Source organism: Ruegeria sp. E1 (assembly GCF_056534225.1).
The window spans coordinates 1-57671 of record NZ_JBQFPE010000006.1; the positions used below are offsets into that span (position 1 = coordinate 1).

General features: G+C 55.0%; 51 protein-coding genes and 2 tRNA genes (1 of these 53 running past the window's edge). 29 read left to right on the plus strand and 24 right to left on the minus strand.

The window, feature by feature from the left end; all coding sequences use genetic code 11:
- Window positions 1–303: 303 nt before the first annotated feature.
- On the plus strand, window positions 304–756 hold the full coding sequence (locus ACR0FG_RS08740) for a DUF6998 domain-containing protein (RefSeq protein ID WP_480892593.1): 453 nt from the start codon (window positions 304–306) through the stop codon (window positions 754–756).
- Window positions 757–886: 130 nt separating this feature from the next.
- Here the strand turns inward: ACR0FG_RS08740 and rplT are convergent, their stop codons facing one another.
- The 5 genes from rplT to pyk all read right to left on the minus strand — a co-directional run bounded on the left by rplT (window position 887) and on the right by pyk (window position 5345).
- Window positions 887–1252 (minus strand): 50S ribosomal protein L20, encoded by a 366-nt coding sequence (rplT, locus tag ACR0FG_RS08745; protein WP_152457001.1) that lies wholly within the window; start codon window positions 1250–1252, stop codon window positions 887–889.
- 14 nt (window positions 1253–1266) lie between these two features.
- Complete coding sequence (gene rpmI / locus ACR0FG_RS08750; protein WP_010443552.1) at window positions 1267–1467, minus strand: 50S ribosomal protein L35; 201 nt, start codon at window positions 1465–1467, stop codon at window positions 1267–1269.
- Between the two features lie 184 nt (window positions 1468–1651).
- The gene (locus ACR0FG_RS08755) at window positions 1652–3205 is read right to left on the minus strand and encodes an alanine/glycine:cation symporter family protein (protein WP_480892095.1); all 1554 of its coding nucleotides are present in this window, start codon (window positions 3203–3205) and stop codon (window positions 1652–1654) included.
- Between the two features lie 13 nt (window positions 3206–3218).
- Window positions 3219–3656, minus strand: a complete 438-nt coding sequence (locus ACR0FG_RS08760) for a universal stress protein (RefSeq protein ID WP_170713816.1) — start codon at window positions 3654–3656, stop codon at window positions 3219–3221.
- A gap of 243 nt (window positions 3657–3899) precedes the next feature.
- On the minus strand, window positions 3900–5345 hold the full coding sequence (pyk, locus tag ACR0FG_RS08765) for a pyruvate kinase (protein WP_480892098.1): 1446 nt from the start codon (window positions 5343–5345) through the stop codon (window positions 3900–3902).
- A gap of 116 nt (window positions 5346–5461) precedes the next feature.
- On the opposite strand from pyk, the gene ACR0FG_RS08770 reads away from it, so the two are divergent.
- A complete protein-coding gene (locus ACR0FG_RS08770) occupies window positions 5462–6199 on the plus strand; it encodes an N-formylglutamate amidohydrolase (protein ID WP_480892100.1) in 738 nt (245 codons plus the stop codon).
- 67 nt (window positions 6200–6266) lie between these two features.
- The gene (locus tag ACR0FG_RS08775; RefSeq protein ID WP_480892101.1) at window positions 6267–6581 is read left to right on the plus strand and encodes a DUF1244 domain-containing protein; all 315 of its coding nucleotides are present in this window, start codon (window positions 6267–6269) and stop codon (window positions 6579–6581) included.
- 44 nt (window positions 6582–6625) lie between these two features.
- Here ACR0FG_RS08775 and ACR0FG_RS08780 read toward each other — a convergent pair whose 3' ends face one another.
- The 3 genes from ACR0FG_RS08780 to dgcN all read right to left on the minus strand — a co-directional run bounded on the left by ACR0FG_RS08780 (window position 6626) and on the right by dgcN (window position 9557).
- Window positions 6626–7486 (minus strand): D-amino-acid transaminase, encoded by an 861-nt coding sequence (locus ACR0FG_RS08780; RefSeq protein ID WP_480892103.1) that lies wholly within the window; start codon window positions 7484–7486, stop codon window positions 6626–6628.
- Between the two features lie 10 nt (window positions 7487–7496).
- Entirely contained in the window at window positions 7497–8462 is a 966-nt protein-coding gene (gene dgcA / locus ACR0FG_RS08785; protein WP_480892106.1) for an N-acetyl-D-Glu racemase DgcA, read from the minus strand.
- Between the two features lie 93 nt (window positions 8463–8555).
- Window positions 8556–9557 carry an N-acetyltransferase DgcN gene (gene dgcN / locus ACR0FG_RS08790; protein WP_480892108.1) on the minus strand — a complete coding sequence of 334 codons (1002 nt, stop codon included), beginning with the start codon at window positions 9555–9557 and terminating at the stop codon, window positions 8556–8558.
- 296 nt (window positions 9558–9853) lie between these two features.
- Between dgcN and ACR0FG_RS08795 the strand changes: the two genes are divergently transcribed.
- Complete coding sequence (locus ACR0FG_RS08795; RefSeq protein WP_480892109.1) at window positions 9854–10816, plus strand: L-malyl-CoA/beta-methylmalyl-CoA lyase; 963 nt, start codon at window positions 9854–9856, stop codon at window positions 10814–10816.
- Between the two features lie 50 nt (window positions 10817–10866).
- Here ACR0FG_RS08795 and ACR0FG_RS08800 read toward each other — a convergent pair whose 3' ends face one another.
- On the minus strand, window positions 10867–11445 hold the full coding sequence (locus tag ACR0FG_RS08800; protein WP_480892111.1) for a PA14 domain-containing protein: 579 nt from the start codon (window positions 11443–11445) through the stop codon (window positions 10867–10869).
- 119 nt (window positions 11446–11564) lie between these two features.
- Window positions 11565–12017 carry an Lrp/AsnC family transcriptional regulator gene (locus tag ACR0FG_RS08805; RefSeq protein ID WP_170713798.1) on the minus strand — a complete coding sequence of 151 codons (453 nt, stop codon included), beginning with the start codon at window positions 12015–12017 and terminating at the stop codon, window positions 11565–11567.
- Window positions 12018–12090: 73 nt separating this feature from the next.
- Between ACR0FG_RS08805 and ACR0FG_RS08810 the strand changes: the two genes are divergently transcribed.
- Entirely contained in the window at window positions 12091–12687 is a 597-nt protein-coding gene (locus ACR0FG_RS08810) for a LysE family translocator (RefSeq protein WP_480892595.1), read from the plus strand.
- Window position 12688: 1 nt separating this feature from the next.
- Here the strand turns inward: ACR0FG_RS08810 and ACR0FG_RS08815 are convergent, their stop codons facing one another.
- A complete protein-coding gene (locus ACR0FG_RS08815; protein ID WP_480892114.1) occupies window positions 12689–13522 on the minus strand; it encodes an AraC family transcriptional regulator in 834 nt (277 codons plus the stop codon).
- Between the two features lie 123 nt (window positions 13523–13645).
- Here ACR0FG_RS08815 and ACR0FG_RS08820 point away from each other — a divergent pair, with 123 nt between their 5' ends.
- On the plus strand, window positions 13646–14608 hold the full coding sequence (locus ACR0FG_RS08820; RefSeq protein WP_480892116.1) for an acetyl-CoA carboxylase carboxyltransferase subunit alpha: 963 nt from the start codon (window positions 13646–13648) through the stop codon (window positions 14606–14608).
- Window positions 14609–14611: 3 nt separating this feature from the next.
- Here ACR0FG_RS08820 and ACR0FG_RS08825 read toward each other — a convergent pair whose 3' ends face one another.
- The 3 genes from ACR0FG_RS08825 to ACR0FG_RS08835 all read right to left on the minus strand — a co-directional run bounded on the left by ACR0FG_RS08825 (window position 14612) and on the right by ACR0FG_RS08835 (window position 17232).
- Complete coding sequence (locus tag ACR0FG_RS08825; protein ID WP_480892119.1) at window positions 14612–15745, minus strand: lytic murein transglycosylase; 1134 nt, start codon at window positions 15743–15745, stop codon at window positions 14612–14614.
- 113 nt (window positions 15746–15858) lie between these two features.
- Window positions 15859–16506, minus strand: a complete 648-nt coding sequence (locus ACR0FG_RS08830) for a GntR family transcriptional regulator (RefSeq protein WP_480892121.1) — start codon at window positions 16504–16506, stop codon at window positions 15859–15861.
- Window positions 16507–16548: 42 nt separating this feature from the next.
- Complete coding sequence (locus ACR0FG_RS08835) at window positions 16549–17232, minus strand: M48 family metallopeptidase (protein ID WP_480892122.1); 684 nt, start codon at window positions 17230–17232, stop codon at window positions 16549–16551.
- A gap of 100 nt (window positions 17233–17332) precedes the next feature.
- Here ACR0FG_RS08835 and ACR0FG_RS08840 point away from each other — a divergent pair, with 100 nt between their 5' ends.
- From ACR0FG_RS08840 to ACR0FG_RS08855, 4 genes are all read left to right on the plus strand, one after another.
- Window positions 17333–17656 (plus strand): TIGR02300 family protein, encoded by a 324-nt coding sequence (locus ACR0FG_RS08840; protein WP_170713785.1) that lies wholly within the window; start codon window positions 17333–17335, stop codon window positions 17654–17656.
- 140 nt (window positions 17657–17796) lie between these two features.
- Window positions 17797–17872 (plus strand) — tRNA-Ala (locus ACR0FG_RS08845).
- Between the two features lie 603 nt (window positions 17873–18475).
- Complete coding sequence (locus ACR0FG_RS08850; protein ID WP_480892125.1) at window positions 18476–19102, plus strand: hypothetical protein; 627 nt, start codon at window positions 18476–18478, stop codon at window positions 19100–19102.
- Complete coding sequence (locus ACR0FG_RS08855) at window positions 19099–19647, plus strand: hypothetical protein (protein ID WP_480892127.1); 549 nt, start codon at window positions 19099–19101, stop codon at window positions 19645–19647. The genes ACR0FG_RS08850 and ACR0FG_RS08855 overlap by 4 nt, the downstream gene beginning before the upstream one ends.
- A 214-nt stretch (window positions 19648–19861) precedes the next feature.
- Here ACR0FG_RS08855 and ACR0FG_RS08860 read toward each other — a convergent pair whose 3' ends face one another.
- From ACR0FG_RS08860 to ACR0FG_RS08870, 3 genes are read right to left on the minus strand one after another with little or no spacing between them, the layout of a single operon-like run.
- Window positions 19862–20404 (minus strand): D-Ala-D-Ala carboxypeptidase family metallohydrolase, encoded by a 543-nt coding sequence (locus tag ACR0FG_RS08860; RefSeq protein ID WP_480892130.1) that lies wholly within the window; start codon window positions 20402–20404, stop codon window positions 19862–19864.
- Between the two features lie 2 nt (window positions 20405–20406).
- On the minus strand, window positions 20407–25863 hold the full coding sequence (locus tag ACR0FG_RS08865) for a CHAT domain-containing protein (protein ID WP_480892133.1): 5457 nt from the start codon (window positions 25861–25863) through the stop codon (window positions 20407–20409).
- Window positions 25860–29585 carry an OmpA family protein gene (locus tag ACR0FG_RS08870; RefSeq protein ID WP_480892135.1) on the minus strand — a complete coding sequence of 1242 codons (3726 nt, stop codon included), beginning with the start codon at window positions 29583–29585 and terminating at the stop codon, window positions 25860–25862. The genes ACR0FG_RS08865 and ACR0FG_RS08870 overlap by 4 nt, the downstream gene beginning before the upstream one ends.
- Window positions 29586–30233: 648 nt before the next feature.
- On the opposite strand from ACR0FG_RS08870, the gene ACR0FG_RS08875 reads away from it, so the two are divergent.
- Window positions 30234–31400, plus strand: a complete 1167-nt coding sequence (locus ACR0FG_RS08875) for a helix-turn-helix transcriptional regulator (protein WP_480892137.1) — start codon at window positions 30234–30236, stop codon at window positions 31398–31400.
- Window positions 31401–31416: 16 nt separating this feature from the next.
- Window positions 31417–31785, plus strand: coding sequence for a DUF1304 family protein (locus ACR0FG_RS08880; protein WP_170623017.1), 369 nt, complete (start codon window positions 31417–31419; stop codon window positions 31783–31785).
- A gap of 986 nt (window positions 31786–32771) precedes the next feature.
- Here the strand turns inward: ACR0FG_RS08880 and ACR0FG_RS08885 are convergent.
- Window positions 32772–33368 (minus strand): hypothetical protein, encoded by a 597-nt coding sequence (locus ACR0FG_RS08885; protein ID WP_480892139.1) that lies wholly within the window; start codon window positions 33366–33368, stop codon window positions 32772–32774.
- A 266-nt stretch (window positions 33369–33634) separates the two neighbouring features.
- Between ACR0FG_RS08885 and ACR0FG_RS08890 the strand changes: the two genes are divergently transcribed.
- The gene (locus tag ACR0FG_RS08890; protein WP_480892140.1) at window positions 33635–37375 is read left to right on the plus strand and encodes an RNA-dependent RNA polymerase family protein; all 3741 of its coding nucleotides are present in this window, start codon (window positions 33635–33637) and stop codon (window positions 37373–37375) included.
- A 407-nt stretch (window positions 37376–37782) separates the two neighbouring features.
- On the opposite strand, the gene ACR0FG_RS08895 is transcribed toward ACR0FG_RS08890, so the two are convergent.
- Both ACR0FG_RS08895 and ACR0FG_RS08900 read right to left on the minus strand, forming a co-directional pair.
- Window positions 37783–38334, minus strand: coding sequence for an HNH endonuclease (locus ACR0FG_RS08895; protein WP_480892143.1), 552 nt, complete (start codon window positions 38332–38334; stop codon window positions 37783–37785).
- A 256-nt stretch (window positions 38335–38590) separates the two neighbouring features.
- Window positions 38591–39331: a hypothetical protein gene (locus ACR0FG_RS08900; RefSeq protein ID WP_480892145.1), complete on the minus strand. Its 741-nt coding sequence runs from the start codon at window positions 39329–39331 to the stop codon at window positions 38591–38593.
- A 151-nt stretch (window positions 39332–39482) separates the two neighbouring features.
- On the opposite strand from ACR0FG_RS08900, the gene ACR0FG_RS08905 reads away from it, so the two are divergent.
- The 5 genes from ACR0FG_RS08905 to ACR0FG_RS08925 all read left to right on the plus strand — a co-directional run bounded on the left by ACR0FG_RS08905 (window position 39483) and on the right by ACR0FG_RS08925 (window position 42826).
- Window positions 39483–39656: a helix-turn-helix domain-containing protein gene (locus tag ACR0FG_RS08905; protein ID WP_480892148.1), complete on the plus strand. Its 174-nt coding sequence runs from the start codon at window positions 39483–39485 to the stop codon at window positions 39654–39656.
- Between the two features lie 384 nt (window positions 39657–40040).
- Window positions 40041–40493 (plus strand): ParB N-terminal domain-containing protein, encoded by a 453-nt coding sequence (locus tag ACR0FG_RS08910; RefSeq protein ID WP_480892150.1) that lies wholly within the window; start codon window positions 40041–40043, stop codon window positions 40491–40493.
- 206 nt (window positions 40494–40699) lie between these two features.
- Entirely contained in the window at window positions 40700–42055 is a 1356-nt protein-coding gene (locus tag ACR0FG_RS08915) for a site-specific DNA-methyltransferase (RefSeq protein WP_480892152.1), read from the plus strand.
- Window positions 42056–42084: 29 nt separating this feature from the next.
- Entirely contained in the window at window positions 42085–42426 is a 342-nt protein-coding gene (locus ACR0FG_RS08920) for a DUF5681 domain-containing protein (RefSeq protein WP_480892155.1), read from the plus strand.
- A 1-nt stretch (window position 42427) separates the two neighbouring features.
- Complete coding sequence (locus ACR0FG_RS08925; protein WP_480892156.1) at window positions 42428–42826, plus strand: DUF5681 domain-containing protein; 399 nt, start codon at window positions 42428–42430, stop codon at window positions 42824–42826.
- Between the two features lie 104 nt (window positions 42827–42930).
- Here ACR0FG_RS08925 and ACR0FG_RS08930 read toward each other — a convergent pair whose 3' ends face one another.
- Entirely contained in the window at window positions 42931–43140 is a 210-nt protein-coding gene (locus tag ACR0FG_RS08930) for a hypothetical protein (protein WP_480892158.1), read from the minus strand.
- A 230-nt stretch (window positions 43141–43370) separates the two neighbouring features.
- Between ACR0FG_RS08930 and dcm the strand changes: the two genes are divergently transcribed.
- The 4 genes from dcm (at window position 43371) to ACR0FG_RS08950 (ending at window position 47067) form a co-directional block, all read left to right on the plus strand.
- Entirely contained in the window at window positions 43371–44603 is a 1233-nt protein-coding gene (dcm, locus tag ACR0FG_RS08935) for a DNA (cytosine-5-)-methyltransferase (RefSeq protein ID WP_480892159.1), read from the plus strand.
- 31 nt (window positions 44604–44634) lie between these two features.
- Window positions 44635–45051 (plus strand): very short patch repair endonuclease, encoded by a 417-nt coding sequence (locus ACR0FG_RS08940; RefSeq protein WP_480892161.1) that lies wholly within the window; start codon window positions 44635–44637, stop codon window positions 45049–45051.
- An 18-nt stretch (window positions 45052–45069) separates the two neighbouring features.
- Window positions 45070–46320, plus strand: a complete 1251-nt coding sequence (locus tag ACR0FG_RS08945; protein ID WP_480892164.1) for a type II restriction endonuclease — start codon at window positions 45070–45072, stop codon at window positions 46318–46320.
- 258 nt (window positions 46321–46578) lie between these two features.
- Complete coding sequence (locus ACR0FG_RS08950) at window positions 46579–47067, plus strand: hypothetical protein (protein WP_480892167.1); 489 nt, start codon at window positions 46579–46581, stop codon at window positions 47065–47067.
- 118 nt (window positions 47068–47185) lie between these two features.
- Here ACR0FG_RS08950 and ACR0FG_RS08955 read toward each other — a convergent pair whose 3' ends face one another.
- Window positions 47186–48118 carry a helix-turn-helix transcriptional regulator gene (locus tag ACR0FG_RS08955; protein ID WP_480892169.1) on the minus strand — a complete coding sequence of 311 codons (933 nt, stop codon included), beginning with the start codon at window positions 48116–48118 and terminating at the stop codon, window positions 47186–47188.
- Between the two features lie 61 nt (window positions 48119–48179).
- Here ACR0FG_RS08955 and ACR0FG_RS08960 point away from each other — a divergent pair, with 61 nt between their 5' ends.
- The 6 genes from ACR0FG_RS08960 to ACR0FG_RS08985 all read left to right on the plus strand — a co-directional run bounded on the left by ACR0FG_RS08960 (window position 48180) and on the right by ACR0FG_RS08985 (window position 56271).
- A complete protein-coding gene (locus ACR0FG_RS08960) occupies window positions 48180–51344 on the plus strand; it encodes an N-6 DNA methylase (RefSeq protein WP_480892171.1) in 3165 nt (1054 codons plus the stop codon).
- A complete protein-coding gene (locus ACR0FG_RS08965; RefSeq protein WP_480892174.1) occupies window positions 51341–52027 on the plus strand; it encodes a hypothetical protein in 687 nt (228 codons plus the stop codon). Before ACR0FG_RS08960 ends, ACR0FG_RS08965 begins: the two co-directional genes overlap by 4 nt.
- A gap of 330 nt (window positions 52028–52357) precedes the next feature.
- A complete protein-coding gene (locus tag ACR0FG_RS08970) occupies window positions 52358–53689 on the plus strand; it encodes a hypothetical protein (RefSeq protein WP_480892177.1) in 1332 nt (443 codons plus the stop codon).
- A 322-nt stretch (window positions 53690–54011) separates the two neighbouring features.
- Entirely contained in the window at window positions 54012–54221 is a 210-nt protein-coding gene (locus ACR0FG_RS08975; protein WP_480892597.1) for a DUF3489 domain-containing protein, read from the plus strand.
- Between the two features lie 5 nt (window positions 54222–54226).
- Window positions 54227–54643 carry a DUF2924 domain-containing protein gene (locus tag ACR0FG_RS08980; RefSeq protein WP_480892180.1) on the plus strand — a complete coding sequence of 139 codons (417 nt, stop codon included), beginning with the start codon at window positions 54227–54229 and terminating at the stop codon, window positions 54641–54643.
- Window positions 54643–56271, plus strand: coding sequence for a recombinase family protein (locus ACR0FG_RS08985; RefSeq protein WP_480892181.1), 1629 nt, complete (start codon window positions 54643–54645; stop codon window positions 56269–56271). Before ACR0FG_RS08980 ends, ACR0FG_RS08985 begins: the two co-directional genes overlap by 1 nt.
- 183 nt (window positions 56272–56454) lie before the next feature.
- On the opposite strand, the gene ACR0FG_RS08990 is transcribed toward ACR0FG_RS08985, so the two are convergent.
- A tRNA-Gln gene (locus ACR0FG_RS08990) sits at window positions 56455–56529 on the minus strand.
- 374 nt (window positions 56530–56903) lie between these two features.
- Between ACR0FG_RS08990 and ACR0FG_RS08995 the strand changes: the two genes are divergently transcribed.
- Window positions 56904–57401 carry a ferritin gene (locus tag ACR0FG_RS08995; RefSeq protein WP_480892183.1) on the plus strand — a complete coding sequence of 166 codons (498 nt, stop codon included), beginning with the start codon at window positions 56904–56906 and terminating at the stop codon, window positions 57399–57401.
- Window positions 57402–57406: 5 nt separating this feature from the next.
- Here ACR0FG_RS08995 and ACR0FG_RS09000 read toward each other — a convergent pair whose 3' ends face one another.
- Window positions 57407–57671, minus strand: the 3' portion of a protein-coding gene (locus tag ACR0FG_RS09000; protein WP_480892599.1) for an SH3 domain-containing protein. It continues 182 nt past the right edge of the window; only the last 265 of its 447 coding nucleotides appear in the window; its start codon lies beyond the right edge, outside the window; the stop codon is at window positions 57407–57409.

Below are 57671 nucleotides of genomic sequence, written 5' to 3' on the forward strand. Positions count from 1 at the left end.
CGATACAGCCCGTCGCATACCCCTTGTTTTGCTGGAGAGACCGGCTGAAGAAGTGCCTGTAACGGGAATAGAACACCGCCCCCGGGCACCATTTACAGCCAGAGTGATGCCAAACCCGTTGCGCGTAACTCAAGCGCTATTCCTGTCCCGTAACATATTGGTATGCTGGGATAAAAAGTCCCACGTACGAGCACTGCAAAAGTGTTTTACGTTGGTGAAAACTGAAATCTGTCATCGTTTTAAGGCCCGTATGAATTTCAAGACTCCAAACCGATTCTTCGCTCTTCCGAAGCGATTGCTGATCTGGTCTCCGCCAGAAATGCACTTAAGGATCACTATGCCAAGTGCCTTCAAATGCGGGGTTCGCCGGTCGGGCTTGCCTTTACGTTCGATGGCAATCTGGTTGGCGATCTTGGTGAGGCGCTTGCGGTCGAGAGTTTCGGGATGGTCCTCGAGAGCCGCAAGGCGACCCAGGGCATAGATGGGTTCTGTGGTGGCACGAGCGTTCAGGTGAAAGCGACCGTCACCAAACGCGGCCCCGCTTTTCGCAATACGGCCGTTCGTGCGGATCATCTTCTATTCTTCGAGATAGATCTTGAAAATCTGCAGGCCGAGCTGGTTTTCAACGGGCCGGAAAGTATTGCCTTTGACATGCTGCCCGAAGGGTTTAAGGGACAGCGCTCGTTGTCTAACGGTCAGATTCGAAACGCGGATCTAAAGGTTCGCGATGTTGACAGGCTTCCTTTGCTCGCGTGAGGTTGACACTCAGGGTCGATCTGTGACGCGTTAGTGCAACGCCACCCGATTCAGCCAACAGGCGCAAAGCCGAAAAAAAAAGACCGCCCCGAGTGGGACGGCCTTTCATTCACTGTCTCTCGAAAGAGGTTCAGGCTGTCAGAGCGGCCTGAGCTTTGGCGACGATCGCGCCGAACGCTTCCGGTTCGTGCACGGCCAGATCAGCCAGAACTTTGCGGTCCACTTCGATACCGGCCAGGTTCAGGCCGTTGATGAAGCGGGAGTATGTCAGAGCCTCGTCATGCGAACGGACAGCAGCGTTGATGCGCTGGATCCACAGCGCGCGGAAGTTGCGCTTGCGGTTCTTGCGGTCGCGGGTTGCATACTGGTTGGCCTTGTCGACGGCCTGACGGGCAACCTTGAAGGTGCTCTTGCGGCGGCCATAGTAACCTTTGGCGGCCTTGATGACCTTCTTGTGACGGGCGTGAGTTACGGTTCCACCTTTAACGCGGGACATCTCTTAATCTCCTCTTAGCGGTCGTAGGGCATGTAGCCCTTGACGATCTTGGCGTCGGGGGCGGACAGGGTGGTGTTGCCACGGGCGTCGCGGATGAACTTTTTGGTCCGCTTGATCATGCCGTGCCGTTTGCCGGCCTGGCCAGCAAGGACCTTACCGGTCGCAGTCACCTTAAAGCGCTTTTTGGCGCTCGATTTCGTCTTCATCTTAGGCATTTCCGTCTCCTATTCTCAGGTTCGGTTTCAGACGCGACTCGGCATGCCATCTCGGCCGGTCACGCAACAGATGCGCCGTTTACGCAAGTTCGGTCATACTGGCAAGGGGGTTTGGACCAGAATCTGCGCTTTTCGCAAGGTCCGTAAGGCACCGGGGCGACGCGCGCCGCCCCGGTGGTTTGGTTTAGTGCTCGAATTTGCGGATCTCGCCGCTCTTCAGCCGCTCGGCGTAGGAGGCCAACTCCTGACGCACCACTTTCATCAGGAAGTAGAGCGCGAAGACGTTCACAACCGCCATGGCAAAGATTGCCGCATCCGAGAAGTCGATGACCGGGCCAAGATTGGCCGCAGCTCCGATGACAACGAAGATGCAGAAGATGACCTTGAACACCAGCTCCTTGGTGTGACCTTCGCCGAACAGATAGGTCCAGGCCTTGAGGCCATAGTAAGACCAGCTGATCATGGTCGAGAATGCGAACAGCACAACCGCAATGGCCAGCACATATGGGAACCAGCCAAAGGCGCTTGCAAAGGCAGCCGAAGTCAGGCTGACGCCCGAATTGCCGTCTACGGTGGCAATCGCATTACCTGCTTCGTTCAGCATGTACTTGCCGGTATCCGGATCAATGATCAACTGCTGGGTGATGATGATCACCAGCGCTGTCATCGTGCAGATCACGACCGTATCGATGAACGGCTCAAGCAGCGATACAAAGCCCTCGGTGATCGGTTCCTTGGTCCGGACTGCCGAGTGGGCGATGGCCGCAGAACCCACGCCTGCTTCGTTCGAGAAAGCCGCACGGCGGAAGCCCTGGATCAGTGCGCCGACCATGCCGCCAGCTACGCCCAGACCAGTGAAGGCACCTGCGAAGATCTGACCAAAGGCCCAGCCGATCTGATCCGCGTGCATGATGATGATGACCAGCGCGGCCAGCACATACATCACACCCATGAAGGGCACGACTTTCTCGGTCACGCGGGCGATGGATTTCAGACCACCCACGATCACCGCAAAGACGATGCCCGCAAAGACCAAGCCGGTGATCCAGCCAGGGTAGTCTCCGGTAATGCCCGCGATCTGCTGGTGCGCCTGATTGGCCTGGAACATATTGCCCCCGCCAAGCGCGCCAAGGATACAGAAAATCGAGAACAGAACCGCGAGTATCTTACCGCCCGGCAGGCCCAACTCGTTGAACCCTTTCGACATGTAATACATCGGACCACCCGAAACGGTGCCGTCCTCGTATTCGTTGCGGTATTTCACGCCCAGCGTACATTCGGTGAATTTCGACGCCATGCCCAGCAGGCCCGCGACGATCATCCAGAAGGTTGCGCCCGGTCCACCGATACCGACGGCCACCGCCACACCGGCGATATTACCAAGACCAACCGTACCTGACAGCGCCGTTGCCAGCGCCTGAAAGTGGCTGACCTCACCCGCATCATTGGGGTCAGAATAATCACCTTTGACCAGACTGATTGCATGGCTGAAGAACCGCAGCTGCACGAAAGCAAAATACAGCGTGAATACAGTGGCCGCGATCACCAGCCAGCCCACGATCCATGGAAAGCCTGTTCCGGGGAACGGTGCGAATATGAAGCTGACAAACGGACCGGTAAAGTCGGCGAAAGCCTGATTGATCTTTTCATCCAGCCCCATGGCTTCTTGCGCCGCAGCCGCATTGGCTGACAGGGTCGCTGTAAGGGCGGAAAAACCCAGATACCTTAGTGTTTTCATGACTTTCCTCCCCTCAGTTTACGACCGTGACAGGCACGTCAGCGTGCATGACCAGATTCTGCGTCGAACTGCCAAACAGGCGTTTCTTGAACCCATCTGCCGAGGATCGACCGACGACGATCTGCGATCCGCCGTTTTCGACGGTGATCGCGTTCAGAGTTTCCGCCACATCGCCGTGACGGACGATGCCGTGTGCCGTGAACCCGGCCGACGTAAGCGCGTCGACGGCAGGTGTTACGACGCGTGTCGTGGCCAGTTCGACCTCTTCTTCGCGCCGCTTGTGGCGCAAGGCGTTCTCCTCCGGGGTCTGAAAGGTAAATGGAGACCATTCAATGACGTAGACCACCAGCAATTCGCATGTACCGATCCGCTCGGCCATGTCTTTGGCAAAGGCGATCGCGCGCTCTCCGGTTTCTGTCCCGTCCAGTCCTATGACAATTTTCGTTGTCATCTCGTTCCTCCGTTATTGTTGCTTTGGCCGAGGCCCACGCCCCCGGCAGGGCAGCCGGAACCTGGAGCTTGCTTGAGTGGACTGCCCTAAGGGCAAGTATCCCGAAAAAACACGGAAAAACAGAGGGCTAATTTCGGGGCGCAACCTTAAAAAGCATAATGCCCTGAAAAATAATGTAAAATTGCGCCTAAAAAATGTGCAACCGCCATAATCTCAAATTGAAACCGATGTACCGATCCGGTCTTACCCCGGATCGGTGTTGTAGATCAGGCGTTCATCACAGGGCGCGATACGTAGAATATTGGTCGTTCCCGGTACGTTGAATGGAACACCCGCAGTCACGACGATCTGGTCCTGTTCCGTCGCAAACCCAGCCGCGCGCGCGGTTCTGGCGGCGTTGACCACTGCACCTTTGAACCGCTCGAGCTCGGGTGTCATTACGCAGTGACAGCCCCAGCTAAGGCATAGACGACGTGCGGTACCGGTTGCAGGCGTCATGGCAATGATCGGCACACCCGGCCGCTCGCGGGCCGTCAGCAGAGCGGTGGTGCCGCTTTGGGTGAAACAGCAGATTGCTTTGATATCGGTTTTCTCGGCAATCTCACGCGCGGCGGCCACGATGCCGTCGGCGATGGTTGTGCCCTGTGCAGTTCGGGAGGCGGCGATGATCTGCGTATAGGTCGGGTCGGCCTCGACCTCGATGGCGACCTTGTTCATCGTCTGGACCGCTTCGATCGGATAAGACCCGGCAGCTGATTCAGCGCTGAGCATGATCGCATCCGTGCCCTCATAGATCGCGGTGGCCACGTCCGAGACCTCGGCGCGGGTCGGCATTGGGCTTTCGATCATGCTTTCCAGCATTTGCGTCGCGACGATCACAGGTTTGGCGGCGGCTCGACACCGACGCACGAGGCGTTTCTGGATCGGAGGAACCGCCGACACGGGCAATTCCACGCCCAGATCGCCCCGCGCAACCATGATGCCGTCCGAGGCGTCGAGAATATCGTCAAAGGCTTCAATCGCCGCAGGCTTTTCGATCTTGGACAAGATAGCAGCGCGACCATCGGCCAGCGCACGCGCCTCGAACACGTCCTTGGCGCGCTGCACAAAGCTAAGCGCCAGCCAATCGACACCCAATTGGCAGACAAATTCCAGATCGTCACGGTCCTTGGCCGACAGGGCCGCCAGCGGCAGCACCACATCCGGCACATTCACACCCTTGCGGTTAGAAATCGTACCGCCGACCTCAACCGTGCAATTGGCAAAATTTTGACCGCATTCCTTTACGATCAGGCGGATTTTACCATCATTGATCAACAATCTGGCACCGGGTTCCAGCGCTGCAAAAATTTCAGGGTGGGGTAGGCAGACTCTGTTGATGTCACCGGCCTCGGGATCAAGATCCAGACGAAACGCTGCGCCTTCCTCAAGTTCTTCTGCGTCATTTGCAAACACACCGACACGTAATTTCGGTCCCTGCAAATCCGCCAAAATCGCAATCGGGCTGTCCAGATCCTTTTCGATCTGACGGATGATGCGGTGGCGTTCGCGGATTTCATCATGGCTACCGTGGCTCATGTTCAGGCGGAACACATCTGCACCAGCCTCATGCAGGGCGCGGATCGTATCATAGTCACTCGACGCCGGACCAAGCGTCGCCACAATTTTCACATTTCTCAGGCGTCGCATTGATCATCTTCTCCTTAAGCGTCGAATGTTACCGCAAACATAGCTTGGGTGGTTATTGCGCAATTCCAATTCCAAAGCAACTGCCCTACACCTGCGACAAACTAGATGACAGGCTCATGACATACACCCCGTTTTTTGTGCACGGTGCAGATCGTCCATCCCGCTGGCTGATCACTTGCGACCATGCAACCAATACCGTGCCGCCCGAAGTCAACGGCGGCGACCTTGGCCTTCCGCGTGAGGATATGGAACGGCACATCGCTTATGACGTCGGTGCTTATGAGGTTTCGAAACATCTGGGCGAGATTTTGAATGCACCGGTGATTGCCGCCAACTTCTCACGCCTTGTGATCGACCCCAACCGGGGTGAGGACGATCCGACGCTGTTGATGAAACTGTATGACGGCTCGATCATTCCGGGCAATCGCCACGCCGATGCAGCTGAGCGCGAGCGGCGCCTGAACATCTGCTATCGCCGGTATCACGAGGCATTGGCCGGGTTGGCGTCGCTGCCTCATGCCGTGGTGATTTCGATGCACTCTTTCACGCGACAATTGCGTGGGCGCGAGCCACGACCCTGGCATATCGGCGTGCTGCATACCCCTGATGAGCGTTTCTCACGCCCTTTGATTGACCGGCTGGAAGCCGAAGGCGATTTGTGTGTGGGGGTCAATGAACCCTATACCGGTGTTCTGCCGGGCGATGCGATTGACAAGCACTGCACCGCCTTTGGTCGTCCCAACGCACTGATCGAGCTGCGCAACGACCTGATCGCAGATCACGCGGGTCAGCGTCTTTGGGCCGAGCGGTTGGCGGTTGTTTTGCAGGACGCACTGGTTGCAAGCGAATTGTAGTCTTGTTGAAAGCTGGGCGCGGGGTTGCTACCTCGGGTAGGAAACCGCCACAATTCCGGAGCCTATCATGGACCAACAAACCGAAATCGAACTTCAGGCCGCCGCCTTCCGTCGGTTGCAAAAGCACTTGATGGAAGATCGAACTGACGTTCAGAACATCGACATGATGAATTTGGCCGGGTTCTGCCGCAACTGCCTGTCGCGCTGGTATCAGGAAGCGGCCAATGAAAAAGGCATCGAGATGGGCAAGGACGAGGCGCGTCAGATATTTTACGGCATGACCATGGATGAATGGAAAGCCAACTATCAAACCGAGGCCAGCCCCGAAAAGCAGGCCGCGTTCAAGGTTGCGTTCGAAGAGAACGTCACCAAAAAGGGCTAACCCCCCCAACGAAAAAGGCCCGCCAGATCGGCGGGCCTTTTTCTTTAGATCGCTGCCTTGCGGCTTTCGTCTAGATAAATCTCACGCAACCGTTTGGCGATGGGGCCGGGGGTGCCATCACCCAACGCCACACCGTCAATCTCGACCACGGGCATCACAAAGGCGCTGGCTGAAGTTGTGAAGGCCTCGTCGGCCTCTTTGGCCTCATCAATTGTGAACAGGCGTTCTTCGACCTCCATCTGCGCCTCGGCCGCCATGCGCAGAACCGCTTTGCGGGTGATGCCGTGCAGGATGTCGTTCGAGAGTGGGCGGGTGACGATCTTGCCGTTCTTGACGAAATAGGCGTTGTTGCTGGTGCCTTCGGTCACATAGCCATCCTCGACCATCCAGGCATCGTCGCAACCTGCCTTCTTGGCCATCATCTTGCCCATCGACGGGTACAGCAGTTGCACGGTCTTGATGTCGCGGCGCCCCCAGCGGATATCCTCGATCGAGATGATCTTAGCGCCTTTTTGGGCCGCGGGACTGTCGGCAAGGCCCGGTTTGTTCTGGGTAAACAGCACGAGGCTGGGTTTAATATCTGCTGCGGGAAACACAAAATCCCGGTCGCCGTCTGAACCCCGGCTGACCTGCAGATATATCAACCCTTCCTCGATGCCGTTCAGTTCGACCAGCTTGCGGTGAATCTCAAGCAGTTCGTCCTTCGAGCAGGGCTCGGCCATCTCAAGCTCATCCAGCGACCGCTTGAGGCGCACGGCGTGGCCGTCAAAGTCGATCAGCTTGCCATCCAGAACGCTGGTCACTTCGTAAACCGCGTCGGCAAACAGGAAACCACGGTCAAAAATCGAAACCTTGGCTTCGGTTTCAGGCAGGAATTCGCCATTCACGTAAACGGTACGGGTCATCTATGTCTCCTCAGCCCCAGAGCGCCGCTTTGGGCGGGTGTACTCCGGCCTCATCAAATATCAGCGGTGTGTCACGGTCTTCTGCCAGAAGAAGCGGCCCGTCAAGGTCCGTTACCATCGCACCCTGTGCAACAAGCGTCGCCGGGGCCATCGCCAGCGAGCTGCCAACCATGCAGCCGACCATGACATCATACCCCTCAGCCAGCGCTGCGCTGCGCAGATCAAGCGCTTCGGTCAGGCCGCCGGTTTTGTCGAGCTTTATGTTGACCACGTCATACTTTCCTTTCAAAGCAGCCAAGCTGGCGCGGTCATGACAGGATTCGTCGGCGCAAACGGGGACGGGCCGGTCCATCCCGATCAACGCCTCGTCCTGGCCGGCGGGAAGGGGTTGTTCGACCAGTGCTACACCCAGCCGGACAAGATGCGGGGCAAGGTCCGCATAGACCTCGGCCGACCAGCCTTCGTTGGCATCGACAATGATCCGTGCCTCAGGCGCGCCTGCGCGCACAGCCTCAAGTCTAGGCATGTCATCCGGCGTACCCAGCTTGATTTTCAACAAAGGCCGAAACGCGTTCTCGGCGGCCTGAGCCCGCATGGCGTCTGGGGTATCCAATGACAGGGTATATGCAGTGATCTCAGGGCCCGGAACGGAAAGGCCAGCCAGTTCCCAGACGCGTTTACCCGCGCGCTTGGCCTCGAGATCCCACAATGCGCAATCGACCGCGTTGCGTGCGGCCCCTGCTGGCAGTAGTTCCATCAGCGACTGATGCGTAAACTCTTCGGGCAGGCTCATGATTTCAGCTTCAACCGAGTCCAGCGTCTCATCATATCGGGCATAAGGCACGCATTCGCCCCACCCCTGATGCGCCCCTTCGGAAAGCCGTACTGTCAGCACTTTCGCCTCGGTCCGCGACCCACGCGAGATGGTAAACACCTGCGCCAGCCGAAACACATCACGAGAGACTTCAACCTGCACGCGCCCGCTCCTTCATCTTTTCTCAAATACTCCCGCCGGAGGCAGAGATTTTTCGACGAAAAATCTCATCCAGCCCCAGACGGGTCGTTCTGATCATATCGCCGCCAGCGCGTCTACCAGTTTGCCCGCGCCAAAGCGGAACGGGTCGGTGGCAGGTAGGTTCATCTCGGCCTCGACTTTGGCCAGATAGGCTGTCGCATCCGCCTCGGTCATATGCTGCGTGTTCACCGAAACACCCACGACCTGACATGCAGGGTTTGCTACCCGGGCCATCTGCAGCGCCGTATCCCGCACGGTCTCAAGCGAAGGCAACTGATAAGTGGGCAGCCCGCGCATGTGGACGCGCGTCGGTTCGTGGCACAAAATCAGGGCGTCCGGCTGGCCACCGTGGATCAGCGCCATGGTCACGCCGGAAAAAGAAACATGGAACAATGACCCCTGACCTTCGATCAGATCCCAGTGGTCGGCGTCATTGTCAGGCGTCAGCCATTCAACCGATCCGGCCATGAAATCCGCAATCACAGCATCCAGAGGCACCCCGTCGCCGGTGATCAGTATGCCGGTTTGGCCAGTGGCTCGGAAGGTAGATTTCATGCCGCGCTGGCGCATCTCGGCATCCATCGCCATCGCCGTATACATTTTGCCGACCGAGCAATCGGTGCCGACGGCCAGACACCGTTTGCCTGTGCGCTTGATGCCGTTGGCGATGGGATAATCGACCTCGGGGATGCGTACATCGTGCAGTTTGCGACCGGTGGCTTCGGCCACAGCGACAAGATCGGGCTCATTTCGCAGCAGGTTGTGCAGGCCCGAGGCTAAATCGAACCCCTCTTCCAGCGCCATCACCAGAACCTTTTTCCATTCCTGGCTGATTATACCGCCCCGGTTGGCCACGCCGATAACCAGCGTCTTGGCCCCGGCCTCGCGGGCTTCGATCAGATCCATGTCCTTCAGGCCCAGATCGGCCTTACAGCCATCCATACGGAACTGACCAACGGCATTTTCTGGCCGCCAATCCTTGATCCCGATGGCTACTTTGGCGGCCAGCTGGTCGGGCGCATCGCCCAAAAACAACAGATACGGTGTCTCGATCATCGCGCTGCACTCCTGTAACTCGAAGGAAATCCTAATCAAGCCATTCAACGAGACCTTACCAAATTCCACCCACGCGCCGCGAAGTTGCGAGAAGATATTGCGTTGATTTGTAGAAACGCGCAAAAATGTCCGAAGTTTACAAAGTGATCAAACTTTCAGCACTTTAAAATGGACTAAATCTGAAACTTTCTGCATTTGCATTGCCGCAGGTGCACAATGATGCTTGCGTGGGGGTGCGTAATTTAATACCCAATTGAAGAAGAAAATCGTAATTTCATTGCTCAAGTGAGGCCCCGATGAGTTTCCGTATTCAGCCCGCCGCTCCGGCCCGACCCAATCGCTGTCAACTTTTCGGCCCCGGCTCGAACACCAAACTTTTTCCGAAAATGGCGGCCTCGGCGGCGGATGTCATCAATCTGGATCTCGAGGATTCGGTGGCGCCGTCGGACAAGGACATCGCCCGCGCCAACGTGATTGAGGCGCTGAATACCGTTGATTGGGGCAGCAAATACATGTCCGTACGGATCAACGGGCTGGATACGCCCTATTGGTACCGCGATGTGGTCGACCTGCTGGAACAGGCCGGTGACCGGCTGGATCAGATCATGATCCCCAAGGTCGGATGTGCCGAGGACGTCTATGCCGTCGATGCGCTGGTTACAGCCATTGAGCGAGCAAAGGGTCGGGCCAAGCCGGTATCGTTCGAGGTGATCATCGAATCCGCCGCCGGGATCGCTCATGTCGAAGCTATCGCGGCCTCGTCACCCCGTATGCAAGCGATGAGCCTTGGGGCAGCGGATTTTGCCGCCTCGATGGGTATGCAGACCACAGGTATCGGCGGCACGCAGGAAAACTATTACATGCTGCGCGAGGGTGAAAAGCACTGGTCCGACCCGTGGCACTGGGCGCAGGCGGCCATCGTGGCCGCGTGCAGGACTCATGGCATTCTGCCGGTTGATGGCCCCTTCGGTGATTTCTCGGACGACGGCGGTTACATCGCGCAGGCCAAACGATCGGCCACTTTGGGCATGGTGGGTAAATGGGCCATCCACCCCAAACAGATCGCGTTAGCCAACGAGGTTTTCACCCCATCGGATGAAGCAGTATCCGAGGCGCGCGAGATTCTGGCCGCGATGGAACAGGCCAAGGCCAATGGCGAAGGGGCAACGGTCTACAAGGGTCGTCTGGTCGATATCGCCTCGATCAAACAGGCCGAGGTGATCGTGGCGCAGGCCGAGTTGATAGCTGCGGGTGGCTAACAGACAGAAAGGGCGCTCATTTGAGCGCCCTGTTGCTTGGTCAAGACCGTTCAGCGGCCAAAGACGTTGTTCGGAGTCCAGGTGATCCGCTCACCTTTCTTGCCTGACTTCATCATCAGGCACGCGGTTCCGTATTTCTGGAAATATTTGATCTTCAGCGGGTACCAACCTGCTTGCGGCACCTCGACCTCGGTACGTTGATTGGCTTCACAAGGTTGCCGCCCGTTAACATAACCGATCTGCTGACCGCCAACCCAGGCGTCGAGCCCGTCATTGGACCATGTTTCCAGTTCGTAAACGCCCGGAGCGTCAAACTTTATGTACCCAGTGATCTCGGCAGCAACATTGAAGGCTTGGTTGAAGGTCATTACCGGATCGCCTTCGTTCGTGTCCCGGTAGTCAAGGCCGCGCAAGGGTTTGCCCGGCTTGGCCTTTTTCAGAAGAAAGTCGACCTTGGCCAGGTTCTGAATCTTGCGGGGCGGGTTGCCTTCCCACGCATATTTGACATTCAGTCCCGCCTGCGGCGAGGGCTGCGGGCTGGCAGGTTGGAGCTTTAACGGGGCGGCAAGTGCGGCACCCGCCAGCATCGCAAGGGTGGCTGCGAGTCCGCCGGTCTGGGCAAGTTTCATGGTCTTCTCCCTGAGTGAACGCAGCATCCGGCAGTTTCGCCAATGCTGGCAACATCTTTAACATGACACTAGGGCGTGATTTTTTACCCTGCAAGAAGGATAAACTTCACATTATTGCGCTATGCCCGCAGATCCTTGGGCGACCCCATCACGACATACGAGGTGATCGAGGTGACATGGGGCAGGGTGCCCAGCACCTCGGTATGAAAGGTCTTGTACGACGGCAGGTCGGCGCATTCAACGCGCAGCAGGTATTCGATGGTGCCGGTGATGTTGTGGCATTCAACCACTTCCGGGGCACGTTGCAGCGCCCGCTCGAACCCTTCCTGCGCGGCTTTGGTATGTTCGCCCAGACCAACGCCGATATAGGCAACAAAGCCAACACCCAACGCTGCCGGGTTCAGGACGGCGCGATAACCCGAGATGACGCCAGATCGCTCAAGCTCTTGCACGCGCCGCAGACAAGCCGACGGTGACAGGCCGATGCGGTCCGCAAGCTCCAGGTTGCTGATCCGACCATTGAGGGACAATTCGCGCAATATTTGTTGGTTTATTTTGTCGATATTGGTCATTTGTTGCGAGGATAGTCAGAACTTGCATGATAACGCAATTTCATTTGGCCAATTCGCTGCAATCATGCCGTTTATGACCTATGACATCCTCATGGCCCTGATCATCTTTGCCTTCGTGTCATCAATCACGCCGGGGCCCAACAACCTGATGCTGATGGCCTCGGGTGCGAATTTCGGGTTCCGCCGATCGGTGCCGCATATGCTGGGGATCGGGTTGGGATTCACGTTCATGGTGCTGCTGGTGGGCGCAGGGCTGGTGCAGGTCTTTGACCGGTTTCCCATCAGCTACACAATCCTCAAAATCGCGTCAGTTGTGTATCTGCTGTACCTTGCATGGAAGATCGCCCATGCCGCACCGGCGCGGGGCGGTGATACCCAGGGCTCGCCCATGACATTTCTGCAGGCCGCAGCGTTTCAGTGGGTGAACCCCAAGGCATGGGCAATGGCGTTGACGGCAACCACGGCCTACACCCCAGAACACACACTGAGTGCGATTGTGATCGTCGCACTGGTGTTCGGGGTGATTAATCTGCCCTCGGTCAGCACTTGGACCATTCTGGGGCAGCAGATGGCGCGGTTCCTGACGAATCCGCGCCGGTTGTTGGCGTTCAACTGGACCATGGCAGCGCTGCTTGTGGCGTCGCTGTATCCGGTCCTTTGGCCCGGCTGATCTATTTCAGCGGCAGGCAGATTTCGGTCAGCAACTCGTCCGGCGCAGTTTCGCGCGGGTCATTGAGGTAGATCTCATAACAGGGCTGATCGGCAGGTTCTTCGCCCGACTCGGGTAGCCAATTGCCGAACAGGCTGTGATAGGCCGCTTCAAGGCCGGAATAAGGGCCTTTGTAGGTCAGAACGGCGGTTTTGCCGCCCGGGATGTTCAGGCTTTCCATGCCGTCGGGGGTTTTGTCGCCCCGGAACTCGGCCCCGGCATAGCTGCGCAACTCTTGTTCAGCCACGTCGTCTGGGCTGTCGAGGTACAGACCAATCGCAGGTCCGACCTGCGGCCATAACTGACGGGATTCACACAAGGCACCAAAGGCCTCAAAGCTTGCTCCGATTTCAGCATAGGGTCCTTTGTGCGGCAGCGCGACGACGCGGCGGGCGGGTTCTGTTCGGGTGGTAACGGGATGCATGGGATATCCTCCGGTTTTGAAATGTGGTTTGGCTGGCAGAAACCGCCCAGCGTCGCGAAACGCGGTTGGACTTTTGCCATAGGCCTCGGAAAAGGCCCGCGCGAAAGAATTCAGGTTGGGATAGCCAATGTCGTTCGCCACCTGCGCAACTGGTTTGTCCGACTGCACCAGCCAACACGCTGCGCGATGCAGCCTGATGCGGCGCACGGACTGCGCGCAAGTCTCGCCGGTCAGCGCCCGAAACACACGGTGCCAGTGAAATCGCGACATCGCCGCGACATCTGCCAGCGCGTCCAGAGACAGATCTCCGGCGGGGTGGTCATGAATATAGGCCAGCACGCGTAAGATGCGGTCTTCATAACTGTTGGCCATCGGCGTCTCATCCTTCTTCCTCGCCCCACTGAGGTTGCATATTCCGGATCCACAAATCTTGCTGAGTTGCATCCCGGGCGACCACACGTCATATAGCAGGGAACTTCCGCGTTGAGAGGCGTCATGACCCAGTATCTGGATTTCGAAAAACCCCTGGCCGAGATTGAAGGCAAGGCCGAGGAATTGCGCGCGCTGGCCCGCGCCAATGAAGAGATGGATGTGACCGAAGAGGCCGCCGCATTGGACGCCAAGGCGGCAAAGCTGCTGGACGAGCTTTACGATGACCTTACACCATGGCGGAAATGTCAGGTGGCGCGTCACCCCGAACGCCCCCATTGTCAGGACTATGTCAAAGAACTGTTCACCGAGTTCACGCCACTGGCGGGTGACCGCAACTTTGCTGACGACCTGGCGGTGATTGGCGGTCTGGCCCGGTTCAACGATCAACCGGTTATGGTGATCGGCCACGAAAAGGGCAGCGACACCAAATCCCGGATCGAGCGGAATTTTGGCATGGCCCGTCCCGAGGGCTACCGCAAAGCCGTGCGTCTGATGGAAATGGCGGGTCGCTTTGGTCTGCCCGTGATCACTCTGATCGACACCGCCGGTGCATATCCCGGCAAAGGGGCCGAGGAGCGCGGCCAGTCCGAAGCTATCGCGCGTTCAACCGAGATGTGTCTGAAGATCGGCGTTCCGTTGGTTTCCGTCATCATCGGCGAAGGCGGTTCGGGCGGGGCCGTGGCCTTTGCAACCGCGAACCGCGTCGCGATGTTGGAGCATTCGGTCTATTCGGTCATCTCACCTGAAGGCTGCGCCTCGATCCTGTGGAAGGATTCCGAGAAAATGCGCGAAGCGGCGGAGGCGTTGCGCCTGACCGCGCAGGATTTGCACAAACTGGGCGTGTGTGATCGCATCATCACCGAACCCAAAGGCGGCGCACATCGGGATCGTCCGGCAGCAGTTGAATCGGTGCGTGCAGCGATTGCCGCGATGCTGAAAGACCTTGATGGAAAAGATGCGGCGGCCCTCATCAAGGACCGCCGTCAGAAATTCCTGGATATCGGTTCAAAAGGGCTAGCGGCGTAAGCCTCAGCCACCCAAACGCCGCAGCAATTCGACCGAGGGTTTGCCAGTCACTGGCAGACCGTTCGCGCGCTGATAGCCGCTGATTGCGGCTTCGGTGTTCTTGCCAATCACCCCGTCCGCGCCTTGCGTGTCATATCCGGCAGTTGTCAGGCGGCGCTGCAAGTCCTTGCGATCCTCAAGTGTCAGACCGGTTTCATCCGGCCCGAACGAGGCTTGAAACGGCGCGCCGCCTGCAATCCGGTCCGCCAGATGACCGACGCCAATCGCATAGCTGTCCGAGTTGTTGTAGCGCTTGATCACCTGAAAGTTGCGGAACACTGCGATGCGCGGCCCGGGTGTCTGCGGTTGCAAAACAGCGACCGGGTTGCCCGAAACGGTACCAACCTCACCGCCCCAAGGTTGCCCACGGACCCAGCCCGCCCGCGACAGATACGCAGCGGTCGAGGCCAGAGAATCTGCTGGATCCTCGGACCAGATGTCGCGCCGGCCGTCGCCGGTGAAATCAACGGCGTAGGCAAGGTACGAGGTCGGGATAAACTGCGTGTGCCCCATCGCCCCGGCCCAGCTGCCGGTCATGTTGGCGGGGCTTGTGTCGCCTTCCTGAATGATCTTTAGCGCGGCCACCAGTTGCTTTTCAAAGAAGGCCCCGCGCCGCCCGTCATAGGCGAGGGTGGAGGTGGCCGAGATCACCGGCACATCCCCGCGCCGCGCGCCATAGCGGCTTTCCAGACCCCAGACGGCCACTACGATTTCTTTGTCGACACCGTAATGCGCCTCGATCCGCGTTAGGATTCCGTTGTGCTTTTGCAGCATTTGCTTGCCGGTGCTGATGCGTTCATCCGAGGCCGCGATGGCAAGGTAATCCTCAAGCGAACGCTTGAACTCGACCTGATTGCGGTCGCGCTCAATCACCTCAGGCAGATAGCCCGCGCCCTGAAAAGCGCGATTGAGAGTGGTTTGCGAAATCCCCTGAGATGCCGCGCGCCCCTTGAAACTGGCGACCCATGCGTCCCAGCCAGCGTTTGGCACGGCGCGCATCCGAGATGCGGGTGCAGTTGTTGTTGGTGATCCGCCGCCTGAACACGCGGTCAGAAGGCTTGCCCCAAGCCCAAGCGAGAATATCCGTCGATCAATCATGTCTGAAATCTGCTCTTGTTTGTGATTTGCCGCCAGACTACCGCAGACGAGGCGGTCAAACCAGCAAATGAGGCTGATCTGATGTCAGGAAATTGGCTTGGGCAATAAGCCGCTCAGGCCACCAGCAAACGTAACCCTTGCGTTACATCCGATCGCACCGCCAGCCGCAAACCGGGTTCATCCCCGGCCTTTAGGGCGGCGATGATCAGTTTGTGGTAATGTGGCGGTTCTGTGCGTCTGAGCCGCCCATAGAGCGCACGCATTGTAGGGCCAAGCTGCAACCAGACGGTTTCTGCAATGGCCAACATCGCCGGGGCCTGCGCCCGCAAGTACAAGGTGCGGTGAAACTCCAGGTTGGCGCGGATATATCCGACCGCATCGCGTTTCGTCACCATCTCGGCGACTGTCATGTTGATGCTCTGCAGGCGGTCAATCAGCGCGATATGCGCGCGCGGCAGGGCGCGGCTTGCCAGTTCAACTTCGATCAAGGCGCGCAGGGCGGCAAGCTCTTCGATCCGGTCATTGCTCAGCTCGGGGGTGGACACGCGCCCCGAAGACGACAGCGTCAACGCGCCTTCGGCGGCCAACCGGCGCACCGCCTCGCGCGCGGGTGTCATTGAAACGCCAAACTCTTTTCCGATCCCGCGCAGGGTCAGTGCCTGGGCGGGTGCAATCTCACCGTGTAGAATGCGTGATCGAAGGGTTCGGTACACCCTGTCATGGGTTGCGATCTGGTGATCGGCGGGGCGTGGATTCAACATGTTCTCATGTGATCACAAATCTGGCGAACGTCAACAAGCGGTTTATTCAAATCGGTAACGATGCAGGTCCACCCCATTATCGCGCAACCAGCGGCGCGGTACCTTGTGGGGCCCATATATCCGCTCTACCTGTGCCCAGAATGCAGGCGAGTGGTTCATCTCGGCTAGGTGTGCCACTTCATGGGCCGCCACATAATGCAGCACATCCGGCGGTGCGAGGATCAAGCGCCACGAAAACATCAATCCACCTGCCGAACTGCACGACCCCCAGCGCGACCGCGTATCGCGCAACGTCAGGGTCGTATACGGGCGGCCCAACATTGCCGCATAATCATCACAGGCCCCGGTAAGCCGGTCACGGGCCAATTCCTTGAGAAACCGCGCCAGGCGCCGTGCCTCGGCCCCCTCGGGGACACCGATTTCATCGGGCCGCAGAACTACGCGGCGACCGGGTTCAGGTACGATTCGGCGGGTGGCGCCCTCGATAGGGATGGTCTGACCAAACTGAACGGTGGCGGGGCCGGGCCTGTCCTGCAGATGCTGACGAATCCAGCCCTCTTTCTGATGCGCGAAATCCAGCGCCTCGGCCTCGGCAATCCCTTGCGGGTAGGTCAGCGTAACCCGCCCGTCCAATTGGGAAATCCGCAAACTGATACGCCTTGCGCGGGCGGATTTGCGCAGGGTCAGCGGCACTGGTGGCGTTCCGGGCAAGGCGTGTCGCCCCATGGTTTGCTTTCCTTTGCGCAAAGGCTTTGACAGGACCTGCCGCATATGGCAGTTGACCTGAATCATCGATGAGATTCACCTGATATCAAGGGGATTTGATATGCCCAAGGAAGAATGGGGCGTAAAGCGCGTTTGCCCGACAACAGGCAAGCGGTTTTATGACCTGAACAAGGACCCGATCGTCAGTCCCTATACCGGCGAGATCGTGGAACTGGAAACCGGCAAAAGCCGGATGATCGCCGCCGATGCCGAGGATGCGGCCTCGGTCAAGGCGCGCGAGGCGTCGTCGGACGAGGATATCGTGCTGGACGATGACGACAATGTCGATGTCGATCTGGACGATGATCTGCTGGATGACGACGACGACAACGACAACGTCTCGCTGGATGACATCAAGGACATGTCGTCAGAGGACGAATCCTGATCCCGGGCCGAGGCGGCTCTGCCGCCTCAGACCTACCTTCGCCGCGATTGAGGCATATTTTTACCGGATTCCGTTTTTTGGACTTGCGCTTGCCAGCGCCGTCTCATAAACGTCCGTCCACCGCTTAGACGGTGTTACTTGGGGCCTTAGCTCAGTTGGGAGAGCGCTTGCATGGCATGCAAGAGGTCAGGGGTTCGACTCCCCTAGGCTCCACCAAAACCTAACAATACAACTGGATAGCAAGCATTAGAGCGGTGTGACACACAGGTGTGACACAAAATGAAGCTGCCTGCGCGTCTTTCGCTTTTCGGTCACTGCATTTATCGCATCTGCTAGCTGATTTGATGCTTACTGGCTGGAAACGTGCTTGGCTCTTACACTCGGTCTGGCAGCTAATGCGGACGAATTGCCGGATGCGTCGCCAGCTCATTGTCGGCTTCGACAGGGGTGGTGCCGCGCGAAACTAGATTTGCAAGCTCAGCGGAACTGACACGGTGCGTCATCGCCAAGGCTTTTCAGAGGTTTGTGAAATGGCTGTGCGGGCAGTTTCCAGCTATCCAGTCTCTCCCAAATTTCCCTGAAAACAGGGAAGTTTACAGGGAAATGGTGTGTTTCAGGATTGTTCTGCGCCGCCATTTCTGGAGAAAGGCAGACATTTCAATTAGATGAAGGTGAATTCCCTAACTTGTAGAACAGGGAAATTCTTGATTTCGATCAATGAAATGTCATTTGAGAACTGGGATTAACGTTGTTACGAAAGCCACCTTTCAAGAACGCTGGCTTCGATCATGCGGGTTGTTTGGCTTTTAGGGGGAACTCGTGGGGATAAAGGAAGGCAGCCAGGTTTCAAAACTCAGCAGGGAAGAACTCTACAGTTTGGTCTGGCAAAAGCCGATCATTCGGTTAGCAGAGGAGTTCGGGCTTTCCGATCAGGGTCTGGCGAAAATCTGCAGAAAGTTTGAAATACCTCGGCCACCGCGCGGTTACTGGGCCAAACTTGAGGCGGGAAAGAAAGTCGAGCAAGCCCCTCTTCCAGCGCCCCCAGCCGGTTCCTCCAAGATCATCGTAGTACGTTCAAGTGAACCGCAATCCGATGCCATCAAGGAGGCGCGCCAAGCGTCGAAGGCATTTGAGGAAAAGATTGAAGTTGTCCAGATCCCGGAAGATCTGCGGCGCTTGCACCCTGTTGTTGCCGGTTGGGTGGCGAAACACAAAGCGGATCAATCAAAACGACGCACAGAACGGCGAAACTCGCGCAGTTCGTGGTACGTCCGGGATCCAATTTCAGATTTAACGGAGAAAGACAGCTACAGGTTCCGCGTTACCAGTGCGTTTCTGAAGGCGGTTGAAAAGCATGGGTTTGCAGTCAAATCCAGCCACGTGAAAGGCTCAATCGAACTGGAGGTGTCAGGCGAGAAGCTCGAAGTAGCAATTGCACAAAAATGATGCGCAAACTGAAGGCCGGTCCGGATGATGAGGGGTGGACGGCTTTTCCTGAACATCACCAAGCCGGGCTTTACCCGTCGGGTTTCCTACGGTTTTCCATAAAGGGCTGGGGTATTTCCCAAAGGGACTACATTGAGACCGAAAAACGCAAGGCGGATAAACTGCTGTTTAAACTCATCGCCCGCGTTTTGGCCGCCGAACCTGAGCTCCTAAAAAGACGGAAAGAGCACGAAGAGTGGCAACGAAAGTACGAACAAGAACGTGCAGAGCGCGCGGAGCGTGAGCGCTTAGAAAAGCTCGATGCCCAACGATGGGAGAGGTTGATTTCGAAAGCTCAGGACCGAAGCCTATCACGGCAAATCAGGAGCTTCATAGAAGAAGTTAGAGTTGCTTCGGCCAGCAGAGAGATTGTTGAAATTGACGGGAAATCTATTGACGAATGGCTGGAGTGGGCTGGGGCGAAAGCGGAAGAGTTGGATCCACTAAACAGCGTTGAGGACATTTTTGCACTTCCGAAGGATCCGTACAGCTTTGGTCGTTGGTAACGCGTGCAGAGCTCGGCACGATCGGTAAGCGCCATTATGTTAAATCAAATGTGGTCGGCGCGAGTTTTTGCCGCCAGGCGCGGAAACCCAAAATTCGTTGGTTTCCACGCCTTGAAGTAAGCCCTCCGAATTTCAGTCGAATCCGCTTCAGCGCGAATTCGTATTATGCCTTTTACGGGCCTTGCCCGCGTGCAGACTAATACAGCGGCTCAATTTAGCTGCGGTTGTCCCAGCTCGCGTTTGAGCCCCGCACGTCAACATGCACAAAACTATTGTATATACCGATACCGCCTGAAAACCCTCCGGCATCTCTGACTGCTCTGGCCGCGCTCGCCCATGTGGCAGAGTTGCCTGCACCGCAGATCCAATCCGCCGCCTGGAATCTTGAATGAAAGCTGCCAGGTACGCCTCCGACGCACGCGTTGTAGGTTCCACTGCGGAAGCAGTTTGTGATCTGAACCGAAGTGCCCAATTCCTTCCGGATCAGGTTCATGGCCTTCACAAGCGGCTTGACATTGTTCCACAGGCTTTTCGGTGCCAAACCGTTCTTGCCCTCACAGCTTCCGCCGGGACGGTTGGACGGGCCAAGCACCATGAATTCGTCTGCGGTAAAAAATTCGCTGGGCAGGGTGTCAAAAAATGCCCGGAATTCCACCATCTCAGGCGTGTCACTGCGGGAATAGTCCCCCCTTAACGCCTCCTGAAGCAAGTCACCTTCCACAAAATCGTATTCGTTTCCTTCAAACAGGTCGTTCATTGTCAAATCTCCTCTGCTAAATTCAAAATTGAGTCCGAGACTTTTGGAATTCCGTTCTCAAGCTCTCGCGCCAATGACCTGACCGTTTCGCCAACTGTTGTGTCCAACTGATTGGTGCGTTGCTTGCCGACCTCGGACAACAACTGGGCGACAGTGTAAAGGTCGCTCACGACTTCTCTGCGTCGCCGGATAGATCCGCCATCCAGAAACAACTGCCCAAAGACATCAAGTAGCTCGCCCTGAAGTGAGGCATTGTATACGTCGGTCGAGACAAGCTCGAAGAGGCGGGTTTCGGCAATCAGCCGACGGCGTTGGAACTGCGTCTGTTGCGCGTCAGTTTCCTTTATGTCCTGCGCCACGCGATTTACGACCGGCATAAGCTCATCAATGGAGTGACCCAGTTTGCCATCGGATGCACAAGACAGAAGAAAGTCTGCAAGCGCCCGTCGGATAAGGGGGTATGCTGTGTCGAACTCGGGAAGCTGGAACCCGCAGGTTACGGCAGTGTCATAGGCCCTGCGCGCCCGTTCCAGATAATCAATGGTGGTTGCCTTTGTAGGGGAACCGACAAACGCGCAAGCCGTCAGCCGCAGGTATCCGTCACCGATCCGGGTCTGACGCAGGGCTGCACTGCGTTCTCCTGCGATTTTTTCCTGTTGAACCAGATAGTCGATCGCCGCCCGTATCGTCTCTTCTTCCCTTTTGCGCGCCTTTTCAATTTCCCTTTTCGATGAGCCTTGTTGTTTCTCGATGCGGGTTTGCGTATCCACGCGCACCCGCAAGGACATCAGGTTTTCCAAGGCATTCAGCGACAGGGTCGGGGGCGAACGGCGTACCGCTCTCTCGTAATATTCAATGGCACTTTTGTAATCGCCCAATTCCGCGCAAACATCAGCGATGGCCTCGAACAGCTCGGGATTGCGGCTCCATTCGCTGTGCCCGTTGACGACCCGCAGTGTCTCCATGAACTGTTTGGCAACCTGCGTTGTCTGTTGAGCCGTTGGCGCGAACCGCGCGTCAAGTTTTAACGACCGCAGCGTCAATGTCGCCTGTCGAGGCGAAACAAACTCGGGCTTGACCCAGTCCGGTCGATGTGCGCCCACGCCTCTTTGCAATCTGAACTCAGGATCGCCATAGGTTTGATAGGCACTCCAAGTATTTCCATCTTGATCCTTCTCGTAGACCTTGGCCCGCGCCAGGCGTACTGCCTCAGCAAAACTGTATCCGTTCAGGAAGGCGTCGTAGAAAGTTGTCGCAAACAGCTGCGCCATGCCATCGTCCACAGCCCAACCGGCGGCAATCACGGCCTTACTGCCAGCTTCAATGAACTTCATCGCAATCCCCGAAGCGAGATCGGGACGGTTGGCCAGCGCTGCCCGAGGAGTGTGCGGATCTCTCTCTTCGTCAGAGGTTTCTGCCATGTCCGGCCCGATGCCGATGGCGCCGCCGTAGCAACAGTTGAGGAACACGAACTCTGGCACATAGCGCAGCTTTTCGATGAAGGCGGGTTCCAGCACCCGCTTCTTGCCTGTTATGAGCCCGGTCTGTTTGTTGTCGCCCCACTCGAACACACCATGCCCGGCGAAATGCAGGATTTGGTTCTCCTCTAATGTAAGCGCGCGCTCGACGTCGACGTTCTCGCGGATTTGTACGTCCATATCTTGCGTCCAGCCGCTGGCGCCAAGTTTGTCGGCAACAAGCCGGGCTTCGGCCTGTGCGCCTTTCAGTTCACTAAAAAAGCTGACCGGATCACCGATCACCAAAACCCGGCGCGATGCGGCGATGTTTGACCCCAGACCGCTGCGCCGGCGAATTAACTGGCGGGTTACCTGCGCTTCAACCGCAACCGGTTTGCCGCCTTCAGCCCAGTTGTCCTGCAACATCTCCCATGGGTAGGCTGCCGCGGCTTCGTCGACCTGCAATGTCATGTTGCGTTTGTCCGAGGTTTTGGCGCGCAACTCTTTGGGGATGACCCACTCATACAGCAGTTTGCCTGTGTCCGGTCCCGTATGGCTGCTTGCAGTGGCCTCGTGGATAAGACTGTCGATACGGCTGCGTTTGACGCGCGTAGTCACTTTCTGGGCCAACGCGCCGCGATCAAACACCACGAAATCCAGACTCTCGGTGTCATTTTCAGGCACTGTAATCTGCATGCGCCGGTTACCGCTTGTATCTGGGCCAAAGCGGAACCGCTGCCGTCCTGCCAGGCCATTGCGGATGTTGCAGTCGATCTTGAAGTCCTGTTTCCAGCGCCCCTCGCGTTCCATCCGAGACAGAGCCGAGCCGACCTCGATGGCGCGGTCCTCGTAGAGTTCGAGGATGGTCAGATGCGTGATCCTGTGATCGCGTGGCAGGCGATTATTCGCATTCTGTAGCGCCACAAGGATCGATTCCACGCTGTCGGCGATTGAAAGCTGACTGTCGTTGGAACTGATCGGCAAAGTCGTCAGTGTTTTTGCCCCATCTTTCTCAACGGGGCCCGTGCGTAACGCGTAAAGGACAAAGGCGTTGGCCAGCGTCACCGACAGGCGGCGCCGTGACAATTCGCTGACGCGGCCCAACCCGGCGACCAGGGCGCCGTCGATCCCCGTGGCAAACTTTCCAACGTGCTGTTTGCGCAGGAAAAGTTCGGCTGTGCCTTCTTGCCCCGGATAAATCCCAAGCGCGCGACGTTGTGTCAATTGTCCGTCCAACTGTTCATCAATGTCACGCTCGACACCTTCCATCGGTTCGTGTTCATAACGCCCAACGGTCACCACACTATTGTGCAGTCTCAGATCTCCATGCATGACGGACACTTTGCAGGGGTCCCGCTTCTCGGCATCAGTTTCCAGATCATCCGCACCCATGGCCCCGATGATCGCCGCTTCCGCGTCCTCGTTGGACGGGTAGAGCAGTTCGGGTTCCACCACTTCGAACAGCGGAGCACCGCTGCGCTCAACCGGCGGTGTCTGTGGTAAGCCGTTTGTGCGCCCGGTTTGCAACAGATCGAGGATTGGCCCGAACAGATCCCTGTCGCGCGCCAGGTCGCCGTGACTGGTTTCATACGCATACCATGTGGAAACATCTGGCAGCAGGCCGGTGCGCCACAGTACGCGCCCGTCACCGTGTCGCGATCCTGTCATCTTCAATGTCGTGCTGTCCAACGCAGCCGGCGTCATATCGGCATTGCCCGCGATATAGCTCATGGCGGGCGCATCATTGGGTATCAGCTTAAGTTCATCATAGGTCTTGGCCGCATTTTTCAGTCGTTTGCTTTCGGGTAGCGGCCAGCTCGGGCCCTTTGCATTGCGCAACTGCTGCCATGTCGACCTTTTGAAATAGGCTCCGTCCCCGTCTGTCGGAAGCAGTTCCAGAATGCCCTGCAATGGGACCATTTTCTTTACCAGTTCGGGCACATCATGCTTCCAGTCGATGCGATCGATCGTGTGGATCATCTTGTCGAGCCCCATCAGAGCCCAGACAATCGACATCGATCCACGATTGGGCGTGCCCAGCATAACAAGCGTGGACCCGCCGCCCGCATCGCTGCGCAGTTTTTCCCACAATTCGCGATGGCGGTTGATCATCAGACGCACCACGAGCCCACCCATCGAGTGGGCCACAAATCGGATCGGACGCGTTTCCCCGTTGGGAATTTTACTGAGCTCCATTTGCACGCGCGCGGCAAGCCGGTCTGCCTCTTCCTGCAGCGGCTTGCGCCAATCGAAATCAAAGACTGCCACCTCGTGGCTGCGGCTCAGATGCCGTACGAGCCCTCCGTAAAAGCGTTTGAGAACGCCAGCAGGTTCAACATCTTCAATAGGTTCGCCGTCCTTGCTCGTGATTTTTTTAAGCTCGCCGGTCAGAATGCGAGGGAGATTGAACCAGATCGGCGTGTCTTGCCCCTTGACCCGCAGATGGCTGCCCATGATCCCCGGCAGCACAAACACAAGCGGCTTGTCCGCCCCTGATCCTCGGGTGCCCGAGATTAATTCCATCGCCTCAGGCTCTGGCGCGTGAGCCTCAAGGTTGGGGTTCTCAACGCCTGTCAACGCATCGACTATCACTTTCGACGACATTTTGTTGGAGAAATAGCTGAAGTGATTCACGTCGCTGCCTTGCGCGGGAAACACCTTTAAGTCGGGTTTGCGCGGCACACCTTTGAGCATCGCCCGCGTATGGACCACTACGTCGTGATCCTCGCGATAGAACAGATCCGTCGCAAATACGGCGAGCGACTTGAGAATGCCGGCTGGCTCGATATCACCGCTGACAACAGTCAGGGGACTTTCGATGGTGCGATTGGCCCGATTGAGGATTGCCACCAGCGCGGACTCGGGGCTCATTGCCGCCAACCCCGGCAAAACCGAGACATCCTCGCGCGTTGCGATAAACTCGCGGGCAAATTCGCGGAACGCGTCGGCCAGTACATTCTGCCCACCCGGTACGATCTTCATGAGGTTGAACAGCAACGAGAAGGTCGTATCGATACGGTCCGAATTCAGCAACGTGCCCTGCATCGGTGCTGCAACGCGCACAAATTGCTGCACTTGCGGAGCCTTGAATGCCATCAGTTGCTTGAACTTATCCAGATCTTCACGTGGCAGCCCGGCGTTCGCGTATCGGTCCAGATCATCCTTGTCCAACGTGTCCGGCAGCAGGCACAGCAGTTCACCGACCAACCCGCCCCGAGAATGGGAAAGCATGTGTAGCCTGGCGTTGCGCGGAATCGCTTCCAAAAGCGCGATGGCATTCTGTACGGGGCTGCGTGTCAGCGTGTGATGCTCGAACCCGTAGATCAGGCAACGCTTTTCTTCATTGTCGTCTTTTGGGTCTTTGAATCTTTTGCAAAGCCTTTCCCATTGCGTGCGCGATGTTGTCCCCGGGGATAGGGTTCCATCGGATTTGCCATGAACGATTGGCCCAAAAGAACCCATGGTGCTGGAAGCCGTACCGTGGATCAGCACAAGAATTTCAGCGCCATCGCGCGTGGCCAGTGAGGCGTCTATCTCTCCGAAACCCCCGTCGCGCATCAAGGGTAGCAACACGTCTTTGTCGCGATAGGCGGGTTTGCGCGGCCAACCGTCCAATTCTCGCGGTTTTTGCTCAAGCTTTCGCGCGGTGGCATAAGCGGCCTTTTCGCCCAGACCACTGCCTGAAAAGAACCGGTAAGTACGCACCGCAAACGCGCCCAGCCCGCGCGAGTTGCCGCTTTGGTCCAGAGATTGCGGCAGGACTAGCTGAGTCCCCCCTGAACCGCTGCGGTCAGAGCTCACTTCACCAATTTCATCCGCGCGCCGAAACAGGATTAACCCGTTTTCAAGCTCGGCTTCGATAATGTGCTGATCGGGTAGGTCGAACTCTTTGACATCGACACCCGAACCGCGGCCGTGCTGCATTGTCACTTCACCGACCTGAGTCAGCTTCTTGCGCGCAACCTTTTCCTTGGCAATGCGATTGATTTTGACAATGGTCATTGAGTGTCTCCCCCGGCACTGTTGTTTGCAACCTGGATTCGCTGTGGGCAAAGATACACGGTCGCGCTGCGATGATTTGAGTCACTTTCCCGATCTGGCAGACCTGTGTCCGCCAGCCATCCTGCCTCGCCCAAAGGCAGCGTCACTATTGATGACTCGTCTATTTCTTTCGAAAATGCCTCTTTCACAGCCTCGGCCCGGCGCTTTGACAGGTTGAGATTTGCAACGGCGTTGCCCTGCGCATCGGCCAGCCCGACGATGTAAATCCGCGAGGGATCATCTGCAGCCGTGTCTTGCGAGGTTTTCCAGGACTTTAAGCGCGCGACAAGCGAATCCAGGTCCGTCTTGTCAGCCACGTTGCGCCCGCTGAACCACTTGTCTTCTCTGACATTCGCATCGTTTGTATCGAAGCTCATCCCGCCCAACAGGTCACATTGCTCCAGCAAAGGTGGCAAAACCTTGGTCACGATCTTCGGATAGGTGGCCGCATTGATAAAGGCGAGGTCTATGTCGATCCATCCTACAGTTTCAGGGGGCCTCTGACCCTCGGGCGTCATGGGAATGACCGTGCCTTCCCGCAACTGATCGAGTACGGCCTTGAGAAACCCCAGCTCTCGCAGCGCTGCCCCGATATCGGCATCCACTGCTACTTTGGAATTCAATGTCGCCCGCCGCATTGCCTCAGACAGCTCTTTGACTGCGGCAATCGCGTTTTCCGTTTCCACATCAACTGGCAATCGGGGCAGTTGCGTTTCCTTGATGCTTTGCTCAAGTTCTTCAAGGGCCGTTTCTGCCGGTCCAGTGTTGGCCCCAACCACCAGTGGCTCGGGTTGCAACCGCTCCAGTTGGGCTGCCAGAGCCCCCAGATAGCGGTGTGCCTCGTCGGTCCGGGCCGAGATTGTTACGTCCCGGTTTTTTTGAATGTGCCGAAGCGTCTGAAGTAAACCAGTTAGTTCTTCGTTGAGCGTGCCCAGATCGGCGAGCACCTCAGGTGTTACGTCGATCTGATTGACCTCAAGGTATTCCGGGATCAACGGGCGAAGCTTTTCGATCAGATTGGGATGGGCTTTCGTCAGCTCGGTGGCCATGCCCTCAAATCTCTTGGATTTGTCCTCGTTAAACGTTCTGGCTTCCATCGCGCTGAAGGGAGCAAGCAATCCGATCACCGCCACCAAGGCCGCATTTGCGGCAGAGCCCTTGTCGAACCGCGAACGCGCTGCCGTGATTTCATCCGTCACGCGCGTCTTCATCCGCGCAAGGGCGTCTCCGATTGCCAGAGTTTTTTTAACGGTCGGTGCCGGAGTCTCGCCGTCTGAAAAAATCTTAAGCGATGGCAGCGCCTGACCGGCCGCCAGTGTCTCTTGGACGCCGACCACGGAGTTCAGCTTTCGCTGCAACTGGCCACGTTGCAGAACCAGGTCGTAAAGCAGCATGTACCCGTGCCGCATCAAACCGATGGCTAGAAGCGGCAGCGCCCAGACACCCTTGTAGAGCGCGGCTGAGAACCCGGCAGCATCAGCTTCTGGCTCAGCTTCTCCCAATCGGACAGTGATGTCCTTTCCAGCCGGCTCCTTGGCATCGGGCGCTCCAAAATCGAACCCAAATGCGTGCGACAGGGCCCACTTTTCCTCCTGCCAATAAAACGTGGTCGCAATCAGCATGCACATGACCGTGGGCCCGATCAGAAGAAACCATCGGTAAGCAAAAGCCAACTCGACCACCTTACCCACAGACTTTGAGAAGCTTGAGCCTAGTCTGGACAGCCAATCATCCCCACGTGTTGTTGGGCGCGGTTCGCGGGCCCGGGCCGATAGTCCCCAACAAATCAGACAGCGCCAGATACCGATCACCGAAAACGCCAGAGTGCATAGCCAAAGCTCTGGCACCGTATACGAACTGGTCGCCACCACAGTCGACAAGACCATAGCGGCCCAAAGCGCACCAAGCAGCAAGCAGGTGTATTTGAACCACTGCGTCAGCTTGTGTAGCGCGTCCTGTTCATTGACACCCTTCCGCACTTTGATGGGGCCTGCACCGGTCGAGTTCAGCACGCGCAGATGCCGCTCGGCAGTATATGTAAACCGCGCCGCTAATGCATCTGCCTGAACCGCCGGGCTCCAACCCACGGCCCAGCGTGGCACTTTGTCCAGCTTGAGCAGCCCCGACTCGAGTTGTTCCAGCAGGGTCTCTGCCCGGGTGACCGCCCCCTGCGGATCGACTTGAAGTGGCCAGATACAGTAACTCGAAATATGCAACCAGTTGCTCTGACCGCATGGAGTTGGAAAACTGCGGTCAGTGTCCGGCCCATTCAGCACACGTGACACCAGTGCCACTGTCAATAAGCTCATCAGGCGCGCATTGTTGTAATCCTCGCGCAGTTTAATCACTTCGCTGGAATTATTATCTTCAATGGTCGTTTTGCTGTCATTCAGCTTAACTACAACGGCCAGCAACCCATCTGGGCGAAGCGCGACGGAAATCTGCCGCGCGGGGTCCGTGTCCAGCCATTTCGATATTCGCGCTGTTCCCGGATAATCCTTGATGTAAGGGCGTTCATCAATTCGGTTATCGTCCGCATCATGCAGGAATTCCAGCACATTGCCCTCAAACTGCCGTAGGACCTGCCCGACGCGGTCACCGCTGCGCAGGTCGAAGAAAACGCCTTGTTTCAAGCTTTCCGACGTCATTACTGGCATTGGCACCTGATCAAGAAACCGCAATGCAAATGGCAGAATGCGATCTTCAGGGCCACGAACCTGCGGATCGGGCGGCGGGTAATTAGCTTGATTTAGGAATTTTTTGCTGGGGTACATGTAGTTTTTTTCGAATGAAAACTGGCCTCCGGCGTCGCGCTCGCGCGCGCGGTATTCAAGTGAGCCATCTTCCAGAACCATAAGGGTCACCGTGTTGATCAACTGGTCCTGTAGGTGCTGATCGCTTTTCTGGTATTCCCTGCCCAGCTTCGCGTTAGGCACGCCTTTGCCTTCGAACAGCATTTTCTTGATCCAGAAAGCAGCCGTGCGGTTGCGCACGACCTGTGCGACCAATATCGGCCGGTCGTTCTTGTCAAAATCCGCCAGCTTGTCCTGCAGCGCAGACCGGTAAGACGTTTCGATCTGCTCAGCCCAGCCAGTCTGCGCAGCATCCAGCAATACGCGCGCCTCATCCCGCATCGCACTGGCCTGCGTGGCTGACACCAAGACGTCCCGCTTCTCTGCGGTCAGTGCCCGGAGTTCATCCCGGTGTTTACCCGCAGCCCGGTTTTCGATCGAAGTGCATTCCGTATCGAATATCTGAAGCGCAGCCTCAAGCGACCGATTGAGGGTTGTGGAAAGGTCAAGTTCGGCTCGATCACGGACAGCAGCCACGCGCGGCACCCGCAGCGCCTCCAAAGTGGCTGGGTCCGGAACCAGCAACAATTCGCCCTTCTCTTCGGTGTTTTCGAGGACTTTTGACTTCAGATCTTCCAGCCGTCGTTCGTGGGTACTGCTGTAAGGATTGCCAAGATTGATGATGTCGTGCCACGTCACCGAAAGCGCCCTGGTATAGTTTTGCCGCGACTGGATGGTCGCGGCTTCGGAAACATGGTTTTTGTATGCTGCCGCTATTGCCGTTTCAGCCGCCTGAAATTGCTGCTTTATCTTTCTGCGGCGATCGGCCTGCCGGACATCGTTGGATAGCGCGGTGGCGGCGTTTGTAATTTGTGTAACAAAATTGAACATAACAAAAATCCCTCCGGCAAAAACTCGGACCAACATCACACTTCAAAAGTGTGGAACCTGAGAAACCGCAGAAGCGATGACTGGAACTCAATATCTTTTTCTGTTCAGGCCCCATCGACTCATTCAGCTCCTGAGAAAAGAACTGGCCTATCGGAACTGGTGTTCCGCACTGTGGGGCAAACTGTGGCAAGCAAATACACCACCAACCCACCGGCTTTCTCAGGTCGTTGACGCCGGACTAACTGGTCTCAACCAAATGCAATAAATAAGCGTATTTCGACGACGGAGACTACATTCAAAGGCGTGAAATTGCAAATAATCAGGCGCTACCCCATCGCGAAAGGCTGGAATAAATCATTCCTGGAAATCGAATGATCGAATGTTGATGCAGTAGTGCTGCGCGAATTAACCTTCTAAACACCAAGCCGGTCAAATTCCACAAGGGGACTGGAAAAGCAAATCTCCAAACCAAACGAGAATGAGCGCTGCAGGTTTTCATATCTCCTCATTTCCATTTTGTCAGAAACACTCTGAATCCTGTTTAATTTACGACTCTACCCATTTGGCAAAGCTCCGGCATCCCCCAAATGGGCTATGCCTGTGGATGAATGTGCGGTTAGAGTTATGAAACCTGTCTCGAGTGAATAGGTGGATAATCCCGTGATCCAATCTGACGAGCAACTGATTTTACGAATCTACGATACGGTTGCCGACAGCAACCGCTGGGCCGAGGTTCTTGACGAGGTTGTGGATCGTGTCTCTGCACAGGGTAGCATCATTTTTGAGTGGGCAGATACGGTTGATGGGCGCGTTTTGACCGCACCGCTGCATTCAGGGCTATACTCTCAGGATGTGCTGTCCGTCTATTTGTCCAAGTGTCAGGACTTGGAGGCGCGCGACCAGGCCATCATACGGCGGGAGACGAATGAGGGTGACGCCGTAGAGCTTATAGATGACAGCGTTTTGGCCTCCTCACTCAATGAGCTCAAATCGCAGGAACACGTCAAAAAACTGATGAGGCTTGGTATTCTGCATCGCGCTGCGGGCGTCATGAACAAGGACAATCAGTGGATCTCACTGTTTTCTGTTCAATTGAATATCGCGCGTGGTCCCTTGACCGGAGAGGAGCGCGCCTTCCTGTCCAAAATCCTGCCGCACCTTGCAAAGGCGATTGATTTGGGCATTCCAACGCGCCAGTTGCAACAGCGATACGAAGGAATTCTGTCCGCAATTGACAAACTGTCCATCGGGATTTGTGTGTTGGACGCGCGTGGCTGCGTTGTCGCGCGCAACGACGAGTTTCAGCGCCAGCAGGAAAGCTATAGGTTGTTTCGTATTCGGGCGGACGGACGCCTGCACATGGCGGATACCAAGGGACAGAAAAGCTTGGAAGCCCTGATGGATAGCCCGCGCCAACATGGCAAATTTGGCGCAAGACCCCGAAAGGAATGTATACTCAGCCACACGAACGATGCGCTGTGTGTTGAAATCATTCCATTGCATAGGCTGGACGAGATGGGAGCTTCTCCGTTTCGGGGTTTTTTGCTTTGCAGCACGGATGCGAGCCTGCCCGTCACCTTTAACGTCAATCACGTGCAGCAAGCTTTTGATCTGACCCAGACAGAAACTTCGATCGTCAATTCAATCGGGCGCGGCTTGACCAATCCGGAGATTGCTGACCGGCGCGGGCGCTCTGTCTCTACAATTAATGCACAGACGAAATCAATTCTTTCAAAAACCGGCTGTTCCAACCGAACGCAATTCGTTCGAATGATGATGCGTTACGGAGGTAGCTTTCTGACACCTGAGGTTTAAGTGAACGGAGTTTTTCATGATTATTATTTATTATCTTGCACTTGTCGCTGTAATCATCGGTCATTTGGTATTTGCATACGCGCAGTGGTTTCACTGGCAGAGAGTGTGTGAAAGGTTGACTATTTTTGACGCGAAAGAGATCGAAAAAACACGCTTCTTGGGCCGTAGCATTGCGTCCTACAACGCATCCATCGGTGTGGGTCTCTGTCTAAGTATTTTTCTGCCGGATCTTTCTCAAGCCCGGACACAGGCCGTTGTTTTGGGCTTTATCGTGCTGACGGCCATGGTCGGAAATGCAGGTGCGCGGGGAAATTTCATCCTCTATACCAGACTGTCACCCGCAGCAATTGCGCTGGTTTTTCTGATCATTTCTACATGGTTTTGACGCTTGCAGGGTATCTAAGCATTCAGCGCCGGGTGTTGGCGTAAGGAACTGAAATAAAAAGTATTTGCAGATGGAAGCTGCTCTAGAAGCTCACGCGTGGCGGTGAATCATGCCATCTTCAATCAACGACCTAAGTCCTACTCCGAATGCTGCACTTGAAGCTGCAGATCAGGAAGGTTGCTCGAGCGATGATCCTTTGACGCAACTAGACCGGCTGAATACTGAACTTGGCGGGAGTTTGTAGGTTTCTTCTGAGCGATCCGATCCAGAGCATTCGTCCCAAAGAGCTTGAGTGTGCAATTTTTTCGATCTCAACGGCAATTGCCACATCTTCATGATCAACCGGATGGAGGCTTATCTGCACGCCTGCCAAAGTGGGTGTATCTATAATTGCGCGCCACTCGCGCTGACTCAGCCTCTTCTTTGCCCCAATTCCATTCCCCTTGTTTTTCGGAAAGACGTCAGAAACGTGCTTAACGTATTTTGGTACCTGTCCGAAGCACTGCTTTTCGGCAAGATAAGGGCCGTTATGTTAAATCGTGTGATCACCGCAAGCTTCTTCGCGTTCGCTGATCATACGTGTTTGCCTGCCGCTGATGTGCACATAAATCTGAGGTGGCATTCGGCGTATAACCAGGCCGAAGCGGCCGCTCCACTGCCACTGCGTTGGGAGAAAAGCGGAATTTCCGCCACTGATCAAAGTTGGTAGAGCAGGCCACCAAGCAGACCTTCGCTGCGTATATGAGATTGAGTGTGACTAACGGCTGCTTGGCGTATGAACATGACGTTGCAAATTTCAGGACGGACAATATCAGCCCGTAACCTGGCCTTAGCCACGCTGCCTAGTAACTTGTCGAAAGAGAATTTAACCACGTCAGCGCAGGCTCAAGTCCGTAGTCGACTAGGTAGTAGAATGTAGGGGGCCTTCAACCCAAGCGCACAAAGGTCGATCCTTGCTCACCACGAAGACACCAAGTCGCTGCGCTTCATTCCTTTTTACCCGAACAATTGGCGCTAGCCAGAATTTCGTTACGGGTATCAATTGCTACCCAACTTTCATCGCTAATCGAGTATTCTATGTACTGCATTCTATCTGATGGCCCTACGGCGCCCAGGCTTCTGGAAAGCTGGCTCGCCTCGCCGGCCACCAAATCTTCAACGAGAAGTTCGTGTAGTTTTTCAATCATTTCGGCATATTGCTCGATGCTCGCTCCCTCAGGGAAGATGTACTTAAGTGATTGAAGGTGTTGGTGGTTGGTCTGGATAGAAAACAACAGCGAACGGCATCGCTCGCGGTTCTCCGGCTTTTCGCCGTACAAACGTGAGAGAAGTTTCAAGAGCCCCGACTTCAGCGAAGTATAGTGATCCTTACCGGCTTCACTGAGAAATGCTTCGAAGTAGGGCTTAGCTAGGTATGCCACGACAAGTGTGGGGACAGTCCATTCAAGAGATGCATAAAAGGCGCGCTCCCGACACTGCACCTCAACCGTCAATCCACTTTCCCTTAGTGGTATTGCCAATTCTGTGATGATCTCCTTGGGTATGCCGTCCTGATAGGAAATCCCCACTGCAAAACTACTCATTATTTACACCCTCTATTTGCATTTCTGCGTTTTTAGTTCATGGCCGCGTGGCAGGAAGATGCAATAAATGGCCGTCCGGCTATTCGCATTCGACCCAAAGCTTCCATCCGCGAGAAGCATGTCTAAGGCCCAATCTTCAGCTTGAGTAAGACATTCGCGCCTTGCGCGGCATTCTTATGGATATCGACGCGTAGTCACAGTTCCTATTAAGGGCTGATGTGTATACAAAAAATCTAGATCCGCTTTTTTTGACTGAATGAGTTTGCATGCAATATCTCCGACCTATCCTCGACGACGTTGTTTCCGATCATGTACTCATTCAAGCATGGAAGAAGACGGTCGCCCATATTAGAACCCACAACTGGTTCGCCGACACGCTGGAGCTAGACCGGACTACTGCTGATCTTCCGGCTTTCATTGCTGATCTCACGCAGAAGATGCGATCGCCTGAGAATTGGACGAGCTCTCCGCTTCGAATGGTTCCTGCACCGAAAGGTCAACGCTGGGTCGATCGCGATGGAGATTGGCGGCCCGACAAAAAAGGCGACGTTTCTCTACGCCCGTTAGCGCACGTCGCTCTTCGGGATCAAGTCGCAGCAACCGCAGTGATGATGTGTTTAGCGGACACTATTGAAACGCTGCAGGGTGATCCGCGCGCGCAATTCACTGATCGGTCAGGTCGAGCCAAGGTTCTATCCTACGGCAATCGGCTATTTTGTGACGCCGATGCAGTGGGACTGCATCATCGCTGGGGCTCAACTACAACCTACCGTGCCTACTTCCAAGACTATCGATCTTTTCTTGCTAGGCCAGAATTTGTTGCTAAAGAACTTGAGGTTGACGGCCTCAATGTAGCGATTGTCCAGAGTGATCTGGCTCAATTTTACGATCGGGTACGACCTTCGGATCTGTATTCCAGGGTTGCGGCGTTGCCCGGCGTTCAAGATCCTGCATTTCTGCACTTGGTCAAACAGCTCTTCAACTGGAGATGGCATCCCGACGATAGGAAGACAGCGCTCTCCTACAGCACAAAGCTCGGAATCGATGGATTTGAGAAGGTAGCCTTGCCTCAGGGGTTGGTCGCAGCAGGTTTCTTCGCCAACGTCGTGTTGCTAGACTTAGATCGGGCTCTCCTGGACGCAATTGGTGAAGAAAAGGACGGCATCCAGCTCAACGACGCCGCGCGTTACGTGGATGATCTACGGTTTGTGGTGTCCTGGCATGGGGCCAAAAAACCGGAAAAGATTCAGAACCTCGTCATGGGCAAGTTTAATGGCTTGCTGGAGCAACATGCCACTGGAATGCTCACTTCGGAGACAAAAACCAAGATTGCTCTTTTCAGGGGAGAAGAGCGCCCGTTGATACGCCAAAGCCGGAAAATGGCGCGTATTCAGTCCGCTGTATCAGGCGGCTTCGATGCGGAGGCAGGCGAGGAGATTATCGAGGCAGTACAAGGGCTCGTTCGAACCCAACGACAGTTCTCGACGCAGGCGTCTGGCAACAAAGACAGCTTTCAAAAGCCGTTTTCTTCCGTTCCTGACGTTGGTGATGGAACTGTAACTCGTTTCGCGGCAGCCCGGTTTAGAAGCGTGTATCGATCGCTTCGCCCTCTCCTGCAAGCTTCTGGCAGGGAATTGATCAGCGATTCAAGTATCGAAAGCGAAACTGAGGTTTTTCGGCAGAGAGGACGGACACAGGGCGAACTCGATGACGATGCGAGATCATTCGCGTACAGGCTGATCGACAGTTGGATCGAGGACCCTTCCAATGTTCGACTGCTGCGGATTGCGTTGGACGTTTGGCCTTCACATGACGCTCTCGACTACGTGCTAAAACTTATTCAACCGTACACAATTGGTCGCAGACGAGGTGATGATAGGAAGGTCGCCCTTTATTGCCTTTCGGAAATTTTGAGAGCTGGCGCGACGGAAACCGCATTTGTAAGTGACGCCGATTGTCTGCCATTTGGTGTGGACATCCAATCCTACCGGGATCGCCTGAAAGACGAGGCCGTTAGACTACTCTCATCTCCTAACAGCCTCCCATGGTATCTGAAGCAGCAGGCCTTTCTGTATCTTGCTGCCGTTGCTCCTGCGACAGCCCCAATCTCTCGATCCGGAATCGTGTCTGAAACGAAGCACTATCGTGACATGATCCGCTTTCTCAGAGGCGACACTGATCGGGGGACATCTGCCGAGTTTGCTACGAACGCGATTGTTGCACGGCGCTCATTTTTGGATCGGGAGGCATCAATTGCACTCGTCGCCAAAAGCTTGAATGAACTGAGATTCACTCAGATTTCTGAAAGAGACCCAGCATTCGCGGCTGAAATCGTTGAGTCAAGTGAGCAGCCCGACCTTCGAGTGCCCGAGGTTTTCGCGAATGACATGTGCTTCGAGCAACGCGTCGAAGTGAGCGGATTCCGATCCCTTGCAGACTTAGTACTTGAAGATACCTCGAGTCCGATGCGCAATGAGATCAGCGTAGCGAGCTTCGCACACGCTCTCGCTAAGGCGATATTGACTTTACCCGAACCCTATGAAGCTCTCACACCGCCGAATGTGCTTGTCAAAACTGCACAAGAAGACAGCTTTACCATTGTGAAAGATATACGCCTCGTTTCGATGCGTAAAAAGGATGGCGAACGTTCTCTGTACCAACCACCGGATTGGTGCCCACCTAAGGAACGGTGGCGATACCAAATCGGCTACCTTATTCGATTTATACTGTCGGCTCGCCGCGACTTCACCGAGACGGTGCGCCTTCCGTCTTGGAGAGACCGCGCAGCGATTTATCGAGTCCCTAAAAGCCATTGGTATCAACGCCTACATGGGTTCTTTAACGGACACGAAGCGTTTGGCGATGACTGGCTTCCAGTTTCGGAGAGCATAGAAAATCTGCTTTTTGACCTGTTGGCTTGGCCTGGATGCCCTGAACCCAAATCGAACGCTTTTGATTGGTCCGACTTGGATAAATCGATGAGCGCTTTCGAAGCACTGTTGGACGGGGCGATGCAAAAGAAAGGGGCCGCGTCCAGCGTACTTTTCTTGCCTCTATCTCCCCCAAAACTTCCGCCATTGGACCCAAAGGAAAAGTCCCGACCTCTTCGGGGGTGCGTGGTACAACTTACGATGCCGCACAAGGTAGAGGCTCATGATATATCACTATCAGATGTATCTTTGAGGAAGCAGCACAGGAACCACCTTGCTACAGCGTTGGCAGCGGTTTCAAAGTCGCTAGATCTTCGCGAGACACATGATCCTCGTGGTGGTCGCTTGGACTGGTTGATCTTGCCTGAGCTCTCCGTCCATCCAGACGACATCCAGACGCATCTAGTTCCGTTTGCTAGAGCCTACAAGGCAATCATATTTGCTGGTTTGGCATACGAGCAGATAGAACCTGGCAAGCCGCTAGTGAACTCTGCAAAATGGATCATACCAACAAAAACACCTGGCGGAGGCTTGCGTATGATTACCCGCCGCCAAGGGAAGCAGTACCTCGCAAAGGCAGAGCAAGATCTTATTACTAAGGGTGCTAGTATTCGAGGGTTTCGCCCATGCCAGTGGTTGTTGCCATACCCGATAAAAGATCACCCGTTCGCGGCACTGAATCTGACTGGGTCTATTTGCTACGACGCGACAGACCTCACTGTCCCGGCCGATCTGAGGAGCCGTTCCGACGTTTACGCAATTAGCGCCTATAATCAAGATGTAGGAACGTTCGACCAGATGGCGTTGGCGCTTCACTATCATATGTTTCAGATGGTTGTAATTGCGAACAATGGCCTTTTTGGTGGTAGCAATGCCTACATTCCGATGAAGAAAAGCTACAAGAAGCAGTTATTCCACGACCACGGCCAGCCACAGGCGTCCATCTCGTTTTTTGAAATCGAGGACCCGGAGGAGATGCGTAACCGGGTCGAGATAGCTAAAGGAGACCCTGTTTCGACCAAAGGTTCCAAACCTAAGTCAGAACAAAATTGGAAGTATCCGCCGGCGGGCCTCTAGCTATTGTCACGAAGACGTCAACGGGGCCGAGACCTCGATCGCGAAGATGACGAATTAGCGGAGAGTTAGTGCATAGCCAGCACCGCCGGTCAACTTAAATTCGCCCACTCGGTTACCTTGATTTCTTTGTGAATGCTGCCACCCGGCATTCTCGACCGATTGCCGCCCGGCCGATCTGCACAGAGCTGCTATTGATGCCAAGCGCAGCGAATAACCGCTTCCCGTCCTAAGTGGCAAAAAGAAACGTCCGTTTTTGTACGGAATGCGCTGTGCTGCATGAGCGAGTTTTGCTTACTCCATGAAAGTCCGCTCAGGGCTCGAAGCAGAGAAGCCTTAAGTCGCCTCCAAGCCGAAAAAAGATCAAAGCTGCTATTTCTCTGGGTTTAGTCAAGCTATTCTCTTCTCGGTTATGTCGATTTTCTAGCAGTCTTACGGCGTATTTCTGCCGCAAGATTATCAGCCTCTGTCAGCAGTCGGAAAACCTCTTTCCGCACTGCGTGAAATCGATCTGACTCAGCCGGTGCCGACAATTGAATGTCTTGCATTGTAATCGGTGCAGCAGCTTCACTATCAAGGAACTTTTCCATACGTGCGATACGTTCTCCTTTGTCGCTTGGATCTTGCTGGTCTAAAAACACGCGCCAGTGCTTCTTGCCTTTACTCTCGTTGCACGAGCGGCAGCACGGCACCAAATTTCTAATTTGGTGGCCATAGCCTGAGTACTCTCCGTCCAATACTAAATTGAAAACATGGTCCCATGTCGCAGCGTCTGCTCCACAATATGTGCATTCAAGATCAGCTTCGGGATCTTGCCCAAGATCGCGAAGGGCTACAGCAACCGCTTCGCTAGAGTATGTGTCGAATGATGCAATCGCAGATGCAAATGCGCCTGAGAATGTACTTTTTCGGGCCATAATCCTTGAGGCTTTGAGATATTTCTTATTTTTATCCGCCTTCATGTCGTTCCCAAATCTCAACACGTTTAACTATAGATTGTTGGTACCAAAGCACGATTGTTCAAAAAGTTTCAATGATTTGAATGCAGTTTCTTGCAAATCAAATTCTGTCGCCATCCTCACCCAACAATCGAGCTTCGGCTGTACCTGTTCGCCCCCCGACGTGTATGGCGCGCGCTTCACAGCGCAGGGTTCCGAGGTCGGGGCGAATTGGGGTACGAACTCGAGGCCTGTTAGCTGACGACAAGGGGCAGTCGCGTCAACGCGTTCGTTCCCAGGTCCAGATCGCGTAATCCAGTTGCCGAGGACTCCAGGCGAAACCGCGCTCAGCCAGATTGGGAACCGCATTCTGCAATATTGATCTGGCAAACTCCGGGGTGACACGCTCGGGTTTCGTGTTCACCGCCTTAGCGATGTAGCGCTGAACCATCCGGTCCGGTTTGATCAGGTTGTCATTGCCCGCGAGCATCCGAAAGTAGTCGAATGAAATCCCGCTTCCCTGACCCGGAATGCCGCGGACCTGCTTTTCGACCGTTGTTAGCCGGGTATCGGTCAAGTCCCCGAAATCTTCGATCCTGATTTTCTTCAACGCTGCAGCAAACTGACGAACCGCTTCCGCTTTCAGAATGCCCGAGCGGGTGGATGTGCGTTGCCTGTTGCCGAAGAGGGTGCCAGCCATCTGCTCCGGAGTCACGCCATCAAACAGCGCCAGAAACTCACTGATGGTGTGCTCGCCGGTTGAGCGAGGCGCATTCGGCGCCAACGACATCGTCCAGCCCTGGCGTTCGCAAAACCGGGCCACCGTGTTTGCGGTAGAGGTGTATGTGACGCCAATCGAAAACACCGCATCAATTACACATAGCGGCAGGGAGGCGTAGAAGAACTCCCCGGGCAGGGGCAACGGTTTCAGCCCGGTTTTGATGATGTGGTCCGCGAGCTGTTTTGCCTGTCCTTCAATTGTCGCTCGAAGTTCGCCGGCCGCTGTCTCTGAAATCAACATATCAATTCCTTTTGTCGTCGATCAGTGACATCGACAAATGCTCGCTGCAAAATGGAAGTCAACACAAAATGTCACTGATCGTCTGTAGACGGATTGGCGACATCCCGGGCCATTGGGCTACATGGATGTTCGGGATCGTCTTAGTGGAAACATGCGGCGTCTGCGCCGGTCGAAAGACTGGTCGCAGGAAGAACTTGCGCATCAGTCCGGCATCCACAGAACCTACATCAGTGATCTCGAACGCGGCGCCAGAAATCCTACGATTGAAGTGGTGGACAAGATTGCCGTGGCGCTTGGTGTACCCTGTGGAGAGTTGCTGGACTAATCAATGTTGCCGGAGGGCTCCGTGGCTTTCTTTTGGGTGCAGGCTGGTGCCGTTTCGGGGCTTGTCCAGTGCCTTGATTCCTCTGGGAAATTTGAAGACACGGCGTTTAAACGCTTAGTATTATTGAATAAATTTTCCTTCAGATGTCAGAAATTTCTTGCCGCACGTGGGGTGAATCTGTAAGTACGATGCTGCTAAATGATTGCGAAGTGAGAAGGTTCGGAGGTCTTCCTCTCTCACGCTGCGCCAGCGGCCCTTCGCACAGGACCTACCGATGTTAGTCCGGCCTCCCATACATCACGTCAACTGCTGTGCTGCTCAGGCGGTACGGTTTTTTGTGTCACGGCTTCGGGCGTGCACGACTATTATGGGAAAGGAGGCCCGATGAAAGAGAATGACGCAAGTCGAAATGCGCTTACGTCGCATCACAGTCTTATCGACAGGCGCTTCAATGTGAATCCAAACTCTCTGGTCGACAATCATCTTCTGTCTGCAAAACCGACGGAAGAAGAGGTGTCCCGGTTTGAGCAATGCTTGAGATCCAGGAGTGTCTTGACGCCGGTTCTTATTGACAACGAAGACAGGATAGTTGCGGGTAGCGGATTGGTAAAAGCCGCGATCCGCCGCGGATGCGATGTCATTTCTGCTTACAGACTTGACGAGTTCAGTGCGGAAGACCTGAAAGTTTATGCAAAATCACTGATCCGTTTTACTGAACTTCTGTGCTTGGATCGTGATCTGTTTCGCGCTGACGCAGAGCAAATTGGTGCGTTGGCCGACATCATAGAATGTGTGGCCAAAAGTCCCTGCGATGCAGGCGATGATCTGACCGTCTGACTGGTTGGAGCGCGGACATCTGCGCTCCGACAACGCAAAGCGAAGTGATCGGTGGAGGGGCCTGCCGATCTTGTGCCGGAAGATTCCGGCCCTTCGCAGGGATCTGTTGATCCGGCCTCATCCTGAAACAGCGCAGACCGGTTCCCCGAACGGGGATCTGATCTCTGTCAGGGCGAGCCGGCTGCGCGCAATTGAAAGGCCCCATAATGGCTGACATTAAATCTCTGCCGGAAGAAACCCGGCTGAAGATCGTCTATCGCAAAACGGATGATCTGATCCCCTATGCCGGCAATGCCCGGACGCACAGTGAAAAGCAGATTGATCAGATCGCAGCGTCGATCCGACAGTTTGGCTTTACCAATCCTGTATTGATCGACGAAAATGGCGGCATCATTGCCGGCCATGGTCGCGTCGCTGCAGCTAAGCGACTTGGCACCGCTGAGGTGCCGACAGTTGAACTGGCGCATTTGTCGGACGCAGAGCGACGTGCCTATGTCATTGCTGACAACAGGCTGGCTGAGCTGGCCGGCTGGGATCGCGACATCCTGAAAATCGAGTTCCAGGCGCTGGAAGAGTCGGAGCTGGATTTTGACCTGGAAATCACCGGCTTTGAAACGGCCGAACTGGATCTGCTGCTGGATGATGATGAAGAAGCAGCGGACCCGGCTGATGAGGTGCCGGAACCTGCTGCAGAGCAGGCATCCACGAGGCCCGGTGATGTCTGGACCCTTGGCACGCACAGACTGATCTGCGGCGATGCACGTGATCCCGAGATATATGCAAGCCTGATGGGTGACGATCGTGCGCGCGCTGTTTTTACGGATCCGCCCTATAACGTCAAAATAGACGGTCATGTCTGTGGTTCCGGAGCCGTGAAACACCGTGAGTTTGCTATGGCTGCCGGTGAGATGGATGCCAGGGCCTTTACAGCCTTCCTGGAAGCGTCGCTCGGCGCCATGGCGGCTGTCAGTATCAATGGTGCCATTCACTTTGTCTGCATGGACTGGCGCCACATGCCGGAGCTGCAGTCAGCCGGATCCAAAACCTATTCAGAGCTGAAAAACCTGATCGTCTGGGCCAAGACCAATGGCGGCATGGGTACGTTTTATCGGTCGAGGCATGAACTGATCTATGTCTGGAAAGTCGGATCCGCTCCCCATCTCAATACTTTTGGCCTTGGTGAGAAAGGTAGATACCGGACGAATGTCTGGGACTATCCCGGTGTGAACAGCTTTGGCGGCAATCAGAAAGATCTGGAACTGCACCCGACGGTTAAGCCAGTGGCGCTGGTGGCGGACGCGATCAGAGATGTCACTCGACGCGGTGATATCGTGCTGGATGGCTTTGGCGGATCCGGCACGACCCTGATAGCTGCGGAGCGCTGTGGCCGAAGAGCCCGCCTGGTGGAACTCGACCCGATCTATTGCGACGTCATCTGTCGCCGATTCATGGCGCAGACAGGGCAGCAAGCTGTTCTGGAGGCTACTGGTGAGACATTCGCTGAGACAGCCGTTCATCGCGCTGAAGAGGCTATGTCTCCTGCCATGGAGGCTGCAGAATGAGTGACCAGACCAAAACTCAGGTGGGCTATATGCGCCCGCCTGAACACAGCCGCTTCAAAAAGGGGAAATCCGGCAATCCAAAAGGCCGGCCCAAAAAGCAGGAAGATATTCTGTCTCTGACGCAAAAAGTGCTGAAGCGCAAAGTAAAGCCAAAGGGTGCAGAGAAACAGATGCCCATAAGCGAAGCCCTGATCCGCAAACTGCGGGAACTTGCTCTGTCCGGTGACCGGCGTGCCATGGACCTGCAGCGGCGTATCCTGGAAGAAGCCGGTGCCGCCCAGGCTGCTGAGTTTGATCCGAAGGAGAAAAAGCAGCGGATCCTGAACGCGCTCCGGAAGATGGGTGTCAATGTCATCGACGATGGAGGTTGAAATGACTGACACTTACGACATCGGTTATGGCAAACCTCCAGAATCCAGCCAGTGGAAGAAAGGTCAGTCCGGCAATCCGAAAGGTCGGCCGAAGACCCGTTCCGATCTGGTTAAAGACGCTGCAGCGATCCTGTCGGAGCCTGTTGCAGCCCGCACACCGGATGGCCGGACTGTGTCGCTGGACGGATATGAAGCTGCCTACCTGGCGCTCTGCAAAAAAGGTCTTAAAGGCGACGTGCCGTCTCTGATCAAAGCAATCAACATCATGCTGGAGGTGCAGCCGGAAATGGATGCCAGAGAAACCCGGGACAAACAGCGCCGTGAAGAGATACTCGCCAGGCTGGAAAAAATGGGTGTAGATGTCAGTGGTGCCAGGCGCGCATCTGCGGATACCAGCTGAATAGTTGCGCCACTGATTTAACGTTCAGACACGACCCGGATCAGGGGCGGCGGTGTTATACCCGTCGCCCCTATCGAACATAGTACCGGTGTATCGATCGGCTATCAGCGATTCTGGCCAGCCAGTCGCTCTATGGCCCGTATGCGGGCGTCAGCGTGGTTCAGCAGGGCCTGAATGGACCGTATCAGCTCTTCGGCCTCTTCCGCACTTATCTGCGGGTGCTGGCCCTTCAGGGCCAGCGAGGCCGCATCCTCCAGATTGCCCGTCAGCTTCGCAAATACAAAACTGAGCTGTTCCCGGGTTGCGTCGTCCATGGCGGCAGTACGGCTCGCCGGGCCATGGAAGTCGAGCGATATCTGCACTACCTTCGGATGTATCGCAAAATCGCGGCGAGCATCCTGATGAACCTTAGGTCCCGACCTGCGTTAACTTCAGATGCATCCCGATGTTTCCAGAATGTTCTTGCTTCGCGGGACTCTGGTCGCCATAGTGACAAAAAAATTCCCCGCGGATATCTGAAGCGCGGGAGCAGAGGGCGAGCAGAATGACCGAATTTGAATTGTTGTTGCAGAAAACCGGCCATTCGGTTTCCGAGGCCGCGGAAATCCTGGGTTATTCGGAAAGTCACATCTACCGCTGGAAACGCGGAGAGGAAACCCCGCGTGAGGGGGTGATGAACCTCTTGCGGATGGAGGCCGAAGCGCGCCAGCCTGATACATCCGGCGCGGCATTTTCGTTCGTCGACCTGTTCGCCGGTATCGGCGGCCTGAGAAAGGCGATGGAGAGCGCAGGCGGGCGCTGCGTATTTACGTCAGAATGGGATAAATATGCTCAACAGACCTACGACGCCAACTTCGCGGATAACCGCCCCATCGCGGGCGACATCACTCAAATCGACGCCGAAGAGATCCCGGAACATGACGTTTTGGTCGCCGGGTTTCCCTGTCAGCCATTTTCCATTGCTGGGGTGTCAAAAAAGAATGCGCTGGGCCGCGCCCATGGCTTTGACGATGAAACGCAGGGCACACTATTCTTCGATGTGCTGCGGATCCTGAAACATCACCGTCCGGCGGCCTTCATGCTGGAAAACGTGAAAAACCTGCGCAGCCACGACAAAGGCCGGACCTTTGAGGTCATCATGCGGAAACTCCGGGATGAGCTGGGCTATTACGTGCCTGACCCCCGGGTGATTGATGCAGCCCATTTCGTGCCCCAACACCGGGAGCGGATCGTTATTGTGGGATTCCGTGAGGAGGTATCGTTCAGCTTTGATGATGTTGCTTTACCGGTCCGGGGCGCGCGCCGGATGCGTGATATCCTGCATCCGGAAAACGGCATTGAAAACCCGGAAGGGCACTACACTCTGGGCAATGACGCGACCGTTAGCGACAAATACACTCTGACCGACAAACTCTGGAAATACCTGCAGGACTATGCCGCGAAACACAAAGCCAAAGGCAACGGGTTTGGCTTTGGTCTGGTGGATGGCGACAGCATCGCCAGAACCCTGTCCGCCCGCTACTACAAGGACGGATCGGAAATCCTCGTGAGCCGGGGTGACGGCAATAATCCCCGCCGTCTGACCCCGCGCGAATGTGCCCGTCTGATGGGCTATCCGGAAGATTTTCGGATCCCGGTTTCTGACACCCAGGCCTATAAGCAGTTTGGGAACTCAGTCGCTGTGCCGGTATTTGCCGAAGTAGCGCGGATTATGGAGCCGCATGTGCGCGCAATCCTGGAAGGGCAGGAGACCGCACCTGTTCGCAAAGCTGGCTGACGTCCACGACCGGCAAACCCGCAGCCGCAACATGGCGGCAATCCGGGGTGCGGATACCAAACCGGAGCTGATCATCCGGCGCGGGCTTCATGCCCGGGGATTCCGCTATCGCCTGCACGGCCGCAAACTGCCGGGGCGGCCGGATCTGGTGCTGCCAAAATATCAGGCCGTGATCTTTGTAAACGGGTGCTTCTGGCATGGTCATCAATGTCCGCTGTTCAAATGGCCAAAAACGCGCGATGAGTTCTGGCGGGACAAGATCGGCGGGAATGTGGCGCGGGATCAGAAAAACCTTGCTGCCCTGCGGGCAGCGGACTGGCGCGTGGCAACCGTGTGGGAATGTGCCCTGAAAGGAAAAGGCAGGCAAAACGTTGCGGATGTGATTGACACGCTCTCGCAATGGTTGTCCTGTGGCGACGCGGAGCTTGATATTGAGGGGCTCCGGTAGCCATTCAGGGAGCAGTATTTGTCCGGGCACGGTTTTCTGTCGAAGTATTTTGTTGGTGCCGGTGCAAAAGTCCTGCGTGGCACGGAAGTTGATCCCAAAGTCTCCCATGGCCATGAGTTCCAGGGCGTTGATGTGTTCCGGGCATTTGTCGGGACCCCGGAAGACCGGGAAAAGATCCCGGTCACCTATATCTGGATCGACGACAGTGGAGATGATCCCATCAGGCTGAACCTGACCGGCTCCTGGTACAACAGCCGGAAGCGGCAACCACACCGGACAGCGGAGTACAGGCTGTACTATCCGGCGGCTTCGGAGCCGGTTGTCTATCGCGCGTCTGCCGGAGACACTCTGTTTCTCTGCATGACCGCTCAGCGCCACGTACTGGCCGTTCTCTGCCCTGCTGGCAGTTCAATTGAACAACAGCTCCTGTGGCTGTTTGGACTGGCTCTCACCGGGGGCTATGAGCTCAGCCAGCGGGACATTGGCAGCGAAGGGGGCAGGGACGTTGATTTTGCCGCCCGGATCATTCTGGATGCGTTGGGTATTGAGCAAGAGGACGCCGAACCGCCTGCCTTCGAGCGGCTCGTTCGCATGTTTGGTCTGGCGTTCCCGTCGACTGCGAAATTCTCGAAATTCGCGCGTGACAGCCTGTCCGGTATTGATCCCGTCGGGTCTCCGGACGAGGCCCTGCTGGCCTGGATGGAGCATGAAGAAGCACTGTTCCGTTACATGGAACGCGAGATCGTCGCGGACCGGTTAAAGACAGGGTTCTTTGATGACAGCGGTGCTGATGTGGAGGGTTTTCTGAAGTTCTCGCTAGGTGTGCAGAACCGTCGCAAGTCACGAGCCGGATATGCATTTGGCCATCATACCGAGGCCATTCTTCAAGCTCACAACCTGCGCTACAAACGTGAAGCCACGACTGAAAAACGCAACGCAGCTGACTTCCTGTTTCCGGGCGAAGAGGAGTATGCAAACACCAGCTATCCGGTAAGTGGTCTCACGATGCTTGGAGTGAAAACGACCTGCAAAGACCGATGGCGCCAGGTTCTGGCCGAAGCCAACCGGATTTCTGAGAAACATCTTCTGACGCTTGAGCCTGCAATTTCCCGTGCTCAAACAACAGAAATGCAGGCTCAGAACCTGCGCCTTGTTTTGCCGCAAGGGTTGCACGGGACATATCACGCGGACCAGCAGCCCTGGTTGCTGAGTGTCACTAACTTTCTCGAACTGGTTCGGGAGCGCGGTTCCGGAGATGTGTTGCTATGACGGATTCACCGGTAGTGCTCTATGCCGGGCGCACGAGGGATAAGCGGGGACTCGCATCTCCCTTTTAGACCTCTCGCCTACATGCCTTCCGGCCCTTTGCCGCCATTCATCTGGCAAAGCCACTGCTGCGGTGCGGCCCGCATTGCGGACAATCATTGGACCAAAATACTTACTTCGTTTAAGTCGATCCAACGGTTGAACGGAAGTGAGGCAATGCCCACTTTTAGTAGTGCACCGTAGTAATATAAGGGGCATTTAGTGATTGAGGCTGCGCAAAATTTGTTTTTGTCAAACCCGTTAGAGTTCTACACGGCAGTGGTTGCGACTTTAGGGGTCGCCTTCTGGTTTCTAGATCGACGGTCTATGAAGGCTGCGCTCGAAGCGACCCGGGGCACCGAAATCAACTCTTTACGCATAGAACGTCAAAAGACTGAAGCAAATGTCGAGAAGAGCTTCGCCGAGTTGCAAATGAAGTGCCAATTCGCTCGGGATTCATGGCGTGACCACGAATGGCGAAATGGGCCACAACTTCGCGATCCACTACACGTTTCTGAAGAGCAAAGGGAGATACAGAGGATTGAACTCGCGGCAAGATCACAATTAGACCGCCTAAAAGAATCGGCACCATCACCCGAAAGCTATGAAATTGCTGAGCTAGAAGCATACTTCTCGGCTGCCAACCGTGCATCGCTACAATTTGCAAAACTTACTTCGCAACTACCTGTTCCCAAGCGCCTTTTTCAATGACAGCCCAAAACCGCCTTTCAATAGCAGATTCCGATGCTGCGGTAGCAGCCCGAATTGTTGACGTTCGCTGCGGTCGCGGATTCCCGTTGCAATCGAATTCACATATCCACAGTCAAATTCAATGCGAGAGATCCCTACGATCATATTCCTTAACCACATTGTAGTTTTCAATGTTGAGGGGAAACGCTTTTGCGTCTCCGCTGCCGGGCCTAATTCGCCAATGATCCAAAAGATAGGGCACCATTGCCTTGCGGGCGCACATCTGCAGCACATAAGCACCGCCTTCCTGTACCATTCCAAATTCACGAGCTGTTACATTGGCCTGACTTGGTGAGAGATGGTCATCTACAACGAATCTGATATCAATTCGGTCATGCCAAAGGTGGTCTCTGACCAAAGAGTGATCTTCGCTCGAAACTGTTGAACGAAGAATTCGACCAATTGCAAAATCTCTATATTCGTTGTGTCGTTCGTCCCACCCTCTCGCGAGCCAACGATGCCCTGAAAAAATTAACGCATGAGGCCAAAATACTCGAGAAACGGCTTTCGGACTATTCATAGATTGATATTCAATAAGAATGGCACTCGCTGAAGTAATCGCGCGCAGAACATCTGCAAGCACGTCGCCTGGAACACCCGAAGGGAGGGCTTGCAACGCTTCGAAGGTCACCGAAAAACCTATAGCTCGTTTGCGTTCTTGCAGCGGTAAGGCCGCTGTTGATGCGATCATGCTGAGCATATCGGCAGCCTCGTCTTCACAGAGAACAGGTCGGAATGATGAACTAGGCCTATAGCATTTCATGCTTAGATCGTACTCAAGATTGTCAGGTGCAAGCTCGCGATAGACGTGAAAATCTTGAGATACGTGACCCATGCTAACATCGAATGTAGTGGAGATTGCTCGGCGACTTACTCTTCCAGTCCACATCAAGGCACGCTCGATAAACACCAACCTACTCTGCTGCGCTGAAGAAGGTGGATCGCCAGACTTCTTTGGCGGCCTTCCTCGACGCTTCGATGGAAGCTGTCTATTTTTCGCGTCCTCATACATATTTTTATAATGACCTTCTTTTTAAAATATGTCATCTATATAAAATGAGATATCGCCTAAGGTGCATCGTTTCGCCAGTATGGAGCAGATGAAAGAAGAAGGTGAAATTACTGGACCCTGGGTGTCAGAGCTAGGCTACGACCAGCTACCGGACTCGTTTATCTCGTCCGGATCTGCAAGCGTAGACTTGCATCCGTTCGCTCCAGAGCTTCGAGCGATCTTTGGTCCAGAAAAGGGCGCTGCAGGAGACGCTGTTTTCTGTATCGATAACGTACCGACGGTTTGCCTAGTTGATCAGCTTCGGCTTGCATCAGATCCTGATGTGCGAAGATCTGAGATTCGCAGTTTTTGCGAACGCCTTTGGAACCAAAACCTCGCACGTGTATTGTTGGTAACCAGCGTTGACCGGCTTGAGGTTTGGTCAGTGGACAATCCTGAAGCTGATCCCACCGTTTATTCGTTGGAAGAAAGACATCAAGCAGAAAAATCGTGGTCAATGTCCGGCTTGGTAGGTGGAGAAGCGTTGCGTGGTCGCGACGGATGGTTCGATCCACAAAAACGCGTCGATAAAATTCTACTGGACAACATACTTGTTTTGGTTGGCAAATTGGCCTTGAACGGCCTTGAGGCAACTCAAGCTCGCCGTCTGATCGCAAGACTGATTTTCATCACCTACCTAGAGGATAGAGGAATCGTCGGTGCCGCATACCGAATAAGTCGTAAAGTGCGTCCGTTATTTGACCTAGTGCGCGAGCGCGATCGTAAAGGGCTCCGGAGACTTATTAACGTCCTTCGAAAAGATTTTAATGGAGACTTTCTCACAAGTGCCGATAGTGAAACCGGCTGGGAGAACTTGAGCGACGCTTCGTTCTCTTGGTTGGAACAGTTTCTCAATCGCACAACTCTGCGTACCGGCCAGACCAGTTTTTGGCGCTACGATTTCAGTCAGATACCAATTGAGTTAATCGCTGGAATCTACGAGACGTTCTTGTCCTCTCGGGATAGCCATTTGGAAGATAAGCCTTCGAACGGCGCCAAGCGAGATCAAGGTGCATATTACACCCCGCGTTTGCTTGCCGATTGGGTTGTTGACTTAGCTTTGGACGGTCGCGATATCCTATCTGAGAAGATTTTTGACGGGGCATGTGGCTCTGGCATGCTGCTAACCGCGGCCTTTAGGCGAGTAATTCGCGCCTATGAGATTCAGGCGGTGTCCAGTGGTCGAGAGCCAGTTGCAGATTTCGCAACGCGGCGGAAGCTCCTACTTGATCAAATCCATGGTGGGGACATCGATGAAGACGCTTGTCAGCTTACTGCATTCAGCCTTTATCTGGCTTTACTTTCGGATCTGAATCCGCGGGACCTCGTGGAGCTGAGAAACGGTGGACACCAGCTTCCAACCCTGACGGTGAATATTCGCCGTGGAACCCAGGGGGATTTCTTCAGCGAGGCAAGTGAAAGAGAAAATAGTGGGAAGTTCGACGTTTTCCTGTCGAACCCACCTTGGCGCAAGTTGCGAGCTCAAGAACCAGCTGCGAAGGACATAGAAGACTGGCGTTCTCGCCAAGCCGAACCGCTCCCTCATATTCCAAAACGTCAAATTGCTGCGGCCTTTGCATTAGCGGCCGCAGACACGCTCGGGTCAAACGGACGGGTCGCTTTGATTTTACCGGTTACACCATTTGTTTCAGGTGACCCCACCCAGCGAGATTTTCGCGCGCATATTCTCGGGCGATACTCGGTTGAAAAGATTATTAACTTCTCTGATATGCGGCGCCTTATCTTTGCCGATGCCGTCCACCCATTTGTGGTGCTGATTGCGACAGTTCGTCCACAAAAAGAAAGGTTTAGAAGCATAGAAGCAGAGCGGTTTGAGTACTGGACACCGAAGACTGACATATCACTCGCATTCGGGCGGCTTACAGTGCACGGAGGTGACCGCAACACGTTGCCTTCGAGTTCATTGATCACGGACGAAGCACAGCTTGCGACCCGATATTGGGGATCGGATGCAGACATCAACTTGCTTAAACGTCTAGTTCGCAGAGGAAGAATCCGTGAGCTCCTGAAAGTCGGTTGGATTGATGCAAAGGGTTTTCATGCGAAAGACGAGGACCGAAGACGATCTCCTGATACTTGGTACATCGACGTTCCGAAGTGGATGGCAGAAGAACCCTTTCTAAATGCGAAGGCATTGCCGAGGGATTTGCCGATTGTACCGAAGAGGAGCCTTACTTCATTTCCTTTTGATCGAATTGCTCGTGTTCCTTCAGATCATGACAGGCTATTTGATGGTCCACGTGTTCTGTGGACTGATGGTACGCACCCGAACGATGGTGTGAAAGCGATCTACGCTGAACGGCCATTTTCTTTTCAACATTCTCTCGCGGTTCTAGCGGCTCCAAACACGGAAATAGGTCGACTATCAGCCAGATTTTTGACTGCCTATCTCCGTTCTCCTATGGGAGTTTGGTTGCTATTGCTGCTCAGCGGTAGCGTTGCTTCGGAACGACCAAAATTGCACATCCGGGAAGCACTTGATTGGCCGTTCTGGACTTTAGAGAACCACCCAAACCCGGAAGAGGCTATCTCCATTCTTTCGGAAGTAGATCAACATGTAACAAATGTCGAAAACTCGAATGAGCTTGAGCAACCAAGAGTTTGGCAACAAATTCAACCCAAGGTTAATCAACTTGTTTATTCGTACTTTCATCTGACTAACGATGAAGTTGCAATAATTGAAGAACTTGCTAATTTTGCTGGTCCAGCATTGCAGCCGACGAGTTTAAGGCACGGTGCTTTGCGAAAGCCGCTCCGAGAAGCTCCGGCGACGGAGTTGATGCAAAGTTATGCTAGCACGTTGGCAAAAACGCTTTTACAGTGGCGCGATGCGACAGGAGGAGAAGGATCCATCCAAGTTGCAACTTGGACAGGTCGCCGTGTTCCTGTCGGCGCGGCGGTATTGACGCTAGGCGACCAGTTAAACCCAGATAGATTCGACGATGACTCAATAATCGGGATACTTGACCGTGCCCTTGAGAACGTGGTTGGCAATTCAAAAGATGCGCTCATTACAGTGCCAGACGTTGTTGTAATTGACGGTCAGAGGATATTTTTAGTGAAGCCGCTAATCGCTCGGTTTTGGATGCGTCGATGCGCGATAGAAGATGGTAATCAATTGGCACTGCAACTGCAGGAACTTTCAAGAAAGCGAATGCCCGCGTGAGTAGTGTAGAGGAGAAGTCTCCTTGGGCCTATTTTGTAAAGCGGCCGCCAACTTCCGAAATTCTTGACTACTTGCTCGCGCAATGGCGTGAGTACGAAGCGTTCTATTCGGGAGTTGGGCAGCCATTTGAAAGCCGTACCGAACCTGAGTTGACAGAAGGTCTCGGTGCCTATCTGGCTCAAAAGTATGACGACGGTACACAGCCTTTTGATGGCGAGTTCTTTGCCGAACTATCCCGCGTCGACTTAGCGCCTGATGGAAAAAGGCGGATAATTGGGCGCTCGGACATTGAGTGGAGGCTACATGGATTGCCGAATTTTGTAGTTGAATTTAAGGTAATTGGTAGAGGGCGCCCGGCGAAGGCCTACGTCACCGACGGTATGACCCGGTTTGTTGATGGACGCTATGGGCATCGATCGACAGAAGGCGCAATGTGGGCTTTTTTTCGACCTGGATCAAATGAATCTTGGGATGACTTGGAAGCAATCATAGACAAGCATCACGAGATGTTGCGTTGTCAATTAGAGAGCGGATCGCACCGAATTGCCCCATCTGCGATTGCCCCCGTGGCTGCAAATTTTGACTCGATCCACGATCGCACTCCAATAGCGCCCACTATTAGACTGGCGCATGTATTCGTGAACATCTCTAGTGTATTACCTGAGAAGCAAGAAACCAGCTAAGCTAGTGTGCAAGTCGCAGAATCTCTCCTTGCCGTCCTGGTTCATGCAGCGAGTCTCCGCATCCCCTTCGTCGCCCAATCAGTAATACCTTCGGAGCAACAGTACGCCGAATTTCTGCGGTAAGATCGCAGATCAACCAGTACGCTTTGAACTTCAGCGTTTTGTAGATGGAAGGTCTTCAGAACGAGTCATCTGCTTCATTCTGTTTGAAGCCAAATTGACCATTTTCCAACGGTGGGAAGTCTTGCATGTCGTCCGTGAAAGTGATCTGACCGCCGCGTTACAGCAGAATTTTTGAAATAACCTTTTGTTCCAAGTGGAGTACTGGGCTTGATCTTTGCTCATATTGATAGGCGCCGCTTCAACGCGCTTGCGGGTTATGCCCGACATCCGAAGATCACCTTAATCACCAGAGAACTCGATTGGTTTGCGGACTCACAAGAGCGCATTTTGGGATTGCTCTCTTGGGATCGGATTGACGACGATTATGGTTGGGTCGTATTCGGCAGAGATGCAGCGTCGCGGTTTCGCGCAGTCAATGTCAACACTTCGTACCCAACATCAGATGATGCCTATGAAGCACTTATGGCAGCCATGCGTGATGCGTTGGATCAGCCACCAGAGGCGTTCTACCAAGGTGATGAACAAGGACCTGGCGTAGATTTTTTTCGACCGGCAGTAGACGCGACTCGTTTTCATCCTTCGTTCAAAATGCTGTTGGAAGACCCACGCTATTCGCCTGCTAAAGAATTCATCTCCAACATGATGCGATTTCACGAGGACGTCGATGGTAACTTCGTTCAGAAGTTTCAGACTGCTGGTTGGGATGCCTTACTTTGGGAACTCTATCTGTTCGCAACATTCACGGAATTAGGCTTCGTGAGGCAGGCAGAAGCGCCGACCCCGGATTTTGTATTGCGGGGAAACTTGGGTAGTTTTGCTGTGGAAGCGACAAGTGTGAACCCTTCTTCATCTGGCCCCCAAGAGGTCCCGGCCAATGCAGAGATGTTCAAGCCGTATCTTGAGAATTACATCCCTATTCGACTATCGTCAGCACTTCGCAACAAATTGAATCATCGACCACGATATTGGGAACAACCGGCAGCAAAGGACCTGCCATTCTGTATCGCCGTCCAAGACTTTCATCTCCACGGGACCATGCGATTTATTGTGCCTGCTGCCACGGAATATGTCTTTGGTGTGCGGCATTGGTTAGAGAATGGCGAACGCAAGATTGCTCAGATCGGGTCACATCGCTTTGGCAAGAAGCGTACGAAATCGGGCTTCTTCAATCTCGAGAACGCGGAGCATGTTAGTGCAGTTATCATCAATCCCCAGGGTACTATCACTAAATTCAACCGGCTGGGTCATGCAGCAGGTTTTGGCGACCCGAGAGTGAAATTGGTGCGGACAGGCATGCAAAGGAATGACTTGGATACAGAAAACCCTTACCCGACGCCATTTTCTGAAAAGGTTGGACCTACTTCAACCGAAACCTGGGTCGAAGGCATGGTGGTTCTTCATAATCCGCGCGCGCTTGTCCCGCTTGATCCAGACCTACTGCCCGGAGCGGCACATGAGTTTCTCCAACCTGACGGCAGCATTATGTCTTTGCTACCAGAGTTCCATCCTTTGTTCTCTCAAACGCATATTTCATTCTAGAATAGGAAATTCATAGCGCATGTACTCCAATTGGACAGGTCGGCGCCTCACTTTCAATTGGTCGAAAAATTGGCATCCTGAAAGTCCGCTTCCAAACTGTTGCAGGGCGTTGTCAGCACTCGCGGCGAAGGACTGCTTCTCGCCCATGTTACCTTAAACAACTGGACTTTGGGCTGTTTGGAAGCGGTACTCAAATCGTCAAGATTCGCCCGGAACAGCCGGGCTCCACTCAGTACAGGGCGCAGGATCAGTCTGTGTCTGCAAAGTGGAGATAACGATGACAATTGCATCCAGAACGAAAACCAAAACGTCACCTGTCAAAATGGCCCAGAGCAGCCCGACGCGTCAGCAACAGTTACAGAAACTGCTGTCCCGTAAGGCTGGTGCTACAGTTGCGCAGATTCAGAACGCCTTTGGCTGGCAACCGCATTCTGCGCGCGCAGCGATTTCGATGATGCGCAAGGCGGGACATACTGTTGAGCGATCAGGATCTGACAAAGGTACAGTCTACCGGATCGTGAAGGGGGTGTGATCGTCATGGATGCTGCTCGCGCGGATCGTGATCTTGTGAAGGAATTCTATGACATTGAACACCTGGATCGCCCCGGCTGTCTTGACCGATGGCGGGAATTGTTTGGCCGACCGCCGCCAAAATACCTGTCCCCTCGGTTCATGAAGAGAGTACTGATCTGGGAGCAGCAGAACCGGGAACTGGGCGGGTCGTCTGTGAAAACAGAGCGTCGACTGCAGCAAATCGCGTTGGGAAAAACACCGCCGCCTGCTCTGAAACCGGGGTCACATCTGGTGCGGGAATGGAACGGACGCACCTATCAGATTGAAGTAGTCGAGGGCGGGTTCGTCATGGACGGTAAGATGTGGCGTTCTCTGTCAGCCATCGCAAAGCACATCACCGGGGCACACTGGTCAGGCCCGCGCTTCTTCGGGGTTCAGTGATGCGACGTATCCGCTGCGCCATATACACTCGGAAAAGCTCAGAGGAGGGGCTGGAGCAGGATTTCAACTCACTGGATGCCCAGCGGGAAGCTTGCGAAGCATATATTGCCAGCCAGAAACACGAAGGCTGGGAGTTACTTCCGGACCACTATGACGATGGCGGTATCTCGGGCGGTCATCTTGACCGCCCGGCGCTGCAGCGGCTGATGCAGGCCGTAGATGATAGTCGTGTCGATCAGATTGTTGTCTATAAGATTGATCGGCTGACGCGCTCGCTTGCTGACTTCGCAAAGCTGGTCGAACGCCTTGATGCGGCAGACGCGTCTTTCGTGTCCGTTACCCAGTCCTTCAATACGTCTACCAGTATGGGGCGCCTGACACTTAACGTGTTGCTCAGCTTCGCTCAGTTCGAACGGGAAGTCACGGCTGAACGTATCCGGGACAAAATCGCAGCCTCTAAACGCAAGGGCCTGTGGATGGGCGGGAATGTTCCGCTCGGGTATCAGGCTGACGGCCGGACGCTCAAAATCGACGAAGAGGAATCGGCAACAATAAGAGCGCTCTACGAACTCTATCTGGAGCATCAAACCATTCTTGATGTCAAAGAGCGGGCGGAGGCACTGGGGCTCCGGTCCCGGCGCCGGGAACGCCCGGGCGGACGCGTGACAGGCGGTAAGTTTTTTGACCGCGGACACATTCATCATTTGCTCAGCAATCCGATCTATGCCGGCCGTATCCGACATAAAGGACAGGTCTTTGAGGGGCAGCACCCTGCTATTATCGACCCGGAAGTCTGGAGCCACGTGCAACAGCTACTTACAGATGGTGCGGCCAGGGAGCGTGGAGTAAAGCAGAAGGCAAAGCAGTCCCTGCTGGCCGGAAAACTCTTTGACGAGACCGGAGATCGGCTGACACCCAGTCATAGTCGCAAAAATGGGAAGCGTTTGCATTACTACATCTCCGGGCGACTGGTGACTGATCGCAGTCAGAAGCATCCGGATGCGTGGCGGCTGCCTGCAGAACAGCTTGAAAACCTTCTGGCCGAAGTGGCAAGACAACATCTGAGCCGACCGAACGCCGTGACATCAATGGCGCGGGATATGTCAGCGGCCGAGATTGCTTCAGCAACGGAGCTTCTCAGAGATTGCCAGTCCGTCAGGAAATGCCTTGGCCTGATTGCGCGGGCAGATATACGACAGGGGTCAATGAGGGTGCAACTGGACCTCCAGGCACTGGCCCGGATGATCGAGTGCAGGGCGGATCAGGTCGATGCCGAAGAACTAACGATAGAAGCGCCATTCCGGACGCGCCGTAGAGGCGTGGAGCTGAAACTGCACCTGGGCGATGCACCTCCTGAGATCGATCAGACACTTGTTCGCAACATTATCAAGGCACGCCACTGGCTGGCGATGATTGTAGATGGCAGAACGTTCTCAGAAATCGCTGAATCGGAAGGCACTTCCAAACGCCGGGTGCAGGATGTTGTCGACCTGGCAATGCTGGCGCCTGATGTTCTGGATGCCATCGCTGCAGGCGAACAGCCTGACGGCCTGACCACGGATTACCTGATCAAGTCGGGCTTTCCGGCGATCTGGTCAGATCAGCACAAGCAGTTCGCTGCGCTCTGATCTAAAGACCCTCCCAAATTCACCAAACTCGTACCGCCGGAATCGCGAACTGAGACTGCGGCCCGAAATCGACCATTGTTGCGCGTAAACTCGGGTCTCAGCTGGAATAGCCGGATGATAACCTGCTGAAAATACGCGCCAATAGGCCGCCAAATATTCAGTGCGTGATTTTAGGGAAAATCATGGCTGGGGTGGTAGGATTCGAACCTACGATACACGGTACCAAAAACCGCTGCCTTACCACTTGGCTACACCCCAACGGTGAGCGGCTATCTACGACTGTTGCCTTCGGGGTTCAAGGGCTTTTTCGGCAAAAATTGCACCAAGCTGTCAAATAATTTTCTTATCTGTCGGTGGGCTTGTTGCTACGCTCGGAGTTGGTTGTCCAGAGCGATTTAATGGTTGGGAAAAGGCCAGTTGGGGCCATGGCGAGCCTGAGTTTTAGATACCGGATTTGGGCCCTTTGCTTCGTGTGGCCTGTCTTAGAGAAGCCTGCAAATGAGAGTGCGTGTCAATCTCAGAGTAGCGGGTGTAAAATGTTGAAATAGTGATGGAAATCGTGAAATTCTGTTGACACGGGCTAGGGCGTACTTACCTGTTTTGGTACCGGCCCACATTTAAAGGAGCGACACATGAACTTGAATCAGAAAGTCGCGGAAGCGCTGAACAAGCAGATTAACAACGAACTGCACGCATCCTACACCTATCTTGCCATGGCCGCTTATTTCGAAGGCCAGGATCTGCCCGGATTCGCAAACTGGTTTCGTGGTCATTCCGCAGAAGAAGGTCAGCACGCAATGCGGATTTTCGATTTCATCTCGAAACGTGGCGGACGGATTGAACTTGATGGGATTTCAAAACCGCAGGCGGACTACGCGTCACCTGTGGATGTTCTGGAACAGGCGCTCGCGCATGAAAAAACCGTAACCGGGCAAATCAATGCGCTGTTCGAACTGGCGCATGAAGTCAAGGAATACAGCACGCAAAACATGCTGAACTGGTTCCTGGCCGAGCAGATTGAGGAAGAGGATCTGTTTGCCTCGATCCTGGATCAGACAAAGGCGGCAAACGGGGATCGCTGGAACCTGCTGTTGCTGGACAAGGAACTGGGAAACCGTGGGGCCGAATAGCGCCGCTATTCACGGATCTCTGCCGCGTCGACGCCCCATAGGTTGGTCTTAAGCGTCCAGCCACGATAGCCGCCTGCCGAGATGCGGCACCAATCGGGTGAGCATGTGCCAAGCCGGGCAACGACACCGGATTCGAAATGCGCGTTGACCTGCGAATTGGGGTCCGGGGCGGCATAAACCGGCAGCAGGTCGGCCTCGATCAACACGGTTCGCACGCCGGATAGCAGCGCATAGTGCACCCACCCCCCGGCACCGTCACGGTCCTGAACC

Bases quoted from the DNA above. Each gene is read 5' to 3' on its own strand.
- ACR0FG_RS08815 (WP_480892114.1), bottom strand. From the start codon at position 13,522: ATGGCCAACAGTTATGAAGACCGCATCTTACGCGTGCTGGCCTATATT.
- ACR0FG_RS08995 (WP_480892183.1), top strand. From the start codon at position 56,904: ATGAACTTGAATCAGAAAGTCGCGGAAGCGCTGAACAAGCAGATTAAC.
- ACR0FG_RS08755 (WP_480892095.1), bottom strand. From the start codon at position 3,205: ATGAAAACACTAAGGTATCTGGGTTTTTCCGCCCTTACAGCGACCCTG.
- ACR0FG_RS08870 (WP_480892135.1), bottom strand. From the start codon at position 29,585: ATGTTCAATTTTGTTACACAAATTACAAACGCCGCCACCGCGCTATCC.
- ACR0FG_RS08820 (WP_480892116.1), top strand. From the start codon at position 13,646: ATGACCCAGTATCTGGATTTCGAAAAACCCCTGGCCGAGATTGAAGGC.
- ACR0FG_RS08980 (WP_480892180.1), top strand. From the start codon at position 54,227: ATGGATGCTGCTCGCGCGGATCGTGATCTTGTGAAGGAATTCTATGAC.
- ACR0FG_RS08855 (WP_480892127.1), top strand. From the start codon at position 19,099: ATGATGCGCAAACTGAAGGCCGGTCCGGATGATGAGGGGTGGACGGCT.
- ACR0FG_RS08880 (WP_170623017.1), top strand. From the start codon at position 31,417: ATGATTATTATTTATTATCTTGCACTTGTCGCTGTAATCATCGGTCAT.
- ACR0FG_RS08925 (WP_480892156.1), top strand. From the start codon at position 42,428: ATGACTGACACTTACGACATCGGTTATGGCAAACCTCCAGAATCCAGC.
- ACR0FG_RS08890 (WP_480892140.1), top strand. From the start codon at position 33,635: ATGCAATATCTCCGACCTATCCTCGACGACGTTGTTTCCGATCATGTA.
- rpmI (WP_010443552.1), bottom strand. From the start codon at position 1,467: ATGCCTAAGATGAAGACGAAATCGAGCGCCAAAAAGCGCTTTAAGGTG.
- ACR0FG_RS08800 (WP_480892111.1), bottom strand. From the start codon at position 11,445: ATGAAACTTGCCCAGACCGGCGGACTCGCAGCCACCCTTGCGATGCTG.
- ACR0FG_RS08770 (WP_480892100.1), top strand. From the start codon at position 5,462: ATGACATACACCCCGTTTTTTGTGCACGGTGCAGATCGTCCATCCCGC.
- ACR0FG_RS08780 (WP_480892103.1), bottom strand. From the start codon at position 7,486: ATGACCCGTACCGTTTACGTGAATGGCGAATTCCTGCCTGAAACCGAA.
- ACR0FG_RS08865 (WP_480892133.1), bottom strand. From the start codon at position 25,863: ATGACCATTGTCAAAATCAATCGCATTGCCAAGGAAAAGGTTGCGCGC.
- ACR0FG_RS08895 (WP_480892143.1), bottom strand. From the start codon at position 38,334: ATGAAGGCGGATAAAAATAAGAAATATCTCAAAGCCTCAAGGATTATG.
- ACR0FG_RS08930 (WP_480892158.1), bottom strand. From the start codon at position 43,140: ATGGACGACGCAACCCGGGAACAGCTCAGTTTTGTATTTGCGAAGCTG.
- pyk (WP_480892098.1), bottom strand. From the start codon at position 5,345: ATGCGACGCCTGAGAAATGTGAAAATTGTGGCGACGCTTGGTCCGGCG.
- ACR0FG_RS08900 (WP_480892145.1), bottom strand. From the start codon at position 39,331: ATGTTGATTTCAGAGACAGCGGCCGGCGAACTTCGAGCGACAATTGAA.
- ACR0FG_RS08775 (WP_480892101.1), top strand. From the start codon at position 6,267: ATGGACCAACAAACCGAAATCGAACTTCAGGCCGCCGCCTTCCGTCGG.
- ACR0FG_RS08760 (WP_170713816.1), bottom strand. From the start codon at position 3,656: ATGACAACGAAAATTGTCATAGGACTGGACGGGACAGAAACCGGAGAG.
- dcm (WP_480892159.1), top strand. From the start codon at position 43,371: ATGACCGAATTTGAATTGTTGTTGCAGAAAACCGGCCATTCGGTTTCC.
- ACR0FG_RS08840 (WP_170713785.1), top strand. From the start codon at position 17,333: ATGCCCAAGGAAGAATGGGGCGTAAAGCGCGTTTGCCCGACAACAGGC.
- ACR0FG_RS08835 (WP_480892122.1), bottom strand. From the start codon at position 17,232: ATGGGGCGACACGCCTTGCCCGGAACGCCACCAGTGCCGCTGACCCTG.
- ACR0FG_RS08975 (WP_480892597.1), top strand. From the start codon at position 54,012: ATGGCCCAGAGCAGCCCGACGCGTCAGCAACAGTTACAGAAACTGCTG.
- ACR0FG_RS08825 (WP_480892119.1), bottom strand. From the start codon at position 15,745: ATGATTGATCGACGGATATTCTCGCTTGGGCTTGGGGCAAGCCTTCTG.
- ACR0FG_RS08910 (WP_480892150.1), top strand. From the start codon at position 40,041: ATGAAAGAGAATGACGCAAGTCGAAATGCGCTTACGTCGCATCACAGT.
- ACR0FG_RS08920 (WP_480892155.1), top strand. From the start codon at position 42,085: ATGCGCCCGCCTGAACACAGCCGCTTCAAAAAGGGGAAATCCGGCAAT.
- rplT (WP_152457001.1), bottom strand. From the start codon at position 1,252: ATGTCCCGCGTTAAAGGTGGAACCGTAACTCACGCCCGTCACAAGAAG.
- ACR0FG_RS08810 (WP_480892595.1), top strand. From the start codon at position 12,091: ATGACCTATGACATCCTCATGGCCCTGATCATCTTTGCCTTCGTGTCA.
- dgcN (WP_480892108.1), bottom strand. From the start codon at position 9,557: ATGATCGAGACACCGTATCTGTTGTTTTTGGGCGATGCGCCCGACCAG.
- ACR0FG_RS08985 (WP_480892181.1), top strand. From the start codon at position 54,643: ATGCGACGTATCCGCTGCGCCATATACACTCGGAAAAGCTCAGAGGAG.
- ACR0FG_RS08860 (WP_480892130.1), bottom strand. From the start codon at position 20,404: ATGAACGACCTGTTTGAAGGAAACGAATACGATTTTGTGGAAGGTGAC.
- ACR0FG_RS08955 (WP_480892169.1), bottom strand. From the start codon at position 48,118: ATGTATGAGGACGCGAAAAATAGACAGCTTCCATCGAAGCGTCGAGGA.
- ACR0FG_RS08940 (WP_480892161.1), top strand. From the start codon at position 44,635: ATGGCGGCAATCCGGGGTGCGGATACCAAACCGGAGCTGATCATCCGG.
- ACR0FG_RS08905 (WP_480892148.1), top strand. From the start codon at position 39,483: ATGCGGCGTCTGCGCCGGTCGAAAGACTGGTCGCAGGAAGAACTTGCG.
- ACR0FG_RS08830 (WP_480892121.1), bottom strand. From the start codon at position 16,506: ATGTTGAATCCACGCCCCGCCGATCACCAGATCGCAACCCATGACAGG.
- ACR0FG_RS08795 (WP_480892109.1), top strand. From the start codon at position 9,854: ATGAGTTTCCGTATTCAGCCCGCCGCTCCGGCCCGACCCAATCGCTGT.
- ACR0FG_RS08915 (WP_480892152.1), top strand. From the start codon at position 40,700: ATGGCTGACATTAAATCTCTGCCGGAAGAAACCCGGCTGAAGATCGTC.
- ACR0FG_RS08885 (WP_480892139.1), bottom strand. From the start codon at position 33,368: ATGAGTAGTTTTGCAGTGGGGATTTCCTATCAGGACGGCATACCCAAG.
- ACR0FG_RS08805 (WP_170713798.1), bottom strand. From the start codon at position 12,017: ATGACCAATATCGACAAAATAAACCAACAAATATTGCGCGAATTGTCC.